Raw genomic sequence first — 45,634 nt, forward strand, 5'->3', positions numbered from 1 at the left:
ACACACCCACGGGTGGTCCGTCGAGTAGAAGGTCAAACACCCTCCCGGGCTACACACCCATTCTCAATGTCGAGTAGCGAGGAACGAGCGTATCGAGACCGCCGACCTCACTCGCCGCGCAGCGCCTCCACCGACGGAGACTCGAGCATCGCCGTAAGAATACGTCTGAGCGTGACCCGGTCTTCGGCATCCAGCCCGTCGGTGAGCACATGGTCGACGCGCGCCACCCTCGGCAGCAGGGCCTCGAGCTCCGCGGCGCCGGCCTCCGTGAGGTGCAGCACGTTGCGCCGTTTGTCCGATGCATCCCTGACGCGTTCGAGGATTCCACGGCGTTCGAGGCGCGCGACCAGGTCTGCGATGGTCGACCTGTCGAGGTCGAGGCGGGCGCACAGCTCGGTCTGGCTCGCACCCGGAGACTGCGAGAGCACGTTCATCACGCCGAACTGCACGCTCGTGATCTCCGACGAGACCTCGCGCTGCCAGGCGGCGACGTGCGCCTGCTGGGCGCGGCGGATGAGATAGCCGGTGTACTGCGAGACGTCGTGCGATTCCATGTCGCTTCGGATTATGTCAGGCGAGCGCCGGGCGCCTACAACCACCGGGGCGCGGCCGGGGCGGGCTCGCCGTCGGCCGTGGTCACGCCCGCGCTCCCTCGACCGGTGGCCCAGCGGGCCAGGGCCGCACTCGATCCGCGCACCGTGATCGAGCCGGCGGCATCCAGACCCGCGGCGTGCGGCCCGGCGACTGTGTGCAGCGCGCGATCGGTGGGCTCGAGCACGAACCGCGGCAGGCCCTCGGCCTCGCGACGCCTGGCCCACGAACCCGTGACATCGACGAGGATGCGATCGAGCAGCTCGGGCGGAAAGTCCTCGAAGCGGGCCCCGGCATCGAGGTCGACGGCGTGGATCCAGACCTCGCGGGTGCGCATCCACACCGTCTCGGAGACGGGAACGGTGCGACCCTGCGCCGTGCGCACCTCTCGGGACCAGGCCTCGTCGGGCAGGTCGCGCCACTCGACGGTGAGGTGGATGGCCGCGTGGTCCGAGAGGTTGCGCAGCGCCTGCACCGGCAGCGTCGCCGAGAAGTCGATCTCCTCGGCGCGCTGGGTGGCGGATGCGTACATCGGCGTCTCGACGCCGGTCGCCGCCCACTCCACCAGCCGAGTGAGCGCCCGCGCGTTGAGACCGACGTGGGCGATGAGGTGGCGTCGACCCCAACCGGCAAGCAGCGACGGGCCGTCGAAGTCGGCGTCGCTCAGCCGTGAGAGCGCCCGCGAGTAGTACGCCTGGCCTCGACGGGCGAGGAGAAGACCCTCGACGACCGCCGGATCGGTGACCAGATCGGTGCGCGCGGCCACCCGTCAGGCCTCCACGCGCACCGGGTTGCTGAGCGTGCCGATGCCCTCGACGGTGGTCGTGAGCGTGGCTCCGTCGCCGAGGTAGCGGGCGGGCTTGCGGGCATGACCGACTCCGCCGGGGGTGCCGCTCGCGATCACGTCGCCCGGATTGAGGGTCACGATCTGCGAGATGTACGAGACGAGCGCAGCTGGGTCGAACACGAGGTCGGAGGTGTTGCTCTTCTGCATGACCTCGCCGTCGACCTCGGTGCGGATCTCGGTGTCGACCGCGTATTCGTCGGCGGTGACGAGCACCGGTCCGAAGGGGGTGGAGTTCTCGAACGTCTTTCCCTGGAACCACTCGGGCGTGCGGTACTGGAAGTCGCGCATGGTCACGTCGTTGAGCACCGAGTACCCGGCGATCGCCTCGGCGGCCTCGTCTTCGCTGAGGCGGCGGGCGGTGCGGCCGATCACCACGGCCAGCTCGCACTCCCAGTCGACGGCGTACGAGGCGTACTCGGGCAGCACGATCTCGTCGTGGGCGCCGATGAGCGCCTCGGGGTACTTGGCGAACAGAGTGGGGAACTCGGGCAGCTCGCGCCCCATCTCGAGGATGTGGTTGCGGTAGTTGAGCCCCACGCACACGATCTTGCTGGGCGCGGGAACCACGGGCGCCCAGTCGGCGGGGGCGATATCGGCGACCGGGCGTGTGTCGCCGTCGGCCGTCTCGGCCACCCGCCGCCAGTCGGAGCGCGCGAGCAGGGCGCCCACGTCGGCGACGCCGGGGATCTCGGTGGCGGTGTCATCGTCGATGCGCACGGCGACGGTGCCGACGGGGGTGCGGAGGGTGGCGAGTCTCATGGGCGGTGCTTCCTGTTCAGGCGGAGGGGACGAAGGTGCGGGAGAAGTTGAGGCGGTCCATGATCGGACCGTCGGTGAAGCGGAAGAGGTCGAACTGCGTGTCGGCGTGCAGCGACCACGGCACCCAGCTGGGCACCACGAACAGGTCGCCGGTCTCGAGGCGCGTCTCGGTGTCGGCGAGCACCACGGTGCCCGAGCCCTCGAAGACCTGCCACACGGCCGAGCCCACCTCGTGCGTGGGGGCGGTCGAGATGCCCGCGCGCAGCCGGTGGAACTCGCAGCGGATGGTCGACATCACGTCGCCGCCGGTGGTGGGGTTCGTGAACCGGATGGCAGCGTGACCCTGTTCGAGCGTCGCCGGGAAGCCCTCGTCCTCGAGTGCGAGCTGCTCGCGCAGCGCCGCGTCGGTGTGCTCCCAGCGGTACGCGCTGAGCGGTGACGAGACCGTGTTCTCGAGAACCGACAGGGGCCGGAGGCCGGGGTGCGCCCACAGCCGCTCCGACCGCGAGACCGCGGGCGAGGCCTCGTCGGTCACCCGCTCCGAGCCGAACTCGAAGAATCCGACATCCATCTGGCTCGAGAACGGGATGTCGAGGCCGTCGATCCAGGCCATCGGGTTCGCGGTGTCGTTGTGGTGGCCGTGGAAGTTCCACCCCGGGGTCAGCAGCAGGTCGCCCCGGCGCATGGCCACGGGGTCGCCGTTCACCACGGTCCAGACGCCCTCGCCCTCGACCACGAAGCGGAAGGCGTTCTGCGAGTGCCGGTGCTCGGGCGCTGTCTCGTGGCCGCCCAGATACTGGATGGCGCACCACAGCGTGGGGGTCGCGTACCCGGTGCCCGGCAGGCCCGGGTTGGTGAGGCCGACCGCGCGGCGCTCGCCGCCGCGGCCGACCGGAACGAGGTCGCCGGAGCGCTGCGCGATGTCGAAGAGGGTCTTCCATCGCCAGACGTGCGGCACGGCCTGCGGCGAGGGGGTCATGGGCATGAGGTCATCGCGCTGGGTCCACAGCGGCGCCATGTCGTTGGCCGCGAAGTCGCGGTAGAGCTGTTCGAGTTCCGGGGTGTCGGCCGAGCCGTCCATCTGCTGCACTGCAGGTCCTCCATCATCGGCGTCGTCGCCGTCTCGTCGTTGGTCGGTCAATTCGTCAGTACCCCAACTATATAGAGCGCGGCGATCAGCGCAAGGGGAGATCCCGGGGAAGCGGCGCGGGGATCCACGCTCGGGTCGGCAGGCCGCGCACGGGGGCCGCTGCCGAGAACGCATAGCCGTCGTCCGCCCGCCGGCGTCGGAGCCACTGGCGCATGATCGGCATTCCCGTCGTGATCAGAAGCGTGTCGAGCCGATCTCCGACGAAGGCGATGCTCGACACGTGGGAGTCGGGCACGAGGATGCTCTGGTCGACGAGAGGCTCGCCCTGGGGCGAGTATCTGTCGACGCGGCCCTGGTCGAACACCGTGACCCACAGGCATCCCTCGGCGTCGATCGCGATGCCGTCGGGCATGCCGTCGACCGTCACGAAGGGGCGCCGGGCACCCGTCGCCGAATCGGTCGCCGTGTCGCCGTAGTCGCGCGCGACGATCGTGCGCGCCGCGGTGTCGGCGTGGAAGAGCGTCGATCCGTCGGGAGACCAGGCGATGCCGTTCGAGATTCCGATGCCTCGCTGCAGGGTGGTGAGGGTGCCGTCGTGCTCGAGGCGCAGCAGCAGCTGCCGCCCGTCGGGCCCGTCGGAGTTCAGCGTTCCGATCACGAGCCGCCCCTGCGGATCGATGTGCCCGTCGTTGAACCGCTCGCTCTCGTCGAGCAGCGGCTCGGACTCGGTCACGGCGCCGAGCGGGCTGACCGTGGCGAGGCGCCGGCCGAGCCCGCACACCCAGCCGCCGCCCTCGGCGGGCAGGGCGCATCCGAGCTGGTCGCCGAGCTCGAGCACGCTGAGCAGGCGTACCGAGCCTCTGTCGACGGCGGCGACGTGCAGCCGCCCCAGTTCGATGTCGACCCACGTCAGGCGTCGGGATTCCGCGCTCCACACCGGCCCCTCGGGAAGGATTCCTCGGGGGCTCGCGACCCGGGTCAGAGTGAGCTCGGGGGATTCGTCACGGTGCATTGCGGCTCCTTTGCCGAGGTCTGTAGTGAGTGAACGTCAGAAATATAACAATTTCATAAACCGTGCGCATAGTCAGTTTAAGCCGTTATGCTGACTGAGCGCTCGGTTTAACGGCGTTCAAGGGTGAAGTCGATTCGCGAGTGCTCGCGCTCGTCCTCGACGATCAACCCCTCCTCACAAAGACGTAAAGGATGGAACCAGTGAAGAAGACCTCCCGCCTGGTGGCGGCGCTCGCGGCCGGGGCACTCGCTCTCGGCCTGGCCGCCTGCAGCCCCGGCACCAACGACGCAGGCTTGACCACGGGCAGCTCGACCACCGCCCCGCTGCTGACCCTCGGCCAGATCATCGAACCCACCTCGTTCGACCCCGCCGTCTCGCAGGAGGGCAACTCGATGCCCTACTACCAGGCGGTCTACGACACCCTCATCAAGCGGGCGCCCGACGGCAGCCTCGAACCGATGCTGGCCACCGAGTGGACCTACAACGACGACCGCACCGCGCTCACCCTCACGCTGCGCGACGACGTGACGTTCAGCGACGGCGCCGCGTTCGACGCCGACGGAGCCAAGGCCAACATCGAGCACTTCATCGAGACCAAGGGACCGCAGGCGAACCAGGCGGCGAGCATCACGTCGGTCGAGGCCACCGACGCCACGACCCTCGTCATCACCCTCAGCGAGCCGGACCCCTCGCTCGAGTACTCGCTCGCGAGCTCGCTCGGCTTCATGGCGAGCCCGGATGCGATCGGCTCCGAGGACATCGCGTCGACCCCCGTCGGCTCCGGCCCGTACACGCTCGACAGTGCATCGACGATCGTCGGCTCGGAGTACACCTTCGTGCGCAACGCCGACTACTGGGGAGACGCGCTGCCCTACGACTCCATCAAGTTCGTGCTGCTGACCGACGAGACCGCCCGGGTCAACGCCCTGCGCTCCGGCCAGATCAACGCCGCCGTGTTCACGGCGCCGTCGACGGCGCAGGAGCTCGAGTCGTCGGGCTTCACGGTGGAGGGACAGCTCGGAGACTTCTCGGGCTTCGTCTTCTTCGACCGCACCGGACAGCTGAACCCGGCTTTCGCCGACCCCCGCGTGCGGGAGGCGCTCACCATCTCGATCGACAAGGAGGCGCTGCTCGAGAACGTGGGCCAGGGCCGAGGCGAGCTCACCAACCAGATCTTCCCGAGCGACGACTTCTCGTACGACAAGGCGCTCGACACCGACGACCGCTTCGCGTACGACCCCGACCGCGCCAAGCAGCTGCTCGCCGACGCCGGCTACGCCAGCGGCCTCACCGTGACGATGCCGATCAGCCCCGTGTTCGACCCCTCGATCTACACCACGATCGAGCAGAACTTCAGCGACATCGGGGTCACCATGGAGCGCGTCGAGTTCGGCCCCGGCCAGACGATTCCGGCCCTGCTCGGCGGACAGTTCGCGATCACCTACTTCACGCTCGCGACGTTCAACGACTGGACCACGGTGCGGCAGTACCTGGCTCCGGATGCTCCCTGGAACTCGCTGAAGACCGAGGACGCCGACCTGGCCGAGCTCATCAAGGCCTACCAGTACGCCACGACCGACGACGAGCGCACCACGGCCGGCCAGGCCATGAACGAGTACGTCGTCGACAACAACTGGTTCGGCGTGTTCTCCCGAGTGCTCAGCACCTACGGGCACGACGACACCGTGTCGGTCGAGCTGCAGACGCAGCAGGCCGTGCCGTCGATCTACAACTACTCGCCCGCCAACTGATCCGGATGGGGTCCCCGCGCCAGTCGCGGGGGCCCCGCCCACGAAAGGCCCCACACGTGCTGTCCTTCATCGCCAAGCGCACGCTGCTGGCGCTCTCGCAGATGCTCGTCATCTCGGCGGTCGCGTTCTTCCTCCTCTACCTGTCGTCGAGCGGAATCGCCCGCACGATCCTGGGCGAGCAGGCCACCGAGGAGCAGGTCGCCGCCAAGACCGCCGAACTCGGGCTCGACCGACCGCTGCCCGTGCGCTACGTCGAATGGCTCCTCGGCGTCTTCCAGGGCGACCTCGGCCGCTCCTACTTCACACCGCAGGACGTGAGTGATGCGCTCATCAGCCGCCTGCCCACCACCCTCTCCCTTCTCATCGCGACCACGATCATCGCGGCCCTCATCGCCTTCGCGCTCGGCATCGCCGCCGCGGTGTACCGGGGATGGCTCGACCGACTCGTGCAGATCCTCTCGATCGCGGGCTACGCGATCCCCGGATTCCTCTTCGCACTGCTGCTCGTGATCGTCTTCGCGATCAACCTCGGCTGGCTGCCCGCCACCGGCTACGTGCAGCTCACCACTGATCCGCTCGGCTGGCTCAAGACCGTGATCCTGCCCATCGCGGCCCTGTCGATCGGCGTGATCGCGGCCACGGCGCAGCAGGTGCGCGGAGCGGTGATCGACGTGCTGCGCCAGGACTACGTGCGCACCCTGCGCAGCCGCGGCCTCAGCGAACGCGAGATCATCTTCAAGCACGTGCTGCGCAACGCGTCCGGCACCGGCCTCACCGTGCTCGGCCTGCAGTTCGTCGGACTCCTCGGCGGCGCGATCGTCGTCGAGCAGATCTTCGCCCTCCCCGGCCTCGGAACCGTTGCCATCCAGTACACCTCGCGCGGAGACATCCCGGTCGTGATGGGCCTGCTGATCATCACCTCGCTGATCGTCGCCGTCGTCAACCTGCTCGTCGACCTCGGCGTCGGCTTCCTCAACCCGAAAGCGAGAGTCGCATGAGCACCTCCGACAAGCCGGAGACGACACTCCACCGCTTCCTCGCCAATCCCCTCGCACTCGGCGCGGCGATCGTCCTGCTGGTCATCGTGCTCTGCTCGGCGCTCGCCCCCGTGCTGGCCGGAGCCGACCCCGCCTTCTCCGCGATCCGCGACGCGTTCCTCGCCCCGTTCTCGGCCGGCCATCCGCTGGGTACCGACTCTGCGGGCCGCGACATCTGGGCGCGCCTGCTGTACGGCGGCCAGATCAGCCTGCTCGGGGCGCTGCTCGCACTCGTCGTCGCCGCGCTGATCGGCATCCCCGCCGGCCTGCTCGCCGGCTACTACGGCCGCTGGTTCGACTCGGTCTCGGTGTGGATGGCGAACCTCGTGCAGTCGATGCCCGGAATCGTCGTGCTGCTCGCCGCCCGCGCCGTGCTCGGCCCGTCGATCTGGATCTCGATGCTGATCTTCGGCGTGATCCTCTCGCCCGGTTTCTACCGGGTCGTGCGCACCGCCGTGATCAACGTGCGCGGCGAGCTGTACGTCGACGCGGCGAAGGTCTCCGGTCTGCGAGACAGCGCCATCATCGGCCGGCACATCCTCACGGTCGTGCGCGGACCGATCATCATCCAGGCGTCGCTGCTGCTCGGAATCGCGCTGGCGATCCAGTCGGGGCTCGAGTTCCTCGGGGTCGGCGACAACTCGGTCCCCTCCTGGGGCAACATGCTCAACGAGGGCTTCCGCAGCATCTATCGCGCGCCCATCACCCTTCTCTGGCCCTCGCTCGCCATCGGCCTGACCTGCGCGGCCCTCGTGATCATCGGCAACGGTCTGAGGGATGCGCTGGAGGAACGCGGGTTGAGCTCGGCTCGCCGCGACCGACGCAAGAACGTGGGCACGGCGACCGCCGCCATGGCCGCCCTTCCCGCTGTCGACGAGGCCGCTCTCGACGAGGCTGCCCCGCTGACGCGTCCCGGTGTGAACACCGCCGACGAGTCGGAGACCATCGTCACCGCCCCGCTCGCCGATCTCGAGTTCGTGCCGGAACCTGTGTGGTCCGACTCGACGCCGCTCGAGACGCCCGAGCCCGACCCGAGCGCCGTGCTGAGCGTGCGTCGCCTGCGCGTCGGCTACGGCTCCGGGCCGCACGACAAGACCGTCGTGCACAACGTGAGCCTCGACGTGCACGCCGGAGAGGTGCTCGGCCTCGTCGGCGAATCCGGATCGGGCAAGACCCAGACCGCCTTCGCGGTGCTGGGCCTGCTGCCCACCGGCGGACGGGTCACGAACGGCAGCGTGCTGTTCGACGGCGAGGAGCTGACCACCCGCTCCCGTGCCTCGATGCGCGAGCTGCGCGGAACCGGAATCGCGTACATCCCGCAGGAGCCGATGTCGAACCTCGACCCGTCGTTCAAGGTCGGTTCGCAGCTCTCGACGCCCATGATGCGACGCCTCGGCCTCGACAAGCGGGCGGCCCGCACGCGCGCCCTCGAACTGCTCGACCGTGTCGGCATCCGGGAGCCGGAGCGCACCTACGATTCGTACCCGCACGAGATCTCGGGCGGCATGGCGCAGCGCGTGCTGATCGCCGGCGCCGTGTCGTGCCGGCCGCGCCTGCTCATCGCCGACGAGCCCACCACGGCCCTCGACGTGACCGTGCAGGCCGAGGTGCTTCGCCTGCTGCGCGAGCTGCAGTCGGAGCAGGAGATGGCGGTGATCCTCGTGACCCACAACTTCGGCGTGGTCGCCGACATCTGCGACCGCGTGGCCGTGATGAACAAGGGAACGATCGTGGAGCAGAACGACGTGGAGTCGCTGTTCGCCCGGCCCCGACACCCCTACACGCAGACCCTGCTCGGATCGACGCTCGAGGGCGGACCCTCGCGCATCGACCTCGACAGGGCCGAAGCAGAAGGAGCACACAGATGAGCGAGCAGCTGCTGTCGGTCGACAAGCTCGGCGTCGACTTCACGAGGCGACGCACCACCTTCACGGCGCTCGAGGAGATCACCTTCTCGATCGCGGAGGGGGAGACCGTGGGTCTCGTCGGCGAGTCGGGATCGGGCAAGACCACCATCGGCCGGTCGATCCTCGGGCTGGTGCCGCCGACCCGCGGAACGCTCACCTTCCGCGGCGAGGACATCACGCACGCCTCGCGCGCGAAGCGCCGCGAGCTGAGCCGCGATATGCAGGTGGTGTTCCAGGATCCGTACACGTCGCTCAATCCGTCGCTCACGATCGAGGGCATCCTCGCCGAACCGCTGCGCGCGCAGGGCATCGACCGACGCGAAGCGGGCCGGCGGGTGAAGGAGCTGCTCGACCGCGTGCGCCTGCCCAGCGACGCGGCGGGTCGCCTGCCGCGAGAGTTCTCGGGAGGCCAGCGCCAGCGGGTCGCCATCGCCCGGGCGCTCGCCCTGCGCCCGCGTCTGATCGTGTGCGACGAGCCCGTCTCCGCCCTCGACCTCACGACGCAGCAGCGCGTTCTCGACCTCTTCATCGAGATCCAGCGCGACACCGGATGCGCCTACCTGTTCGTCTCGCACGACCTCTCGGTGATCCGCCACGTGAGCCACAGGGTGATCGTTCTCAACCGCGGAAAGATCGTGGAATCCGGGGGCGTCGAGAAGGTCACCAGCGATCCGGACGACCCGTACACTCAACGTCTGATGATGTCCGCGCCGCTTCCCGATCCGGGGGCACAGCGCGAACGTCGCGAGGAATTGGAGAAGCTGCGTGTCGACAGCGAACGAGCAGCCTGAGCCGGTCAAGCCGGGTGCGACGCGACGCAGTCCGAGGGGCGAGAGCCGTCGGGCGCTGATTCTGGATGCCGCCGCCGAGGAGTTCGCCGCCCACGGGTACCACGGCGCATCCATCGCCGCGATCGCCGAGAAGGCGGGCATCTCGCAATCGGGCGTGCTGCACCATTTCGCGTCGAAGGACATCCTGCTCGACGCCGTGGTGCAGAGCCGCTTCGGCGAGGACGCCGCGATCGTCGACCGCCTCGGACTGGGCAATGCCTCGCCGTTCGCCGGCTACGACACCCTCATGTCGCGCAACACCGACGACCGCGTCTGGGTCCAGTTCCTGATGGTGATCATGGCCGAGGGCCTCACCGAGAACAACCCGGCCCACGAGCTCATCCGGGTGCGCTACGAGCGGGTCAAGGAGCGCATGAAGCAGCGTCTGCTCGCGCACGCCGGCGACGAGTTCGACGTGGCACCCAACCTCGACCGCGGCGACCTGGTCGTCCTCTTCCTGGCCGTGCTCGACGGCCTGCAACTGCAATGGCTCTACGACGATTCCGTCGACATGCGGCGCGTCGTGCGTCTCATGGTCGAGCTCGTCACCTCGTACACACAACCTTTGGATCCCCAGGAATGACACCGAAACTCTCCCGCCACCACGACGGAACGCTCTACCGCGACCTCAACGGCAACGGCGTCATGGATGCGTATGAGAACCCGAACCTGTCGGTCGCGGAGCGCGTCGACGACCTGATCGGCCGCATGTCGCTCGCCGAGAAGGCCGGGCTGATGATCCACTCGATCGTGAGCGTCAACGCCGCCGGCGACCTCGACAGCCCGCTCATGTCGGCCGGGCGGGTGCCCGCCGACGAGTTCGTGCTCAACCGGCACGTCACCCACCTGAACGTGCACCGCATCCCCGACCCGCGGTCGATGGCGCGCTGGTCGAACCAGATCCAGGAGCTCGCCGAGTCGACGCCGCTCGGAATCCCCGTGACCATCTCCACCGACCCGCGGCACTCCTTCACCGAGAACTGGGGAGCGTCGTTCAGCGCGGAGCACCTGTCGGCGTGGCCGGAGCCCATCGGGCTCGGGGCCCTCTCCGACGAGGACACCGTGCGCGAGTTCGCCGACATCGCGCGGCAGGAGTACACGGCCCTCGGCATCCGGTCGGCCCTGCACCCCACCCTCGATGTGGCCACCGAGCCGCGCTGGGCGCGCCAGTACAGCACCTTCGGGCAGAGCGCCGAGCAGGTCGCGCGGTTCGGCGTCGCGTACGTCGACGGCTTCGAGGGCGTCGACGGGCTCTCGAGCAGCAGCGTCGCCTGCATGGCCAAGCACTTCCCGGGCGGCGGGCCGCAGCGCGACGGCGAGGACCCACACTTCCCCTACGGCCGCGAGCAGGACTACGTGGGCGACATGTTCGAGTACCACCTCGCGCCGTTCCGCCGCGTGCTGGCCCGCGGGGTCTCGGCCATCATGCCGAGCTACGGCATCCCGATCGGCCTCAGCCTCGACGGCGAGCGCATCGAGGAGGTGGCCTTCGGCTTCAACCGCCAGATCCTCACGGGGCTGCTGCGCGAGCAGCTGGGCTTCCAGGGCGTGATCTGCTCCGACTGGAGCCTCATCACCGAGTCCCGCTTCGGCGGCGCGCACCTCCCCGCCCGCGCGTGGGGCGTCGAGCACCTCGGCGAGCTCGACCGTGTGCAGCGCGCCGTCGAGGCGGGCTGCGACCAGTTCGGCGGCGAGGACACCCCCTCGTGGATCGTCGAACTCGTCGAATCGGGTCGTCTGAGCGAGGAGCGCGTCGACGAGTCGGTGCGCCGGCTGCTGGCCGTGAAGTTCGAACTCGGCCTCTTCGACGACCCCTATGTCGACGAGGATGCCGCGGTGGAGATCGTCGGCTCGTCGCAGTTCCGGGCTGCGGGGCACCGCGCCCAGGTGCACTCCGCCACCGTGGTCGTCGACTCCGACGATCGCCCGAGCATCCCCGTCGCGCGGGGCAGCCGCATGTATTCGCCCGAGATCCCCGACGTCGAGATCTCGGCCGCAGGGTTCGCGCCGGCGACCCTCGATGAGGCCGAGGTGATCGTCACCCGCATCAGCGCGCCGTTCGATCCCCGCGACGAGTACCTTCTCGAGCCCGCATTCCACGCCGGCTCGCTGGAGTTCGCCGACGCCGACGTCGAGCGCCTGCGAACGCTGTCGCAGCACGCGCCCGTGATCGTCGTGATCCACCTCGAGCGCCCCGCCCTGCTGGCGCCGCTGCTGCCGCACTCCGCGGCCATCCTCGCCGTCTACGGCTCGTCGGATGCGGCGGTTCTCGAGGCGCTGGCCACCGAGGGCGCGGCCAGGGGCTCGCTGCCGTTCGACGTGCCCCGCAGTCTCGACGAGATCGTGGCCGCGCGCTCCGACGTGCCCGGTGACACCACGAGCCCCCTGTTCCGCGCCGGGGTCTGACCCGGCATCGGGCGCGCACGCCCGATCGCACACTCGAGACACGAGAGAAGGACAATGATGACCGATATCGCCTCCGCCCCTAAGAACTCCGCCCCCGAGAACTCCGCCCTGGAGGGCTCGACGCTGAATGGCTCGACGCTGAAGGGCTCCGTCGCCGAGGGCTACGAGCAGGTCGCCGAGACCCTCGAGGCCGAGCTCGCCGCCGACGCGGGCTACGCGTTCCAGCTGACGGCCTACCGGGGCAGCGAGCTCGTGGTCGACGTGCACGCGGGCGAGGGCATGGCGGGCGATTCTCTGATGATCCCGTTCTCGGTGTCGAAGAACTCCATCGCCTTCTCGATCGCCCTCCTCGTCGACCGCGGGCTGCTCGATCTCGACGCGCCGGTGGCCGAGTACTGGCCGGAGTTCGCCGCCGAGGGGAAGCAGCACGTGCTCGTGCGCGAGCTGCTCTCGCACCAGGCGGGCCTGCCCGAGGCGCTGCCCGCCCTCTCCGACGAGGAGTTCGCCGACGACCGCAGCGGCGCCGCGCGGCTCGCCGCCCAGCTGCCGTGGTGGCGGCCGGGTGCGGCCTTCGGCTACCACGGCCTCACCATCGGGGTTCTGGCATCGGAGCTCGTGCGGCGCGTCACCGGTCTCGGCCTGCAGGCGTTCTTCGATGCCGAGATCCGCGCGCCGCGCTCGCTCGACTTCTACCTGGGACTGCCCGAGGCAGAGGAGTCGCGGGTGCTCGAGCTGCAGCCCATGATCGCGCCGACCTCGGGGTCTCCGGCGGACATCCCGTTCACGCGCCGGCCCGGCCAGATCGGGCGACAGGTCTTCGCGTCGATCGCCCGGACGCGCTCCGAGCAGGAGGCGATCGCCCATGCCCGCTGGCAGCGATCGGTGGGCTCGCCCGCCGCGTACAGCACGGTGAGCGCCCGGGGCATAGCGGGGCTCTTCGCCGAGGGCGTGGTCGGACTGACCGGCCCCGCGCTCATCTCGCCGCACACGCTGCAGCTGATGGCGCAGCCGCAGGTCGTCGGACGCGACCTCGTGATCGGCATCGACCGCAGCTACGGCGTCGTGTTCCAGAAGCCCACCGACAACCTGGCGTTCGGCGGCTTCCGAGCCTTCGGACACGACGGCGCCGGCGGGGCGCTCGGATTCCACGACCCGCAGACCGGCATCAGCTTCGGCTACACCGTGCGCCGCACGCCCCCTCCCGGAGGTGCCGACGCTCGCGCGATCACGGCGGCGAAGCAGCTGCAGAAGATCGCCCTCGCGTCGTGAACGGGGGCTTGCCAAAAACCGAGCGACCGCTAGGATTTCGGCTATGACCCTGCGCAACGATGCGACCCCGACCGCCCGCGCCCGCACCATCGTCACGGCCGACCCGGAACTCGACGACCTCAACTCGATGATCCGGTTCCTGCTCTACTCCAACGAGGTCGATGTGGTCGGCCTCGTCTACGCGAGCAGCCGGTTCCACTGGTCGGGCGACGGCACGACGCCGTTCTTCCTGCCCGAGCGCGAGTACACCGAGCCGCAGCTGTCGTGGCGCTGGGCCCCGGGCGAGCGGTTCATCGACGACGCGGTCGACGCCTACGAACAGGTGCTGCCGAACCTCCTCGTTCATGACCCGCGGTACCCGAGCGCCGACGCGCTGCGAGCGGTCGTGCGCATGGGCAATGTGCAGTTCGAGGGCGACGTCTCAGAAGCGACGCCCGGCTCGCAGCTGATCGCCGAGGCGCTGCTCGACGACGACCCGCGGCCCGTTCACCTGCAGGTCTGGGCCGGAACGAGCACCATCGCCCGCGCGCTCATGTTGATCGAGGAGCGGTACTCGCAGACGCCCGCGTGGCCCGAGATCCACGCCGCCCTCTCGCGCAAGGCGATCATCACCAAGTTCGCGTCGCAGGACGGGACCTACGACAGCTACATCCGCCCCGTCTGGCCCGACATCCGGGTCACCGACGTCGCGACCATGGCCTGGGGCTACCTGGCACGGCGGGTCATCGAGCAGCCCGAGCTCGAGTATCTCGGGGCCGAATGGATGCGCGACCACGTCACATCCGTCGGCCCGCTGGGCGCGCTCTACCGCACCTGGGGCGACGGCCGGCAGATGGTGCCGGGCGATCTCACCGACTACTTCCACCTGAGCGGCAAGACCGCCGACGAGCTGCGAGAGTTCGGCTACGGCGTGTGGACCGAGCCGCAGCCGCTCGGCGAGTGGATCAGTGAGGGCGACACGACCAACATGCTCAACCTGCTGGTTCCCGGGTTGCGCGGCCACGAGCATCCGGCGTACGGCGGATGGGGCGGCCGGGCGCGGCGCGTCGACGAGGGCCCCGACACCTGGGAGACGCGCGGGGCCGCCGATACCGCCCCCGATGGGTCAGTGCCTGATGAGACCGCGCCTGACGAATACTCGGTGACGCGGTGGTTCGCCGACGCGCAGAACGACTTCGCGGCGCGACTGCAATGGAGTGTTCAGTCCACTTTCGAGGGGGCGAACCATGCCCCGGTCGTCGAGGTCGAGCAGGTCGACAGGGATGTGCGGCCGGGCGAGCAGGTGCAGCTGTCGGCCGTGGTCACCGACCCCGACGGCGACGCCGTGACCGTGCGGTGGTGGCAGTACCGGGAGGCTGGCAGCTATGACGGCGCGGTGGTGCTCTCGGGCGACGACTCGGCGGATGTCGTCGTGACCGTGCCCGCCGACGCCGTCGCCGGGCAGACGATCCATGTGATCGTCGAGGCGGTCGATGACGGGGTTCCCGCGCTGAAGGGATATCAGCGGGTCATCCTCACCGTCGTGTGAAAGGGGCCACGCTGCAACGCAGGAGGAAGGGCACCCGTTCGACCTTCTCGCACGTGGCCACCCGTTTCTTCCTGAGTTGCGGCAGCGCGACCGTTGTCAACACCCCGTCGGCGTGCGGCCGGCCTGCCTAGTCTGGGCTGGTGACGCGCACCCGATGGATCTTCGCCGGACAGCTCGGTCCGACCTTCGACGACGGCGGCCCGATGATGATCGTCGAGGCGCGCTCGGTCTTCGGCCGGCGCCCGATGCATCGGGCCAAGGCCCATCTGCTGCTGTCGGCGATGAGGCACCGCGCCGCGGAGCTCGGCGATCGGGTCGAGTACCTCAGGGTCGACCGCTATTCCGAGGCGGTCGACGGGCGCGACGATCTCGAGGTCATCGACCCCACCTCCTGGGCCGCCCGACGTTTCGTGCGCGATCGGGGCGTGCACGTGCTGCCGAGCCGCGGCTTCGTCACGAGCGAGGCCGACTTCGCCGCGTGGGCCGACTCCCGCGTGGGCAAACGCCTGCTGCTCGAGGACTTCTATCGCGGGGTGCGCGAGCGCACGGGAATCCTGATGCGCGGCGACCAGCCCGAGGGCGGCCGGTTCAACTTCGACCACGACAACCGCAATCCTCCGCCCAAGAACGCCCCGGGTCTCGGGCTGCCCGACCCGTGGTGGCCTGTCGAAGACGAGATCGATCTCGAGGTGCGGGCCGACCTCGACCAGTGGCAGCGCGAGGGCATCGTGCAGCTCGTGGGCGACGACGGCCCCCGCCGCTTCGCCGCCACCGCGGCCGAGGCCGAGCGGGCCCTCGCCGACTTCGTCGAGGTGCGCCTCAACGACTTCGGACCCTTCGAAGACGCGATGCTCTCGGGCGACTGGACCATGGCGCACTCCCTGCTCAGCGCTCCCATGAACCTGGGCCTGCTCGACCCCATGCAGGCCATCGAGACCGTCGCCGACGAGTACCACGCCGGACGCGCGCCCCTGGCGAGCGTCGAGGGCTTCGTGCGCCAGATCATGGGGTGGCGCGACTACGTCTGGCACCTCTACTGGCACCTGGGCGAGGGCTATCGCACGAGCAGCAACGCATTGGATGCCCACACCCCGTTGCCCGAGGCCTTCCGGCTTCTCGACGCGGCGGCCATCCGGTCGAACTGTCTGAGCCAGACGATCGACGGGATGCGCAGGAACGGCTGGGCCCATCACATCCAGCGGCTGATGGTGCTCGGGAACTGGGCACTGCAGCACGGCTACGACCCGGTCGAGCTGAACGACTGGTTCGTCGACATGTTCGTCGATGGAACGCCGTGGGTGATGCCGGCGAACGTGATCGGCATGTCGCAGCACGCCGACGGAGGCATCGTGGCCACCAAGCCGTACGCGTCGGGCGGGGCGTACATCGACCGCATGTCGGACTACTGCGGGGGATGCGTGTTCAATCCGAAGGTGCGGCTGGGCGAGGACGCCTGCCCGTTCACCGCCGGGTACTGGGCATTCCTCGACCGGGTCGAGCCGCGCATCCGGCACAACCACCGCATGGCCCAGCCGCTCAGCGGCCTGCGCCGCCTCGCCGATCGCGAGGCCGTGGTCGATCAGGAGCGGCACCGCGAGGAGTGGTGAGCGGGCAGGTTCGGTAGGGTGCCACGTATGAGCTACACGACGACCGAGCCCCGCATGTCCTTCGGCACCGCGATCAGCACGGGGTTCCGCAGGTACGCCGAGTTCACGGGCCGGTCCGGCGTCGCGGAGTTCTGGTGGTTCATGTTGTTCATCGTGCTGGTGAACTCGGCGGCGAAAGCGCTCGACTCCACGCTTCTCGGAGCGGACAGCGGCGACGCCGGACTCTTCGCGACGCTCTGGGCGCTCGGAACGCTGGTTCCCGTGCTCGCCATCGCGGTGCGCCGCCTGCGCGACGGAGGCAACCGGTGGACCCAGCTGTTCTGGCTGCTGCTGCCGATCGCCGGGCTGATCGTGATCATCATCCGTTTCTGCGACCCGTCGAAGCCGGTTCCCGTTCAGGATGCCCCCGTCTTATAGCTGAGGAAAACTCCCCGAAGAGGGGACTGTTACGGACCGTCACGCTTTCGGTAGCGTCACAGGGACGCCGGTTCGGCAGTGCAGCGCTGACAACGCCCGGAACGTCAGGGGGACTCCATGTCGTATTCGCGTGCGCGCTCGATGATGATCGGTGTCGCGCTCGCGGCGACCGTGCTGGTGACGGCGTCGTGCGCATCCGGTGCCCCGACGGCCGGCACGGCCCAGCCGGCAGGACTCGTGGCCAAGACGACCGCGACGGCCAGCGCCAAGCCGACGCCCAAGCCGGTCGTGGTCGTGACCAACGTCGACGTGGCGGAGCCCATCCCGTTCGCCGCCGTTTCGGTCGACGATGCGAACCTCGATGTCGGCCAGAACGTCATCTCAACCGCCGGGGCGGAGGGCACGAAGGTCACGACCTGGGCCGTGACGACCGTCGACGGGGTGGAGACCGGCCGCACGGTGGTGTCGATCACGACGAGCGTCGCGCCCGTCGACCAGGTGACCTCGGTGGGCACGCGTGTGCCGCCGCCGCCCGCTCCCGAGCCCGCCCCTGAGCCCGCACCCGTCGCCGATGGCGGCGGCTGCGACTCGAACTACTCCGGACCGTGCGTTCCCATCGCGTCGGATGTGGACTGCGCGGGCGGATCGGGCAACGGCCCCGCCTACGTGGCCGGCCCGGTCTTCGTCGTGGGCTCGGACATCTACGATCTCGACAGAGACGGCGACGGCGTCGCGTGCGACTAGCGCTCGCCTACTGAGCCGACGGGGGAGCCCGCGGCCAGGTCGCGCAGCGGCACGAGAGCCGGCCTCTCCGTCGTGCTCTCGATCGTGATGGTCTCGCGGCCCGCGGACGAACGCAGAATCGCGTCCATCACCTCGAGCACGTGCAGGGCGAGGCGACCGGATGCGCGGTGCGGCCGATCCTCGACGATCGCCTCGGCGAGATCCGCGAGACCGACGCCCCGGCCCGCGTCGACGAAGCCCGCGGCATCCGGAACCGTCACCCACTCGTCGTTCTCGCCGGTCGCGATCTCGACCGGCTTCGAGAAGTGGTTGGGATCGGGGACCGCGAGCGTTCCCGCGGTGCCGAAGACCTCGAAGAGGGGCGAGCGCGTCTTCCACACCTCGAAGCTCACGGTCACGGTCGACGTGACGCCGCCGACATGGTCGAGCAGCGCGGTGATGTGCGTGTCGACGCCCACCTCGATCGGTGTGCCCGCGGCGGGACCGGTCTCGATCGTTCGAGGGCGAGCCGAGCGCACGGCGAGCCCGGAGACGCTAGCGACGGGGCCGAAGAGGTGCACGAGCGCGGTGAGGTAGTACGGGCCCATGTCGAGGAGCGGTCCTCCGCCGGGCTGGTAGTAGAAGGCCGGGGCCGGGTGCCACCGTTCGTGACCGGGGGCCGACCAGAAGACGTTCGCCGCGAACGGTTCTCCGATCGCCCCGGAGTCGAGCGTCTGCCTGGCCGTCTGGATGCCGGTGCCCAGCACGGTGTCGGGCGCGCTGCCGTAGCGCAGTCCGAGCGACTCGGCCAGGTCGAGCATGGGCGCGGCCTCTGCGGGGTTCAGGCCGAGCGGCTTCTCGGCGAACACGTGCTTGCCCGCGCGCAGGGCCCGGGTTCCGACCTCGACGTGCGCCGCAGGAATCGTGAGGTTGAGCACGGCGTCGACGCCGGGGTCGGCGATCAGCTCGTCGACCGTGAGGGCGCGCACACCCTCGTGGGCCGCAGCGACCTCGCGCGCGCGATCCATGTCGAGATCGGCGACGGCCACGACCGTGAGGCCCGGCAGCGCGGGCATGCTCGCGAAATACTGCTCGCTGATCTTGCCGACCCCGACGATGCCGACATTCAGCGTGCTGCCCACAGCAGCCCCCTCTCGATGATGGTTCTCACGTTCGTGTCCTGCAGGATCTCGACCCGGTGCCCCGGCGTCGAGACGAAGATGCGCCCCGCGCCCCACTGCCTGGTCCAGATGGCCGGCGAGGTGACGGGACGGTTCCAGGGGTCCCACGGACGCACGGCCTGGGTGGTGGTCGCGAGAACGTCGTTGTAGTCGTCGTGCAGAACCCAGTACTGCTCGGTCACGAGCTCGAAGTCGGAGATGCCCTGCGTGATCGGGTGCTCGGCGGCGGCCGCGGTCATCTCGATGCGGTGGGGCATGTAGTTATCGGACTGCTCGCCGGTGCGCTCGTCGGGGTGCTTGCCCGGATGCGACGCGAACTGTCCGCCGATCAACTGCAGGTAGTCGGAGTTGTTGCGGTACGAGTCGGCGATGCCGCCGTGCCAGCCGGCCAGGCCTGTTCCGCTCTCGACCGCCTCGCGGAGGCCCTCGAACTCCTCTTTCTCGATGGTGTTCATGGTGTTGGCCTGAACGATCAGGTCGACTCCGGCCATGGCGTCGCTGTCGGCGTAGACGGCCGGCGACTCCTCGACGCGCACGGTGAAGCCGTTCTGTTCGAGGAACGGGATGAACAGCTCGGTGGCCTCCACGGGCTGGTGGCCGTCCCAGCCGCCGCGCACGACCAGCGCCGTCTTCGTCATGGGGTGAGGGGGCTGATCGGTCATCGTCGTCCTTCGGTTCGGGGCCGGTCGCATCCGCATCGAAAGTTGCGCAAATCGGCGCTGGATGCGAAGCGGACTCCATTGTGGTCGTGCCGGTCCTACTGCACAAGCGGTCACGAGATCTCAGGGGTCCCGAATATTCGTCTAAACTTGCGCAACTCGTGGCTACACTCAGGGTGTGGATTCCCGAAGCCCGGCATCGCCCCGCGCGACCCTCGCGCGGGTGGCCGAGCACGCGGGCACGAGCATCCCGACGGTGTCGAAGGTGCTCAACGGCAAGACCGACGTCTCGGACGAGATGCGTGCGCGTGTGCTCGAGGCGGTGCACGCCGTGGGGTACACCCGGTCGCCCCGGCGACAGGTCGCTAGCGGTTCGAGCGCACCGACGGACCCGGCGGGCGCGGTCGCCGGTCCGCGTTCGATCGATGTGGTCGTGGGGCATCTCGAGGGGAGCTGGATCACCCGGGTGCTGGAGGGCATCGAGGAGGAGGCTTCCGATGCCGGCATCGACCTGACCCTCTCGGTGGCGCGATCCGATGGATCCTGGATCGGACGACTGCTGGGCCGTTCGACACTCGGGGCGATCGTGGTGCTGGTCGACATGTCGCCCGCCGAGCTGCACGCCCTCGCCGACGCTCCTGTGCCCGTTGTGATCGTCGACCCCGGGAAGAGGCCGCCCGATGGTGTGTCGAGCGTGGCCGCCACGAACTGGGACGGCGGACGCATGGCTGCCGAGCACCTGCTTGCACTCGGCCACACGCGGTTCGGCATCATCGCGGGCAGGCCGGCTCACCTGTACAGCAGCGCACGAGTCGACGGCTTCACGACCGCTCTGCGCTCGGCCGGCATCACCGTGCCGCCGGAGCTGATCGCGCACGGCGACTGGGATCGGGAGACGGCCCGCGTCGAATCCGCTCGGATGCTGGCCTCGGAGCGGCACAGGCCGACGGCGATCTTCGCGTGCTCCGACGGCATGGGGCTGGGCGTCTACGACGCCGCCCTCGAGGCGGGGCTTCGGGTTCCGGGCGACCTCAGCGTCGTGGGTTTCGACGACCTGCTCGAGCCCGCGTGGGCGACGCCGCCGATGACGACGATCCACCAGCCCATCCGGGAGATGGGCGCGGCGGCGTTCGGCATGCTCATGCAGGCCCGACGAAGCTCCAGAATATCTATGGCCCGGCAGCCCGGCATCGAGTTGCAGACCCGGCTGGTGACCCGAGCATCCACGTCGCCGCCGCGCTGACGCGGCCAGCGGCGCCGACGTCGCCGCCGCGCCGACGCGGGCCGCTGCGTCGGCTAGCGCCAGAACCCTCGGTGCGGTTCGGCGGCCTGCTCCTCGAGGGCGGGGCCCGCGACCACGACGGTGCGCTGGCCACGCGCCAGCACCTCCCTGCTCGGTAGGTCGAGGGTGGGGTTCTCGGGGTCGTCGCCGGTGAGGGGAATGAGCGCCTGCTCGGGGAGCGCGTAGACCATGCGCCCGATGCCCGCCCAGTAGATGGCGCCCGTGCACATGGCGCACGGCTCGCAGCTCGTGTAGAGGGTGAAGCCGCGCAGCTCGTCGAGGGAGTACTGCTTCGTGGCGAGCCGAACGAGATTGGTCTCGGCGTGGCCGGTGGCGTCGGAGTGCGTCACGACCGTGTTCTCGGCGGACAGCACCTCGGTGCCGTGCTCGTCGACGAGCACCGCTCCGAACGGGTGGTTGCCGTGCTGCTTCGCCTCGATCGAGACGAAGATCGCCCGGCGCAGGTGCGAGAGGTCGGATTCGGAGACGGCGGTCGAGAAGGTCGGCATGAGATCAACCTAGGGGATTCGCGTGTTGACGGACGTGCGAGGCCTTTCGGCAGGCTCAGGGAACGGCCCGCTACGGCGCGATGTCGATGAGCACCTTGCCGACGACGCCCTGCTCCACCGCGTCGTGCGCCGCCGCGGTCTCGGCGAGCGCGAAGCGCGTGAACGGCAGCCCCGTCTCCTCGCCGGCGCCCAGCACGCCCGCGGCCAGCGCCTCGGAGACCGAGGTGATGGCATCCTGCTTCTCGTCGTCGCTCACCGTGTAGGTGAGCAGGAAGCGCAGGCGCGCGTTGCGGCCCATGGCCGGGCCGATCGGAAGCGACACGCGGTCGTCGCCGTCGGAGGCGTAGCTCACGATGGTGCCGCCGCGGGCGATGATCTTCTCGTCGAGCTCGGCATTGGCCTGCAGGTTGACCTCGACGATCGTGTCGACGCCCTTCGGCGCGAGCTCCTTGACGGCCGCGGCCACATCGTCGGTCTTGTAGTTCAGGATGTGCTCCGCTCCGGCACGGCGGGCCAGCTCGGCCTTCTCGTCCGACGAGACCGTCGTGATGACCGTCGCACCCGCCCAGGTCGCGAGCTGGATCGCCGCGTGGCTCACGGCACCGGCGCCGCCGGAGACGAGCACCACACGGCCCTCGAGCGAGCCCGGCGACAGGCGGTCGGGCAGGTTCTCGTTGGCCGCCAGCGCCAGCGCTGCGGTCAGAGCCGGGATGCCGAGGCTCGCGCCGTCGTCGAACGTCGCGTCATCGGGCAGCGCGACGGCATGGGTCGCCGGCAGGGTCACGTACTCCTGGGCAGTGCCGGCGCTCGTGCCGAAGGCCACGTCCCACAGCCAGACGCGGTCGCCCACGGAGAACTCGGTCACGCCCTCGCCGACCGCGTCGACGACGCCCGCGCCATCCTGGTTCGGAACCTTCGGCGCATCGAACGGGCCGCTGCCCGCTCCGGCGCCCGCGCGGGACTTCCAGTCGGTGGGATTGACCCCCGAGACCACCACGCGCACGCGAACCTCGCCGGCGCCCGGGTCGACGGGCTCGCGCTCGGTGAGCGTGAGGACGCCGGAATCTCCCGTGTGGTCGTAGGTGACTGCGCGCATTCTGTGCTTCTTTCTGTCGTGGCTTCACGGATCGGCTGCCACAACTCAGGAAGAACCGAGGTGGCACGTACGAAAACCGCTCGGACTCGACGTTATTCCTGTGAACGGGCGAGCAGAAGCCCCCTCGGAGCTGCACGGCGATGCAGAAAGGCGCCTGCGCGGGCTTTCGCCACAAGAGCCCCGCAAATTCGAGCATCCCTCGACCCTGCCGAAACATTCCGAAAGATCCCGAAAGCCCTTGCGGCCCGGAAGAGCCCTGCAGTAACGTCCATCAGCAAGAGCGTCTGTCTCAATGGTGAGAGGTAACAATTTCCGTGGCATCCATGCACAAAGAACGACCTTCAGCGCGTCGGCGAATCACCAGGGGGCTCGCGGTCCTGGCCGCATCCACCCTGATCGCCACGGGCTTCGCGGCGACAACAGCCGCCCCGGCCTTCGCGGCCAACGACGACATCGGCTACCCGACTTTCGCGGGCGACGCCGACCCGGTTCCCGCGACGGGCGACTACGACACCCGCAACCAGCTGCAGTCGATCTTCGACTCGGATGTGGCGGCGGGCGCCGGAACCGACCCGTCGAAGGACTTCTGGTTCGACAAGATGCTCGCCCGCACCGGCACCGCCGGCAGCAACGGCGACAACAACCAGTGGCTCTTCACCCGCGGCCGCACCGTGTTCATGAAGGAGCACAGCCCCGAGGTTCTCGGCTTCGGCGGCCAGGTGGCCTACTGGGAGTCGATCGACAACCGCGGCGCCTACGACATCGTGCTGCGCGTCGGTGGAACCCCCGTCGCCCTCACCGAGGTCACCGCCGAGCGCAAGCAGACGCCGAGTTATTGGCGCAGCGTGCACACCAATGAGGCCCAGGGCCTGCGCGTCGTTCAGACCAAGTTCATCACCAACGGCAACGTGGCCGTCACCAACCTCGACGTGTCGAGCACCGGCGGGGCCAGCATCGAGCTGCGCGCCGCCTCCGGCTACGCCACCACGGTCGAGGGCGACGAGCTCACCGGCGTGGTCTCGTCCGCCAACAACCTCACCACGGTCTTCCCCCGGTTCTCGGGCGACGGCTTCACCGTCGACGCAGGCCAGCTGACCCGCACGCTGGATGTGCCGGCCGGCGGTACGGCCAGCGCCAAGGTGCAGCTCGGCTTCGTGACGCCGGAGATCGAGGAGAGCCGTACGGAGTACGACGCCGTGCGCGCCGCCACCCCTGCCGCAGCCTTCACCACGAGCGTGACCACCTACAACAAGTGGTGGGCAGACAACGTGCCCTACCTCGACACCCCGGAAGACAACATCGACAAGACGCTGTTCTACCGCTGGTGGCTCATGCGATTCAACTTCCTCGACGCGAACATCCCGGGCAACGACTACCAGTTCCCCACCTCGATGGAGGGCGTGCTCGGCTACAACAACGCGATCGTGCTCACCACGGGCATGTTCATCGACGACCTCAAGTACTTCCGCGACCCGATCTACTCGTACGGCCCCTGGGTGTCGGCGGGCGAGACGAGCAAGAGCTACAAGTTCGTCGACAACCCCGGCGACCCCGCCAACTGGTCGAACAGCTACACGCAGTACATCTCCGAGGCCGCGTGGCGCGCCTACCAGCTGCACGGCGGGCCCGCACCCATCGCATCCAACCTCGCCGAATACGCCGAGTACGACGTGAAGGGCCTGCTCGACGCCTACGACACCGACGACAGCGGCCTGATCGACTACAACTGGGGCGCGATGACGGGCAACGATGCCGACGCCGTGTCGTTCCACGAACGGCCCAACGCCAGCATGGACCGCACCGAGAACGCCTACCTCTACTCGAACGCGCTGGCGTCCGCCGAGGCCTACCGGCTGGCAGGCAACACCGCCAAGGCCGACGAGATGGACGACTTCGCGCAGACCATCAAGGACAAGGTCGTCGAGCTCCTGTGGGACTCCGACGAGAACCTGCTGAAGCACCGCTTCACGTCTGACGGGCAGCTCGCGAAGTGGAAGGAGATCAACAACTACTACCCCTTCACGGTCGGCCTCATGCCGAAGCCGGGCGACGCGGACTACAACGACGACTACGTCGACGCCCTGCGCCTGTTCGCCGACGACAAGCAGTACCCGATCTTCCCGTTCTACACGGCGAACCAGGCCGACCAGGCCGACTACGGCGGACCGGGCAGCAACAACTTCTCCGTCATCAACTCCACGGTCACCTTCCGCATGCTGGCCAGCGTTCTGCGCAACTACCCGACCGACGCGATCGACTCCGAGTGGTACAAGAAGCTGCTCTACTGGAACGCCTGGTCGCACTACCAGAACGGCGGAGACAACCGGCTGCCCGACCAGAACGAGTTCTGGTCGAACGGCTCGGCCGACCCCCAGAACATCGGGTACCGCTCGTGGATCCACCACACGATCCTCGGAACCACGAACTTCACGATGATCGAGGATGCGATGGGCCTGCGCCCCCGCACCGACGCCAAGATCGAACTCGACCCGATCGACATCGAGTGGGATCACTTCACCGCGAACAACATCAAGTACCGCGACAGCGACCTCACGATCACGTGGGACGCGCCCGGCGGCACGAAGTACTACGGCGCCGACGTTCCCGAGGGCTACTCGGTGTTCCTCGACGGCGAGCTGGCCTTCACGGTCGACAAGCTCAGCCACGTGACCTACGACCCGGCCACGGGCCAGGTCGAGGCTCCGGACGGCGTCACGGTCACGACCGAGACGACGAAGGATGTCACGGCTCCTCGAGACGTACAGTTCGCGTCGACCGACCGCGTCGTCGACCTGTTCGCCAAGGCGGGCGCCGACATCGACCCCCGCAGCGTCGGATCGACGAATCTCGCAGCGGGTCAGCCGGTCACGGCCACGTTCTCGGCGGGCTCTCGCCCGCCGGCCGGCGCGGTGAACGGCACGACCATCAACGAGCCCTTCTGGGGAACCGCCGGTTCTCCGAACGCGAAGGACTCGATCGAGGTCGACCTCGGCTCGGCGAAGTCCTTCGACGACATCCGGGTCTTCTTCTACAACTCCTCGTCGACCGCCACGGTGCAGGGCTACTCCGAGCCCGCGCAGTACACGATCGAGTATCAGGACGGCAGCACCTGGAAGCCGATCCCGGCCCAGGCCAGGACACCCGTCTATCCGCGGGCCAACCTGAACCAGTCCCAGTTCCCCGAGATCACGGCGCAGAAGGTCCGGGTCACCTCGACCCATGCGGCCGGGTTCAAGACGGGAATCAAGGAGGTGCAGGTCTTCTCGACCGGCGTCGAGGCCCCGGCCTCGACGAACCAGAAGCCGCAGGTGGATGCGTGGCGTGACGCCGCGTACACGGCCGCCGGCCAGGCGCGCCTCATCGGCACGGCCAAGGACGACGGCCTGCCGGGCACCGACCTCACCACGAGCTGGAGCGTCGTGAGCGCACCGGCAGACGGCCTCGCCGTCTTCGAGAGCCCGGATGCCGCCACCAGCGTCGTGCGCTTCACCGCGGCCGGCGACTACACGCTGCGCCTCACGGTGAACGATGGAGAGCTCTCGAGCACGAAAGACGTGGTCGTCACCGCCGAGGTCGCCGCGGGCGGCAACAACGTCGCGGGATCAGCGACGCCCACGGCCGAGTTCACCGCCGGCTGGAACAACGTGAACGCCGTGAACAACGGCACGATCCTGCACTCCGGCGGCGCCCAGACCGAGCTCTGGGGCACGTGGTCGGGCTCTCGCCCGGCGACGCGCTGGCTGCAGTACGACTGGTCGAGCCCCGTGCGGGTCAACTCGCTCGAGGCCAGCTTCTGGGCCGACCAGACGAGCGCCACCAGCGGTGCCGGCGTCAACATTCCGAAGTCGTGGAAGGCCCAGTACTGGGACGGCGCGGCCTGGGTCGACGTCGAGAACCCCAGCGCCTACGGGGTGGCGCGATCGGCGCCGAACTCGGTCACGTTCGACGCGGTCACCACCACGAAGCTGCGACTCGTGCTCTCGGCAGCAGGCCCGGGCACGGGCAACGATCCCTACGCGGGTGTCGCGGTCAGCGAGTGGAAGGTGTTCGCCGAGGCCCCCGAGTCTCTCGACCCGGTCTCCGTTCGCACCAGCGTCGGGGTGGCCCCGGTTCTTCCGGCGACGGTCGACGCTGTCTTCGCAGACGGTTCGCGCCAGGCCACTCCGGTTGCCTGGGCTCCGATCGACGCGGCCAACTACGCGAACGAGGGCAGCTTCGAGGTCATCGGCCTCGTCGACGGGGCATCGGCTCCGGCGAAGGCCACCGTCTGGGTCCGCGCGACGCCTCCGGGCCAGATCAACACGATCGACCCGGTCTCCGTGAAGACGAGGGCGGGCGTCGCCCCGGCCCTGCCGTCGACCGTCACCGTGCAGTACAACGACGGATCACGGCAGAGCGGCGTGGCCGTGGACTGGGCCGACATCGACGCGGCCCAGTACGCCACAGACGGAACGTTCACCGTGGCCGGCACCGTGGAGAACTCTCCCGTCGCCGCCTCGGCCACCGTTCAGGTCGGCACAGGCTCGCCCGTCGACTCGACGAAGCCCGTCGTGACGATCACCCCGTCGAGTGCCGTCCCGGCATCCGGCTGGTACACGGGCCCCGTGACCGTGACTCTCTCGGCCACAGACAACGCCGATCCGGCCCCCGTGCTCGAGTACGCGGTCGACGGCGGAGCCTGGACGGCCTACACGGAGGGCGTCGCGGTCTCGGCCGACGGCAGCCACACCGTTCAGGCCAGGGCGCGCGACGCCGCGGGCAACGTGTCGACGGTCAAGGAGCTCACCTTCACGATCGACGCGACGAAGCCCGCCATCGTGAGCGTTCCGGATGCGATCGGTCGCACGGTCAAGGCCAGTGCGAGCGACTCCGGGTCGGGAGTCGCGAGCCTCGAGTACCGGATCGGCGACGCCGTGGAGTGGACCGCGTACACACGCACCATCCTCGTCGGACTCGACGAGACGGTCGTGCACCTGCGCTCCGCCGACAAGGCGGGCAACGTGACCGAGGCCGAGCCGGTGACCGTCGCCGCCAGCGACGGAAACCACCGACGCAACGTGGCGCTGTTCGCCGTACCCACGGCATCCGTCACCGCCGGCTGGAACTCGGTGAACGGACTCAACGACGATGTGCTGCCGACCTCGTCGGGAGATGTCACCCCGAACGACAACGCCAACGTCTGGGGCGCCTGGCCCGAGATCGGCACCCAGTGGGTGCAGTACGACTGGACGGAGGAGGTGACCGTCGATGAGGCGCAGCTCTACTTCGTCTCGAACCTCGACGGCGCGGGCGTGGGCATCTCGGTGCCGAAGTCGTACATCGTGCAGGCCTGGAACGCCGAGACGTCGACCTGGGTCGAGGTGGCCAACGCATCGGAGTACCCGACCGCGATCGACACCTTCAACACGGTCACGTTCGACCCGGTCACGACCACGAAGCTGCGTGTCGAGCTGAAGGCCGCCGGCACTGCGTCGGGTGCCGGAAGCCTCGGCATCAAGGAGTGGCGCGTCTTCGAGAAGGCCGAGGTCGTGGTGCCCGACACCACGGCGCCGGTGCTCACCGTCGCCGTCGCCCCCGAGGCTCCCGCGTCCGGCTGGTTCACCGGCACGGCCACGATCACCGCATCGGCGATCGACGACCGTGACGACGTACCGAAGGTCGAGGCCAAGGTCGGCGACGCCGAATGGGCACCGTACACGGCGGCCATCGCGGTCTCGACCGACGGCAGCACAACGGTGCTGCTGCGGGCGACGGATGCCGCCGGCAACGTCTCGGAGACGCAGACCGTGACCGTGAAACGCGACACCACGGCGCCGACGGTCACGCAGGCCTTCGATTCGGCCGCGCGCACTCTCACGCTGACGGCGTCGGATGCCTCATCGGGCATCGCCCAGGTCGAGTACCGCGTCGCGGGCGGCGAGTGGACGGTCTACTCCGCCCCCTTCGGCACCGGCGACGCGGCCGTGACGATCGACTACCGGGCGAGCGACCTGGCGGGCAACCGTTCGGACAGTGCCTCCGTCGATGTTCCGGCCAAGCCGACAGGGCCCGTCGACCCGACGGATCCGACCGACCCGACCGACCCGGGAACGCCGACCGATCCGGGCACCCCCGGTGAGCCGTCGGGCGGCCTGACCGGCCTCGAGAAGCTGAACCTCGGCGTCACGACGGTCTCCCCGGGCGGACAGGTTCCGGTGTCGTTGAGGAACGCCGAGCCCGGCGCGGTCTTCCGCATCGAGCTGCGCAGCACCCCGGTCACGCTGGGAACGCTGACGGTGGCTGCCGACGGCACGGCTCAGGCCGTCGTGACGATCCCCGTGTCGACCGAGGCCGGAGCGCACCGCATCGTGCTCGTGAACCCGGGCGGCGAGCTGTCGGCGCCGATCACCGTGGTGGTCGCGGGAGGCCCCGGGCCCGACGCGATCGCATCCACAGGAATCGGGGAGCCGGTGGGCTTCATCGCCTGGGCCGCGACCCTCGCGCTGATCGCCGGACTGGGTCTGTACCTCACGACCCGGTCGCGTCGTTCGACGCGCACGACGGACTCCGCCGCGCTGCTGGAGTAGTCGCACCCCCCGTCGACAGGCTCAGGGAACGGACCGTTCCCTGAGCCTGTAGAAGGGCACCCCGCTCGACCGCACGATCAACGAAAGATCACACGTGAAACGCACCATTCGCACGACCGCCGCGCTGCTCGCCACCGGCCTCGTCGCATCCGGCCTCGCGCTCGTCGCCGCCGCATCGGCGAACGCGGCCACGTCGAACCCCATTCTGGGCGACGGGTCGTACTACTCGGCAGACCCGGCGACCCTCGTGGTCGACGACACGCTCTACATCTACGCGGGCCGCGACGAGGCGTCCGCCACCCAGAACGACTTCATCATGAACGAGTGGCAGGCGTTCTCGACCACAGACGTCGACTCCGGGGTCTGGGAGCACCACCCCGCGCTCATGCGCCCCGAGGCCGTCTTCGACTGGGCGACACCCGGACGCGCCTACGCCGGCCAGGTCGTCGAGGGTATCGACGGGCGCTACTACTGGTACGTGCCGGTGCACGAGGCCGCGAGCACCTCGGAGGACAAGTTCGGCATCGGCGTGGCCGTGAGCGACAACCCGCTCGGCCCCTGGACCGACCACGCTGGCGGCCCGATCGTGTCGCAGAAGATCCTCGGCAACACGATCCACAACATCGACCCCACCGTGTTCGTCGACGACGACGGAGAAGTGCAGATGTACTGGGGCAGCTTCGGCCAGGCCCGGCGCATCGAGCTCGCAGCAGACATGAAGACGCTCGTGGGCAGCGCGCAGACGGTCACCGGACTCACCGGGTTCTTCGAAGCCCCGTGGCTGTTCGAGCGCAATGGCACCTACTATCTGGCCTACGCGGGCAACGACGTGGGCAGCACCTGCACCCCGGCGAACTACCACGCGTGCATCGGCTACGCCTCGGCGCCCAGCGCCACCGGCCCGTGGACCTACCGCGGCACGGTTCTCGCTCCGGTCTCATCGACCACCAGCCATCCGGCGATCACCGAGTTCGACGGCGAGTGGGTCATCGCTTACCACACGGCGGATGCGGTGGGCGGCAACCACTTCAGGCGCTCGGTGGCCATCGACACGGTCGAGTGGGACGACACTCAGACGCCGGCCCGCATGAAGCTCGTGACGCAGACTCCCGAGAAGCAGGCGAACACCACGCCGCGCACGAACATCGCGCCCTGGGCGCAGGTCACCGTGTCGAACGACCCGGTTCCCACCCAGTACTGGGTGAAGGCCCTCAACGATGAGATCGTGCGCCCCAATCCGCTGCCGCCGGACATGTGGGGCAGCTGGACCGGGACCCGGCCCGCGGAGCAGTGGCTGCAGTACACGTGGCCGCATCCGGTGCGCATCTCGAGCACCGAGATCAAGTTCTTCCGCGACGTGGCGCCGGGCACGGGCAACGGGGTCTCGAACCCGGAGTCGTGGACCCTGCAGTACTGGAAGGAGGGCGCCTGGGTCGACGTGCCGAACGCCAGCCCGTACGGCACCTCGACCACGTCGCCGCAGTCGACGACCTTCGACGCCGTCACCACGACGCAGGTGCGCGCGGTGCTCAAGGCGTCGCCCGGCACGGCCAATCCATCGGAATACTCCGCCCTCGCTGTGGAGGAGTGGAAGGTCAACGCCGATTCGGCGACGGGCTACACCCCGGCGGCGGTCAGCACGCTCGTCGGCGAGCTCCCCGAGCTGCCCGAGACCGTCGACGTGACGTATGCGGGCGGCGTCACCCTTCCCGTGACGGTCGCGTGGTCGCCGGTGGATGCGGCCGACGTCGCGGCGCCCGGCACATTCACCGTGTCGGGTTCCGCGCAGGGATACGCCACGTCGCAGGTCGAGGCCACCGTCACGGTGCTCGGCGGTGACGAGCTGCGCACGAACGTCGCGCTCGACGCGACGGCCGCCGCGAGCTACACGGCGCCGTGGAATGCGGTCGCCGGGCTCAACGACGGAACCGAGCCGACGGCATCCGGCGATGTCACGCCCGACGACAACGCCCAGGTCTGGGGCGCCTGGCCGCAGGTCGGGCCGCAGACGATCGAGTACGAGTGGGCGAGTCCGGTGCGCATCGACGAGAGCGCCCTGTACTTCGTGCACAACCTCGACGCTTCAGGCGATGGGATCGCGGTGCCGAAGTCGTGGTCGCTCGAGTACTGGGACGCGGCGACGGAGACCTGGGTCGCCGTGCCGAACGCCTCCGCCTACGGCACCGAGGTCGACGCCTACAACACCGTGACCTTCGACGCCGTGACCACGACGAAGCTGCGTGCGCAACTCGTCGCCCAGGGAACGGTGGAGGGCAGGTCGAGCCTCGGAGTGAAGGAGTGGACGGTGCTGGGCGAACCCGCCGATCTCGCCGCTCCGACCATGGCGCTCACCGTCACCGGGTCGCAGGGCGCCGGCGGCTGGTACCTCTCGAACAGCACGGTGCGGGCCACGGCTGTCGACGACCGAGACATCCGCAGCCGCATCGAGCTGAAGTCGGGGTCGGGCGCGTGGACGGCGTTCGAGAACGTGCGCTTCGCCGAGATCCTCGTGAGCGCCGAGGGCGCCACCGAGGTGCGGGCGAGGGCGACGGATGCCTCGGGCAACGTCAGCGAGGAATCGCTCGTGACCGTGTCGATCGACAAGACGCTGCCCACCGCGCAGGCCACGGTCGACGCGGCCGCGCGCCAGGTGACCGTCACGGGCGCCGACGCGGTGTCGGGACTCGCGACCACCGCGGGGCTCGAGTACTCGATCGACAACCAGCTCGGCTGGCAGGCCTACACGGCCCCGGTCGTGGTCGACGAGCAGAAGCACGACGTGTTCTACCGGGCACGCGACGCGGCCGGCAACGTGTCGGTCGCCGGCAAGGCCACCGTCCCGATCTCGAGCACGGTTCCGCTCACCGGCAACATCGCGCCCCTCGCCACCGCGACCGCGTCGTTCTCGTCGAGCTGGACATCGGTCGGCGCCATCAACGACGGCGCCGCCGACGGATCGAGCTGGGGAACCTGGCCCGAAGTCGGCGAGCAGTGGGTGCAGCTCACCTGGGATCGCATCGTCGACGTCGACAGCTCGGAGCTGAAGTTCTTCTCCGACTCCACCGACGAGGCCGGCGTTGGCGTGATCGTGCCGCGCAGCTGGCGCATCCAGTACCTCGACGTGAGGACGGGCCAGTGGCTCGACGTCGACGCGACGGGAGAATACGGCCGCGATCGCGAGGCCTTCAATCCGGTGTCGTTCGACGCCGTGAGCACGACCGCCCTGCGCACGGTGATGCAGGCCTGGGGCGAGACCGCGGCCGGCGGGTCGAGCGGCATCTACGAGTGGCGGGTCTTCGCCGCGGAGGCCGTCGACCCCGAGCCCGACATCGTGGCCCCGACCGTGGTGCTCGAGCAGGCGCCCGTGCCGCCGGCATCCGGCTGGAACACCGGCGACGTGACCGTGTCGGTCACCGCGAGCGACGACGTGGACGACGCGCCGGCCGTCTCGGTGCGCGTCGACTCGGGCGATTGGGCGCCGTACACGGCGCCGATCGTGGTGTCGGCCCAGGGTGTCTCACAGGTCGATGCCCGGGCGGTGGATGCCGCGGGAAACGTCTCGGAGATCGGCTTGGCGAGCGTGAAGATCGACTCGGTCGCGCCGGTGAGCTCGGCCACGGTGGTCGGCGACGCTCTCCGGGCCGCTGCCGCTGCTGCTGCCGCGCCGGTGACGGGGACTCCGGAGAAGCCCGTTCGCATCACGATCAGCGCGAGCGACGAGACGTCGGGCGTCGCCCTCACGGAGTATTCGCGTGGTGGCGACGAGTGGATCGCCGCGGGCGACGACGAGATCGTGTTCGACGAGGTGGGCAGGCAGACGCTGAGCTTCCGCTCGGTGGATGCCGCCGGCAACGTCGAGGAGACGCGCACGCTCGAGGTGCAGATCACCGCGGGGGAGGTTCCGGTCGACCCGCAGGAGCCTGGGACGCCGGGTGTCCCGACCGCACCGGGGGTTCCGTCTGTTCCTGCGGGATCGTCGGGCGGATCGGGAGTGTCCTCAGGAGACACTCTGCCGGCGACGGGCGCCGAGCCGCTGCTGCCTGCGCTGGCGGCGTTGCTGCTGGTGGCCGCGGGAGCGCTGCTCCTCCGGCGCCACTACTCCGCGCCGGTCGAGTAGGCCGCGGGTAGCGCTCGCCCCTTCGACAGGCTCAGGGAACGGATCGTTCCCTGCCCCTGTCGAAGGGCGTGCCCTCGCACTCAGCGGCGGGCTATCGTCGATCCCCTGATGACCAGGCGACCCGGCAGGTTCTCCACTCCGGGAGCCGCTGCCGTTCCATCGATGGCATCGAAGATGCGGGTGGCGGCCATGCGCCCGAGCTGCTGCAGGTTGGCGTCGATACTCGTGAGCTCGGGGCGCGAGTTCGTGGCCAGGATCTCCCAGTTGTCGAAGCTCACCACGGCCACGTCGTGCGGAACCTCGCGGCCGAGGTCGCGCATCGTGTCGAGCACGCCCCGCGCGATCTGGTCGGAGCCGGCGACGATGCCGTCGATGTCGGGGAACTGTCGGAAGAGCATGGCCGACGCGTCGCGACCCCAGTGCTCCGACCATTCCGAGAACATGGGGCGCCCCACCAGCTCGAGGCCGGCGTCGCCGAGCGCATCCATGACCCCTGCGGCCCGGTCCTGGGCGGCGGCATAGGCGGCCTCCCCGGTGATCATCGCGATCTTCGAACGGCCGCACGCGATGAGATGTTCGACCGCGAGGCGGCCGCCCGCCCGGTTGTCCGGAGTGATCGACACGTCGGTGGGGTCTTCGCTCGGGGCGTAGGCGTAGACCACGGGAACGGGGATGTTGTGCCCGAGAGAGGGGCGGGGATCGGTCGAGCGGCCCACCACGATGATGCCGTCGACCCGGCGCGTGAGCAGCGCGTTCAGGTGATGCTGCTCGCGGATCGCGTCGCCACGGGCGTCGCAGAGGAAGACGTTGACCTGGCCTGCGCCGAACGCGTCTTCCGCGCCCATGAGAATGGGGATCACGAAGCGACCCTCGAGGTCGCTCGTGAGCAGGCCGACCGTTCCCGTTCGACCGTTGATCAGGCTGCGCGCCAATTCGTTGGGCGTGAACGAGATCTTCTTAGCCGCTTCGAGCACGCGTTGGCGCGTCGCGGCCGCAACCTCGCCGCGGCCGTTGATGGCCTTCGACGCCGTCGCAAGAGACACACCGGCGATCTTCGCCACGTCGCTGAGCGTGGCAGCGCGGCCCCCCGCTGTGCCCGTTCTGTTGTCTGACATGCGCACCTCTTCCGTGAAGAAAAGGCTACAGGAGAATGCACTTGACGTCGCTGCAGGCCACGCGCTAGCCTGCCGAAAGGCGTTTCGAAGCTTTCGGCTTCTGCCCGAACCTGAAGGACCTCGCACGGTCCACTCAACGTAGAGTCAAAAGGAGAATCACAGATGATCACCACAGCAGGTAATCGCATGCGACGGGCGGGAGGCGTGCTGCTCGCCGGCGCACTCATCGCCGGACTCGCCGCATGCTCCGGTGGCGGAACCGCCGCGGACCCCGCAGCCAGCGCCGGCCCGGAAGGAACCGACGACGGAAGCGAGCTCACCCTCTGGACCCGCGCCCCGCTCGAGAAGCAGGCCAACCTGCTCGTCGACGCGTACAACGCGAGCCACGAGAACCAGGTCAAGCTCACCGTCGTGCCGAACGACGACTACGTGGCCAAGGTCGGTGCCGCAGCCGGCTCCGGAAGCCTTCCCGATCTGTTCGCCGCAGACATCGTCTACGTGCCGAACTGGGTGGAACAGGGACTGTTCCAGGACATCTCGACCAACATCGACGGCCTCGACTTCAAGGACTCGATCAACAAGGGGCACCTCTCGGCCGGCACCGTCGACGACAAGGAGCATGTGCTGCCCTTCGTGCTCGACCTCTCGATGATGTTCTGGAACAAGGAGCTCTACAAGGAGGCCGGACTCGACCCCGAGAAGGGGCCGACGACCCTCGCCGAGTTCGCCGAACAGGCCAAGGCGGTTCAGGCGCTCAACAAGCCCGACACCTACGGCACGGCCACGGGCCTCAACTGCGGCGGCTGCCTCGTCTTCACCTGGTTCCCGAGTGTCTGGGCATCGGGCGACGAGGTCATGAACGGCGACGGAACCGAGTCGCTGCTCGCCGAGAAGAACGCGAAGGACGTCTTCGCCACGTGGGCCGACCTGTGGGCCTCCGGAACGGTGCTGCCGTCGTCGAAGGATGAGGCCGGCCCCACCTGGACCGCCGGATTCACCGAGGGCAAGGTCGGCGTTATGCCTTACCCCGCCACGCTGCTGAGCTCCACGCCCTTCGATGTGGGCGTCGCCGGCATCCCGGGGCCGGATGGCGGCGCCTCGACGTTCGTCGGTGGCGACGGCATCGGAATCTCGAAGGACTCCAAGAAGTCGCCCCAGGCGTGGAACTTCCTCAACTGGCTGATGTCGGAGGACGCGCAGGTCGAGGTCCTCGCGAAGGACAGCGACGTGGTCTCCCGCAGCGACCTGTCGAGCAACGCCTACTCCGACAAGGATCCGCGCCTGGTCACGATCAACGAGGTCGCGGCCAAGGGCGACACCCCCGTGTCGAAGAACTTCCAGGAGGCGTTCAACTCGCCGACCGGCCCGTGGCTCGAACTCGTGCGCAACGCGGTTCTCGACGGCAGCGACTCGCTCGACGCCGACAACGAGGCCATCACCGAGGTGCTCTCGCAGTAACCGGCGTCACCAGCGTCATCCGGGGCGGGCGCCCGCAACGCCTGCCCCGGCTCCACACCCGCATCACCGCATCGAAAGGCTCCCTCATGAGCACCACCGTCACTCCGGCATCGGCGCCGGTCGCGGCGACCCGGCCCGGTCGTGCTCCGTCCCGACGCCGCCCGCGACGCTCCAGACAGGGCCAATCCGGAGGGGCCCTCACGGGCTGGCTGTTCGCGCTGCCCACGGCGCTGTTCGTCGTCCTCCTCTTCCTGGTGCCGCTCGTGCTCGTCTTCCAGATGGCGGCGTCGGACTGGCCGCTGCTCGGCGGCAACCAGGGCATCAACTTCCCCGAGAACTTTCCCGAGGCCCTCGACAACCGCTTCTTCATCGATTCGGTCATCTTCACCCTGAAGTACACCGTCCTGGCCACGGTGCTGCTCATCGGCCTCGGCCTCGGGCTCGCACTGCTCGTGCAGGAGTCCAGCCGCTGGAAGGGGTTCCTGCGAACCGCCTTCCTGGTACCCAGCGCGCTCGGCCTCGCATCGGCATCCCTGCTCTTCTACGTTCTCTACTCGCCCATCGCGGGCCCGTTCGCCGAGCTCACGAAGTCGTGGGGGTTCACGTTCCTCGGCACCCCGGATGCCGCGCTCTGGTCGACCCTGTTCCTGATCGTCTGGCGGTTCGCCGGCTTCTACATGTTGTTGATGCTCGTGGGCCTGCAGGGCATTCCCGAGGAGGTCTACGAGGCCGCCCGCATCGACGGCGGATCACGCTGGCAGATCTTCCGCGACATCACGGTTCCCCTGCTCAAGCCCACGCTGGCGCTGACCACCGTGATGTGCGTCACCGGATCGCTGCTCGCCTTCGAGCAGTTCTACATCCTCACCAAGGGCGGCCCCGACAACAGCACCATCACCGTCGTTCAGCTGATCTACAACGTGGCCTTCCAGGGGCCGAACAACCTCGGCGTCGCCGGTGCCTTGTCGGTCATCGTGCTCGCCGCCCTCGTGATCATCAACATCGTGCAGATCCGCGCGTTCAGCAAGAAAGCCGAGGACTGAAGCCGTGACCGCTCTCATCGAACCGCCCACGACCGTCGCGGCCGACCGCCCGGCCGAGCCGCCCCGCGGGGGCCGCAAGGCGCCTCGCACGACGAGTCTCGGCGGAATCGCCATCCAGATGCCGTTCTGGGTTCTGACCGCGGCACTCGCCGTGATCTTCCTCTACCCGCTGGTGTGGACCGCGATCTCATCGGTCGCGCCGCTCGCGGGCACGAATCAGACCGATGGCTGGGGCCTCGGCAACTACATCACGCTGGCGAACTACCAGGACGGCATTCTGCAGTACATCGGCAACTCGGTGTTCGTGTCGCTGCTGACCGTGGTGCTCACGCTCGTGATCTCGCTGCTCGGGGGGTACGCGTTCGCCCGGTTCAGCTTCCACGGCAAGAACGCGCTGTTCCTCGCGACGATCGCGATCCTGATGGTGCCGTATGCCACGCTGCTCATTCCGTTGTACGTGCTGCTCAACATGGTCGGCCTGTCGAACTCCCTCGTCGGAGTGGCGTTGGTGCTCACGATGTTCCAGCTGCCGTTCTCGACCTTCATGATGCGCATCGCGTTCGAGTCGATCCCGAAAGAACTCGACGAGGCCGCGATGGTCGACGGCTGCAACTCGTGGACGGTGCTGTGGAAGGTGCTCGTGCCGGCCGTGAAGCCGGGGCTCATCACGGTGGGGCTGTTCGCGTTCCTCGCGGCGTGGAACGACTTCATGGCTCCGCTCATCCTGATCAACGACTCGGCGAAGATGACTCTTCCGCTCGCCGTGTCGAACCTGCGCGGGCAGGTGCAGGGCGTCGTCGACTACGGCGCGACCGAGGCCGGCGTCGTCGTTCTCGCACTCCCGTGCATCCTTCTCTTCCTCATCCTTCAACGTCACTACGTGCGCGGCTTCATGTCGGGCGCTTTCAAGGGGTAACCATGTCACTCATCACTCGAACCGTCGCAGCTCCGGTGGTTCCCACCTCCGGTGCGCTCCGACCCCTGGGCCTCGACGAGGTTCGCATCACCGGCGGCTTCTGGCAGGACCGCCAGCAGGTCAATGGAGAAGCCACCCTCCCGCACATCGAGCACTGGCTCGAGAAGGAGGGCTGGCTCGCCAACTTCGACCGGGTCGCCGCGGGCCTCACCGCGTCGGAGGGTCGGCGCGGACGCGAGTTCTCCGATTCCGAGATCTACAAGTACCTCGAGGCCGTGGCCTGGGAGATCGGCCGCCTCGGTGACTCCGGCTCCGATCGGCGCAACGCTCTCGAGGCCCGCTTCCGTGCAGTGGTCGACCGGGTCGCCGCGGCGCAGGATGCCGACGGCTACCTGAACACCCGGTTCGGCCATGCGGGCCAGGAGTCCCGCTGGACGCAGCTCGAGTGGGGCCACGAGCTCTACTGCCTCGGCCACCTGTTCCAGGCCGCCGTCGCCCGGGAGCGCACGGCGCCCGGCGCAGACGACGGGCTGCTGTCGATCGCCCGACGCGCCGCCGACCTGATCGTCGAGAGCTTCGGGGAGCACGGCATCCAGTCGGTCTGCGGCCACCCCGAGGTCGAAGTGGGCCTCGCCGAACTCGGCCGGGTCACGGGTGAGCAGTCGTACATCGACCTCGCCGAGCTGTTCGTCGAGCGACGCGGTCATCAGACGTTGAAGGACATCGAGTACGGACGGGCCTACTTTCAAGACGACGTTCCTGTTCGCGATGCGACCGTGCTCCGCGGGCACGCGGTTCGGGCGAACTACCTCGCCGCCGGAGCGCTCGACATCGCGGTGGAGAAGTCGGACTCCGGGTTGCTCGACGCGCTGAAGGCCCAGTGGCAGCGCACCGTCGACCGCCGCACCTATGTGACGGGCGGGCAGGGTTCGCACCATCAGGACGAGGCGTTCGGCGAGGACTGGGAGCTGCCCAGCGACCGCGCCTACTCCGAGACCTGCGCCGGCATCGCGTCGATCATGTTCAGCTGGCGGCTGCTGCTCGAGGAGAACGACGTGCGCTACGCCGACCTGATCGAGCGCACCCTGTTCAACGTGGTGGCGACGTCGCCCTCGGCTGAGGGAACGGCGTTCTTCTACGCCAACACGCTGCACCAGCGCACGCCCGGAGAGGCCGGTTCGCCCGACGAGATCTCGCCGCGCGCGTCGTCGTCGGTGCGCGCGCCCTGGTTCGAGGTGTCGTGCTGCCCGCCGAACGTGGCGCGCACCTTCGCGAGCCTCGCCGCCTACGTGGCGACCGTAGACGACACGGGGCTGCAGCTGCACCAGTACGCTCCCGCCACGATCGACACGCAGCTGGGCGGTGGCGGCGGGCGCCTCGGCGGGCGACTCGCGGTGGAGGTCGAGACCGACTACCCGCGCTCGGGCCGCATCGTGGTGCGCGTCGTCGAGGCGCCGTCCGACGAGGTGTCGCTGTCGCTGCGCGTTCCTTCGTGGGCGACGGGCGCGACGCTCGCCGTCGGCGGTGGCGCGACGGAGGCCGGTGGCTCGACCGAGGCTGGCGGCTCGGCAGAGACCGTGTCGCCGGGCTATGCCACGGTGACGCGCGTGTTCTCTGCGGGCGACGTGCTCGAGCTCGACCTGCCCATGCGGCCGCGCTTCACGCGCCCCGACTCGCGCATCGACGCGATCCGCGGCTCGGTGGCTGTCGAGCGCGGCCCTGAGGTGTTCTCGCTCGAGTCGGCGGGGCTGGCCGGCGTCGGCAGCGGCGAGGAGGAGTTCAGCCGCATCGAGATCGACGACACGGTCGAGCCTGTCGAATCGCATGTCGATGGGAGGCTGACCGTGACGCTGCGGGTCGCGCCCGAGGCGACGTCGGAGTGGCCGTACGAGTCGGAGCTGAATGCGGCCTCCGATGCCGAGGCGTTCACGGCGGAGCTGCTGCCGTACCACGCGTGGGGAAACCGCGGCCCGTCGACGATGCGCATCTGGATCCCGACGCAGCGCCGCTGAGGCGGCCCCGACGGGGTCCGCACAGCGCTCACCGAACTGACCCGAAGTGCTCCCTTTCTGAGAATCGAGAGCACTTCGGGTCAGTTCGCGTTCGCCCCTCGTTCCTCGACGGAGGCGGCGAGCCGCACTGAGGTGCGGAAAATGGCCGCCTCCACATGCTCGGAAGCGGCCATTCTCCGCACCTCAGCGCGGCAGGTGCTAGGCGGTGCGGCGGCGGCGCAGCAGCACGAAGCCGCCGATTGCGAGCAGGGCGCCGGCGGCGGCGACCGAGGCCGTCGCATCCAGGCCCGTGGCGGCGAGCGTCTTGCCTCCCGCGGCCGGCTTCACGCCGGACGTGAAGTCGGTTCCTGCGATCACGGGAGGAGTGGTCGTGCCCGGCGTGGTCGTGGGCGGATCCACCGGTGTCGGCGGAGCGACGTCGAGGGTCACGATGAAGTCGATACGGTCGAAGTAGGTCGCCGCTCCCAGCAGGTCGACACTGTAGAAGCCGTCCGTCTCGGTCACGGGAAGGGTGCGGGTGAGGTCGATCGAGGAGCGGGCCTCGACGTTCGTCACGACGTAGCCCTCCTTCGGCTCGACCGTGACGCCGAAGCGGGACGGGAAGAAGTACGCCTCGTGGTCGTCGTCGGCCACGTAGAAGTTGCCAAGCTGCCACTCGACGGCCTCGAAGGAGTCGCCGTTCGAGTACACGGTCGGAACGCCGTATCCGGTCACGAGCGTCTCGGGGTCGCCCGCCAGAACGGTCTGCACGCCCGCCTTGAACGCCGACATGCCGATGAGTTTCGACTGGCTGGCGGCCGTGACCGTGACCGAGGCCTCGCCCTGCACGCTGCTCGGGCCGCTGAGGGTGTCGATGGTGGTGCCGTCCTGGAAGATGAACGTGCCATTGCTGAAAGAGATGGTCTCGTCGGGCAGCCGCTCGAGGTCTGCGAGTCCCGTTGCGCCTGTGGCATCGAAGAAGGCCGAGCTCACACCGCTGTTCGGGCCGCCCACGTAGATCTGGGCCGCGCCGACGGGGATGTTCGGAAAGACGTAATCGCCGCTGACGTTCGTGTTGGTCGCCCACCACTTGCCGTTGACATCGTGCAGGTACACGTAGGAGGAGGTGCGCTTCTCGTCTGTGCGACCGTCGGGGGCGACGAGTGTCGTGTCGAAGAGGCCGTCCGCGTAGCGGTCGTCGAACTGCGTCACCGTCACAGTCCCGGTGGCGTCGGCGGCGCTGGCCGACCCGGCGACGAGGGGCGTGACGGCGCCGAAAGCGGTCACGATGACGGCTCCGACGGCGATCTTCTTCAGGGCGGGGTGCATGGGTTTCTCCGATGTGTGACGTGCTCTGGCGCGTCGAGCGTAGCGAGGGATGCTCAGTTCGGTGCGGCTCGTCGGTGTCTGTTCATGAACCGTTCGCCTCCGCTTGCGTCTCGGCGGGAGGCGGGCTAGTGTTCCTGTAAACGTTCTTGTAAACGATTACAAAGGGAACCCCGTGACGAAGAAGTCCACACTCGTGCTGGTCGCCGAGCGCGCCGGTGTGTCGATCGCATCCGTCTCGCGGGTGCTCAACGGGCTTCCCGCATCGGATGGCGTGACCGAGCGCGTGCGCGAGGCCGCCACCGCCCTGGGCTACGTTCCCTCGGCCACGGCCCGCTCGCTCAAGGTCGGCAAGACCATGCAGATCGCGCTCGCCGTAGCCGACGTCGGAAACCCCGTCTACGTCGCCATGATGCACGAGGTCTCCCGTGTCGTGACCGAGGCCGGCTACCGCCTCGTGCTCTCGTCGACCGGAAGCGACCCCAGCGACCAGATCGATTTTCTCGCCGGCCTCAACCGCGGGTTCGCCGACGGGCTCATCATGAGCCCCCTGCGCGTGACCGACGAACTCGTCGCCGCCCTGCAGGAGACGCGCGTGCCCGTCGTGATCATCGGATCGCTGCCCGCCGGCGTCGAATTCGACAACGTTCGCGCCGACTCGGCCAAGGGCATCGGCCTCGCCGTGAAGCACCTCGTGAAGGCGGGGCGCGAGCGCATCGCGTTCATCAACGGGCCCGTCGACACCGTTCCGGGCGCCGCTCGTCTCGCCGGGTACATGCGGGCCATGACCAAGCACGGCATGCCGCTGGTCGCCGACATGCAGGCCGCCGCCTCCGACTTCACCTACCGGGCCGGGCTCGACGCGGCCCGCGAACTCTTCTCGCAGTCGACCCCCGACGCCGTGGTGTGTGCGAACGACCTGCTCGCCGTCGCGGCGATGAAGGAGCTCAGCACCCGCGGCATCCGGGTGCCCGAGCAGGTGGCGGTGATCGGCATGGACGACACCGACATCGCCGAGCTCGCCAACCCCTCGATCACGAGTGTCGACCTGGGCTCGGTCAAGCGCGCGCGGGCCGCAGCGAAGCTGCTCATCCGGCGCCTCGAGACACCGGATGCGCCGGTCGAGCAGGTCGTGATCAAGCCGTCGCTGACCGTTCGCGAGTCCACACCCGGTGCACCGAACCTCACCCCCTGACCCGACCCACCTCCCCACAATCGAAGAGGATGCACGATGACGAGCACACTCGACAGTCGCCCGCGCGCGGGCACGCCGACCCCCACGGCCCCGCCCAAGAAGCGTCGACGCTCCCGCGTCGGCGGCGGCGGAGGCCGTGACGCCTGGCTTCTCGTACTGCCGGCCCTGATCCCCGTTCTGCTGTTCAGCGTCTACCCGCTCGCACAGGGCCTGCTTCTCGGTTTCACCGATTCCAAGGCCGGGCTGAACGCGACGGTCAGCTTCAACGGCGTCGACAACTACACGCAGCTCATGGGCAACGAGCTCTTCTGGAACTCGTTCCGCATCGGCCTCATCTGGGCCTTCGGCGTGACCATCCTGCAGTTCTTCGCCTCGCTGGGCCTCGCCCTCCTGCTCAACCTCGACCTCAAGATCCGCTGGATCGCGCGCACCCTGGCCCTGGTGCCGTGGGCCATGCCGCCGGTGATCATCGCCATCATGTGGCGCCTGATGCTCAACCCCACCTACGGTCCGATCAACGAGGGCATGCGGGCCATCGGCCTGCCGGGCGACATCAACTGGCTCGGCGACTTCTCGACCGCGCTGCCCGCCGTGATCGTCGTGGGCGTCTGGGCCGGAATGCCGCAGACGACCATCACGCTGCTGGCCGGGCTGCAGAACGTGCCCACCGACCTGCACGAGGCCGCATCCATCGACGGGGCAGGCGCGTTCAAGCGCTTCTGGCACGTGACCCTGCCGGCGCTGCGACCCATCATCGTGGCGATCACCACGCTCGACCTCATCTGGAATTTCAACAGTTTCGCCCTGGTCTACGTGCTCACGGCCGGCGGACCGGGCGGCCAGACGATGCTGCCGATGCTCTTCGCCTACAACGAGGCGTTCCGCTACGGCAACTTCGGCTACGCCGCCGCCATGGGAAATGTGATGGTCGTCGTGATCGGCATCTTCCTCTTCTTCTATCTGCGCAGCCAGGCGAGGAGCCGCATCTCATGACCGCCACCATCGACCGTCCCCAGACCGCCCGCCCCGACCCCGCGCCCCGCAGGCTCTCGTCGGCGAAGCGCACCCGCCGGGTCACCCGCCCGCTGCAGTACCTGGCGCTCGCGGGCTACATCGTGTTCCTCGGATTCCCCCTGCTGTTCCTGCTCATCACCGCGTTCAAGACGCCGCAGGAGCTGCAGTCGGCGGCCCCGTCGTTTCTGCCGCAGTCGCTCAACTTCGACAACTTCACGCAGGCCACCGAGAAGGCCAATCTGATTCCGGCGGCACTGAACAGTCTGATCGTGTCGGTCGCGACGACCCTCATCGTGACGGTGATCTCGCTGCCGGCGGCCTACGCCCTCGCCCGCTTCAAGACGAAGCTGCGCACGGTGGCCACGGGCTGGATCCTGCTCAGCCAGGTGTTCCCGTTCATCCTCATCATCATCCCGCTGTTCCTGGTGCTGAAGCAGATCGGGCTCATCAACAGCCTGGTCGGCCTGATCCTCGTGTACACGGTCTGGTCGCTGCCGTTCGCGCTATGGATGCTGCAGGGGTACGTCGCCGGCATCCCCGTCGAACTCGAGGAGGCCGGCGCGATGGACGGCGGGTCGAGGCTGCTCGTGCTGCGCAAGATCATCCTTCCGCTGCTTGCCCCGGGCCTCGTCGCCACGAGCCTGTTCACCTTCATCTCGGCGTGGAACGAGTTCTTCTTCGCGCTCGTGCTCATTCAAGACCCCGCGCTGCAGACCCTGCCGCTCACCCTCGCCCGCTTCGTGGGCGCCGAGGGGCAGGTGCAGCTCGGCCAGCTCGCGGCGGCGTCGCTGCTCGCCACGATCCCCAGCCTCGTGTTCTTCGCGCTCATCCAGAAGAGGCTCACGTCGGGCCTGCTCAGCGGCGCGGTGAAGGGCTGACGCCCGACACCTGCTCGCCGGGCGAAGCCCGCATCCATACCCAACACAGTGCAGTGCCCTCACCAGAAAACAAAGGAGTTTCACCCATGAGAAGAAAGATTTCGGTCGCCGTCGGCGCCGTCGCCATCATCGGCATGATGTCGGGATGCGCCTTCGGCGGAGGCGGAACGACAGACAGCTCGTCGAACGACGGCCCCGTCGAGATCACCTTCCAGAGCCTCGCCTACCAGGACTCCACGGTGGCCGCCACGAAGGAGATCGTCGACAGCTGGAACGCCGACAACCCCGACATCCAGGTGAAGCTCACCCAGGGAAGCTGGGACAACGTGCACGACCAGCTCGTCACCCAGTTCCAGGGCGGCACGGCCCCGGATGTCATCCAGGACGAGTCGAGCGACATCCTCGGCTTCGCGAACCAGGGCTACCTCGCCGACCTCAGCGACCACCTCAGCGACGACGTGAAGTCGAGCGTCTCCGACGACGTCTGGAAGACGGTGTCGACCGCCGACGGAAAGATCGTCGCCGCTCCGACTCTGCTGCAGACCTACGTGGTGTACGCCAACACCGACGCGTTCGCCGCGGCCGGCGTCGAGGTGCCCACGGGCGACGAACTCACCTGGGATCAGCTGCAGGACATCTCGAAGAAGCTCACCGCCGACGGAAAGTTCGGTGTCGGCTGGGGCCTCAAGCAGCCCACCGCCGCGATCATGAACACGGCCCTCGGATTCGACGGCACCTTCTTCGACGTCGAAGACGACGGCACCGCCAAGATCGACATCGGCGACGACGAGCTGGCCGTTCCGAAGTACGTGCACGACATGGCCTACGAAGACGCGTCGCTCGACCCGATCACGCTCACCCAGAGCGGGTCGGATGTCCTCCCCGGCTTCCTCGGCGGAACGTACGCCATGTACGTGGGCGGCAACTTCCTGGCGCAGCAGATCAGCGAGTCCGCTCCCGAGGGCTTCAACTGGAAGGTCCTGCCCCCGCTCGCCGGCTCCGCAGGCCCCGTACAGGCCGCGAACCCGCAGACCCTCTCCGTCGCCGCCGAGAGCAAGAACGTCGAGGCATCGGCCAAGTTCATCGACTACTTCATGAGCGCGGACAACCTGGCCTCGGTCGCCGAGGGCGACTGGCTGATCCCCTCGACGGATGCCGCGCGCACCGCCGTGGAGACGAACACGAACGGCGAGAACGGCTGGAAGGAGCTGCTCGCGACAGGTGAAGACCTCACCGGTGCGCCGTTCCAGAAGGCCACGAACTACCCGCAGTGGAAGGACCAGTACGCCACCCCGCTGCTGCAGCAGTACTTCGCGAACTCGATCACCCTTGACGAGCTGAAGCAGAAGCTCACGGAGGGCTGGTCGTCGATCGGCTGACCTCTCGGCACCCCGAGGCGGGGGGGGGGGGGGGGGGGCCGCGCGGCGGCGCCCGCCCCCCCCCCCCCCCCCCCCCCCCCCCCCACCCCCCCCCCCCCCCCCCCCCGCCCGCCCCCCCCCCCCCCCCGCGCCAGG

General features: G+C 68.9%; 33 protein-coding genes. 22 read left to right on the forward strand and 11 right to left on the reverse strand.

Annotation, left to right across the window (positions count from 1 at the left end):
• Positions 1-107: 107 nt before the first annotated feature.
• The 5 genes from QCD70_RS18235 to QCD70_RS18255 form a co-directional block, all read right to left on the reverse strand.
• The gene (locus tag QCD70_RS18235; RefSeq protein ID WP_301218915.1) at positions 108-554 is read right to left on the reverse strand and encodes a MarR family winged helix-turn-helix transcriptional regulator; all 447 of its coding nucleotides are present in this window, start codon (positions 552-554) and stop codon (positions 108-110) included.
• 35 nt (positions 555-589) lie between these two features.
• Positions 590-1,357 carry a maleylpyruvate isomerase family mycothiol-dependent enzyme gene (locus tag QCD70_RS18240; RefSeq protein WP_301218916.1) on the reverse strand — a complete coding sequence of 256 codons (768 nt, stop codon included), beginning with the start codon at positions 1,355-1,357 and terminating at the stop codon, positions 590-592.
• Positions 1,358-1,360: 3 nt separating this feature from the next.
• Positions 1,361-2,197 (reverse strand): fumarylacetoacetate hydrolase family protein, encoded by an 837-nt coding sequence (locus tag QCD70_RS18245; protein ID WP_301218918.1) that lies wholly within the window; start codon positions 2,195-2,197, stop codon positions 1,361-1,363.
• Positions 2,198-2,213: 16 nt separating this feature from the next.
• Positions 2,214-3,278, reverse strand: a complete 1,065-nt coding sequence (locus tag QCD70_RS18250; RefSeq protein ID WP_301218961.1) for a cupin domain-containing protein — start codon at positions 3,276-3,278, stop codon at positions 2,214-2,216.
• A 94-nt stretch (positions 3,279-3,372) separates the two neighbouring features.
• On the reverse strand, positions 3,373-4,299 hold the full coding sequence (locus tag QCD70_RS18255) for an SMP-30/gluconolactonase/LRE family protein (RefSeq protein ID WP_301218919.1): 927 nt from the start codon (positions 4,297-4,299) through the stop codon (positions 3,373-3,375).
• A 200-nt stretch (positions 4,300-4,499) separates the two neighbouring features.
• Here QCD70_RS18255 and QCD70_RS18260 point away from each other — a divergent pair, with 200 nt between their 5' ends.
• The 11 genes from QCD70_RS18260 (at position 4,500) to QCD70_RS18310 (ending at position 17,795) form a co-directional block, all read left to right on the forward strand.
• Positions 4,500-6,050: an ABC transporter substrate-binding protein gene (locus QCD70_RS18260; protein ID WP_301218920.1), complete on the forward strand. Its 1,551-nt coding sequence runs from the start codon at positions 4,500-4,502 to the stop codon at positions 6,048-6,050.
• 56 nt (positions 6,051-6,106) lie between these two features.
• Positions 6,107-7,048, forward strand: coding sequence for an ABC transporter permease (locus tag QCD70_RS18265; RefSeq protein ID WP_301218921.1), 942 nt, complete (start codon positions 6,107-6,109; stop codon positions 7,046-7,048).
• The gene (locus QCD70_RS18270) at positions 7,045-8,955 is read left to right on the forward strand and encodes a dipeptide/oligopeptide/nickel ABC transporter permease/ATP-binding protein (RefSeq protein WP_301218922.1); all 1,911 of its coding nucleotides are present in this window, start codon (positions 7,045-7,047) and stop codon (positions 8,953-8,955) included. Before QCD70_RS18265 ends, QCD70_RS18270 begins: the two co-directional genes overlap by 4 nt.
• On the forward strand, positions 8,952-9,785 hold the full coding sequence (locus QCD70_RS18275) for an ATP-binding cassette domain-containing protein (protein WP_301218923.1): 834 nt from the start codon (positions 8,952-8,954) through the stop codon (positions 9,783-9,785). Before QCD70_RS18270 ends, QCD70_RS18275 begins: the two co-directional genes overlap by 4 nt.
• Positions 9,760-10,407, forward strand: coding sequence for a TetR/AcrR family transcriptional regulator (locus QCD70_RS18280; protein WP_301218924.1), 648 nt, complete (start codon positions 9,760-9,762; stop codon positions 10,405-10,407). The genes QCD70_RS18275 and QCD70_RS18280 overlap by 26 nt, the downstream gene beginning before the upstream one ends.
• Positions 10,404-12,230 carry a glycoside hydrolase family 3 protein gene (locus QCD70_RS18285; protein ID WP_301218926.1) on the forward strand — a complete coding sequence of 609 codons (1,827 nt, stop codon included), beginning with the start codon at positions 10,404-10,406 and terminating at the stop codon, positions 12,228-12,230. The genes QCD70_RS18280 and QCD70_RS18285 overlap by 4 nt, the downstream gene beginning before the upstream one ends.
• A gap of 57 nt (positions 12,231-12,287) precedes the next feature.
• A complete protein-coding gene (locus tag QCD70_RS18290; protein ID WP_301218927.1) occupies positions 12,288-13,499 on the forward strand; it encodes a serine hydrolase domain-containing protein in 1,212 nt (403 codons plus the stop codon).
• 43 nt (positions 13,500-13,542) lie between these two features.
• A complete protein-coding gene (locus QCD70_RS18295; RefSeq protein WP_301218929.1) occupies positions 13,543-15,027 on the forward strand; it encodes a DUF1593 domain-containing protein in 1,485 nt (494 codons plus the stop codon).
• 140 nt (positions 15,028-15,167) lie between these two features.
• A complete protein-coding gene (locus QCD70_RS18300) occupies positions 15,168-16,634 on the forward strand; it encodes a cryptochrome/photolyase family protein (RefSeq protein ID WP_301218930.1) in 1,467 nt (488 codons plus the stop codon).
• Between the two features lie 27 nt (positions 16,635-16,661).
• Positions 16,662-17,051 (forward strand): DUF805 domain-containing protein, encoded by a 390-nt coding sequence (locus QCD70_RS18305; protein WP_301218931.1) that lies wholly within the window; start codon positions 16,662-16,664, stop codon positions 17,049-17,051.
• A 117-nt stretch (positions 17,052-17,168) separates the two neighbouring features.
• On the forward strand, positions 17,169-17,795 hold the full coding sequence (locus QCD70_RS18310) for a G5 domain-containing protein (protein WP_301218933.1): 627 nt from the start codon (positions 17,169-17,171) through the stop codon (positions 17,793-17,795).
• Here the strand turns inward: QCD70_RS18310 and QCD70_RS18315 are convergent.
• Together QCD70_RS18315 and QCD70_RS18320 are read right to left on the reverse strand one after the other, a co-directional pair.
• The gene (locus tag QCD70_RS18315) at positions 17,792-18,916 is read right to left on the reverse strand and encodes a Gfo/Idh/MocA family protein (RefSeq protein WP_301218935.1); all 1,125 of its coding nucleotides are present in this window, start codon (positions 18,914-18,916) and stop codon (positions 17,792-17,794) included. The genes QCD70_RS18310 and QCD70_RS18315 overlap by 4 nt on opposite strands.
• Positions 18,901-19,617, reverse strand: a complete 717-nt coding sequence (locus QCD70_RS18320) for a ThuA domain-containing protein (RefSeq protein WP_441004958.1) — start codon at positions 19,615-19,617, stop codon at positions 18,901-18,903. Before QCD70_RS18320 ends, QCD70_RS18315 begins: the two co-directional genes overlap by 16 nt.
• A gap of 175 nt (positions 19,618-19,792) precedes the next feature.
• Between QCD70_RS18320 and QCD70_RS18325 the strand changes: the two genes are divergently transcribed.
• Positions 19,793-20,857 carry a LacI family DNA-binding transcriptional regulator gene (locus QCD70_RS18325; RefSeq protein ID WP_301218937.1) on the forward strand — a complete coding sequence of 355 codons (1,065 nt, stop codon included), beginning with the start codon at positions 19,793-19,795 and terminating at the stop codon, positions 20,855-20,857.
• A 53-nt stretch (positions 20,858-20,910) separates the two neighbouring features.
• Here QCD70_RS18325 and QCD70_RS18330 read toward each other — a convergent pair whose 3' ends face one another.
• Together QCD70_RS18330 and QCD70_RS18335 are read right to left on the reverse strand one after the other, a co-directional pair.
• Positions 20,911-21,405 (reverse strand): nucleoside deaminase, encoded by a 495-nt coding sequence (locus QCD70_RS18330; protein ID WP_301218939.1) that lies wholly within the window; start codon positions 21,403-21,405, stop codon positions 20,911-20,913.
• Positions 21,406-21,475: 70 nt separating this feature from the next.
• Positions 21,476-22,501 carry an NADPH:quinone reductase gene (locus QCD70_RS18335; RefSeq protein WP_301218940.1) on the reverse strand — a complete coding sequence of 342 codons (1,026 nt, stop codon included), beginning with the start codon at positions 22,499-22,501 and terminating at the stop codon, positions 21,476-21,478.
• 323 nt (positions 22,502-22,824) lie between these two features.
• Between QCD70_RS18335 and QCD70_RS18340 the strand changes: the two genes are divergently transcribed.
• Together QCD70_RS18340 and QCD70_RS18345 are read left to right on the forward strand one after the other, a co-directional pair.
• Positions 22,825-29,067, forward strand: coding sequence for an OmpL47-type beta-barrel domain-containing protein (locus QCD70_RS18340; protein WP_301218941.1), 6,243 nt, complete (start codon positions 22,825-22,827; stop codon positions 29,065-29,067).
• 94 nt (positions 29,068-29,161) lie between these two features.
• A complete protein-coding gene (locus QCD70_RS18345; protein ID WP_301218942.1) occupies positions 29,162-33,184 on the forward strand; it encodes an OmpL47-type beta-barrel domain-containing protein in 4,023 nt (1,340 codons plus the stop codon).
• 80 nt (positions 33,185-33,264) lie between these two features.
• Here QCD70_RS18345 and QCD70_RS18350 read toward each other — a convergent pair whose 3' ends face one another.
• Entirely contained in the window at positions 33,265-34,299 is a 1,035-nt protein-coding gene (locus QCD70_RS18350) for a LacI family DNA-binding transcriptional regulator (protein ID WP_301218943.1), read from the reverse strand.
• A gap of 162 nt (positions 34,300-34,461) precedes the next feature.
• On the opposite strand from QCD70_RS18350, the gene QCD70_RS18355 reads away from it, so the two are divergent.
• The 4 genes from QCD70_RS18355 to QCD70_RS18370 all read left to right on the forward strand — a co-directional run bounded on the left by QCD70_RS18355 (position 34,462) and on the right by QCD70_RS18370 (position 39,728).
• Positions 34,462-35,757, forward strand: coding sequence for an ABC transporter substrate-binding protein (locus QCD70_RS18355; RefSeq protein WP_301218945.1), 1,296 nt, complete (start codon positions 34,462-34,464; stop codon positions 35,755-35,757).
• A gap of 86 nt (positions 35,758-35,843) precedes the next feature.
• Positions 35,844-36,800 (forward strand): carbohydrate ABC transporter permease, encoded by a 957-nt coding sequence (locus QCD70_RS18360; protein ID WP_301218947.1) that lies wholly within the window; start codon positions 35,844-35,846, stop codon positions 36,798-36,800.
• Between the two features lie 4 nt (positions 36,801-36,804).
• Positions 36,805-37,716 carry a carbohydrate ABC transporter permease gene (locus QCD70_RS18365; protein ID WP_367316750.1) on the forward strand — a complete coding sequence of 304 codons (912 nt, stop codon included), beginning with the start codon at positions 36,805-36,807 and terminating at the stop codon, positions 37,714-37,716.
• Between the two features lie 2 nt (positions 37,717-37,718).
• Positions 37,719-39,728: a glycoside hydrolase family 127 protein gene (locus tag QCD70_RS18370; RefSeq protein ID WP_301218949.1), complete on the forward strand. Its 2,010-nt coding sequence runs from the start codon at positions 37,719-37,721 to the stop codon at positions 39,726-39,728.
• A gap of 198 nt (positions 39,729-39,926) precedes the next feature.
• On the opposite strand, the gene QCD70_RS18375 is transcribed toward QCD70_RS18370, so the two are convergent.
• Positions 39,927-41,036 carry an LPXTG cell wall anchor domain-containing protein gene (locus QCD70_RS18375; RefSeq protein WP_301218951.1) on the reverse strand — a complete coding sequence of 370 codons (1,110 nt, stop codon included), beginning with the start codon at positions 41,034-41,036 and terminating at the stop codon, positions 39,927-39,929.
• A gap of 172 nt (positions 41,037-41,208) precedes the next feature.
• Here QCD70_RS18375 and QCD70_RS18380 point away from each other — a divergent pair, with 172 nt between their 5' ends.
• From QCD70_RS18380 to QCD70_RS18395, 4 genes are all read left to right on the forward strand, one after another.
• Positions 41,209-42,228 (forward strand): LacI family DNA-binding transcriptional regulator, encoded by a 1,020-nt coding sequence (locus QCD70_RS18380; RefSeq protein WP_301218953.1) that lies wholly within the window; start codon positions 41,209-41,211, stop codon positions 42,226-42,228.
• Positions 42,229-42,264: 36 nt separating this feature from the next.
• Positions 42,265-43,221, forward strand: coding sequence for a carbohydrate ABC transporter permease (locus tag QCD70_RS18385; protein WP_301218955.1), 957 nt, complete (start codon positions 42,265-42,267; stop codon positions 43,219-43,221).
• Positions 43,218-44,120, forward strand: coding sequence for a carbohydrate ABC transporter permease (locus QCD70_RS18390; protein WP_301218957.1), 903 nt, complete (start codon positions 43,218-43,220; stop codon positions 44,118-44,120). The genes QCD70_RS18385 and QCD70_RS18390 overlap by 4 nt, the downstream gene beginning before the upstream one ends.
• An 86-nt stretch (positions 44,121-44,206) precedes the next feature.
• Entirely contained in the window at positions 44,207-45,499 is a 1,293-nt protein-coding gene (locus QCD70_RS18395) for an ABC transporter substrate-binding protein (RefSeq protein WP_301218959.1), read from the forward strand.
• Positions 45,500-45,634: the final 135 nt, after the last annotated feature.

Source organism: Agreia sp. PsM10, assembly GCF_030433855.1.
GTDB lineage: Bacteria > Actinomycetota > Actinomycetes > Actinomycetales > Microbacteriaceae > Agreia.

Bases quoted from the DNA above. Each gene is read 5' to 3' on its own strand.
- QCD70_RS18235 (WP_301218915.1), bottom strand. From the start codon at position 554: ATGGAATCGCACGACGTCTCGCAGTACACCGGCTATCTCATCCGCCGC.
- QCD70_RS18245 (WP_301218918.1), bottom strand. From the start codon at position 2,197: ATGAGACTCGCCACCCTCCGCACCCCCGTCGGCACCGTCGCCGTGCGC.
- QCD70_RS18250 (WP_301218961.1), bottom strand. From the start codon at position 3,278: ATGGACGGCTCGGCCGACACCCCGGAACTCGAACAGCTCTACCGCGAC.
- QCD70_RS18255 (WP_301218919.1), bottom strand. From the start codon at position 4,299: ATGCACCGTGACGAATCCCCCGAGCTCACTCTGACCCGGGTCGCGAGC.
- QCD70_RS18270 (WP_301218922.1), top strand. From the start codon at position 7,045: ATGAGCACCTCCGACAAGCCGGAGACGACACTCCACCGCTTCCTCGCC.
- QCD70_RS18275 (WP_301218923.1), top strand. From the start codon at position 8,952: ATGAGCGAGCAGCTGCTGTCGGTCGACAAGCTCGGCGTCGACTTCACG.
- QCD70_RS18285 (WP_301218926.1), top strand. From the start codon at position 10,404: ATGACACCGAAACTCTCCCGCCACCACGACGGAACGCTCTACCGCGAC.
- QCD70_RS18290 (WP_301218927.1), top strand. From the start codon at position 12,288: ATGACCGATATCGCCTCCGCCCCTAAGAACTCCGCCCCCGAGAACTCC.
- QCD70_RS18295 (WP_301218929.1), top strand. From the start codon at position 13,543: ATGACCCTGCGCAACGATGCGACCCCGACCGCCCGCGCCCGCACCATC.
- QCD70_RS18305 (WP_301218931.1), top strand. From the start codon at position 16,662: ATGAGCTACACGACGACCGAGCCCCGCATGTCCTTCGGCACCGCGATC.
- QCD70_RS18310 (WP_301218933.1), top strand. From the start codon at position 17,169: ATGTCGTATTCGCGTGCGCGCTCGATGATGATCGGTGTCGCGCTCGCG.
- QCD70_RS18320 (WP_441004958.1), bottom strand. From the start codon at position 19,617: ATGACCGATCAGCCCCCTCACCCCATGACGAAGACGGCGCTGGTCGTG.
- QCD70_RS18330 (WP_301218939.1), bottom strand. From the start codon at position 21,405: ATGCCGACCTTCTCGACCGCCGTCTCCGAATCCGACCTCTCGCACCTG.
- QCD70_RS18335 (WP_301218940.1), bottom strand. From the start codon at position 22,501: ATGCGCGCAGTCACCTACGACCACACGGGAGATTCCGGCGTCCTCACG.
- QCD70_RS18340 (WP_301218941.1), top strand. From the start codon at position 22,825: ATGCACAAAGAACGACCTTCAGCGCGTCGGCGAATCACCAGGGGGCTC.
- QCD70_RS18350 (WP_301218943.1), bottom strand. From the start codon at position 34,299: ATGTCAGACAACAGAACGGGCACAGCGGGGGGCCGCGCTGCCACGCTC.
- QCD70_RS18355 (WP_301218945.1), top strand. From the start codon at position 34,462: ATGATCACCACAGCAGGTAATCGCATGCGACGGGCGGGAGGCGTGCTG.
- QCD70_RS18360 (WP_301218947.1), top strand. From the start codon at position 35,844: ATGAGCACCACCGTCACTCCGGCATCGGCGCCGGTCGCGGCGACCCGG.
- QCD70_RS18370 (WP_301218949.1), top strand. From the start codon at position 37,719: ATGTCACTCATCACTCGAACCGTCGCAGCTCCGGTGGTTCCCACCTCC.
- QCD70_RS18375 (WP_301218951.1), bottom strand. From the start codon at position 41,036: ATGCACCCCGCCCTGAAGAAGATCGCCGTCGGAGCCGTCATCGTGACC.
- QCD70_RS18385 (WP_301218955.1), top strand. From the start codon at position 42,265: ATGACGAGCACACTCGACAGTCGCCCGCGCGCGGGCACGCCGACCCCC.
- QCD70_RS18390 (WP_301218957.1), top strand. From the start codon at position 43,218: ATGACCGCCACCATCGACCGTCCCCAGACCGCCCGCCCCGACCCCGCG.
- QCD70_RS18395 (WP_301218959.1), top strand. From the start codon at position 44,207: ATGAGAAGAAAGATTTCGGTCGCCGTCGGCGCCGTCGCCATCATCGGC.